The organism is Fundidesulfovibrio magnetotacticus (genome assembly GCF_013019105.1).
Classification (GTDB): domain Bacteria; phylum Desulfobacterota; class Desulfovibrionia; order Desulfovibrionales; family Desulfovibrionaceae; genus Fundidesulfovibrio; species Fundidesulfovibrio magnetotacticus.
In genome coordinates, this window is the sequence record NZ_BLTE01000025.1 from 1 (window position 1) to 43,195 (window position 43,195).

The following is a 43,195-nucleotide window of genomic DNA, read 5'->3' on the forward strand; positions in this document are numbered from 1 at the left end:
CAGGCCGAACCGGACGAACTGTCGGCCCTGAAGCGCCGGGTGAAGTCCGGCGGAGCCAAAGAAGGCGACCTGCTGCGCTACCTGGAACTCACCGGCGCGGCCGAGTGAGCCCCACCACTATCAAAGACAAGGAGACGAACATGGGTTTCGAGTCGGCCCCGGGCACCAAGAGCATGGCCCTGAACTTCATGATGGACAACGGATTGATGGACAACACCCTGAAGATGGAACTGGCGCAGTTCGCGCCGGGTCAGGGGAGCCTGGATGGGAATACACTCCAGGCAACCATGGCACAGCAGACGCCGCCCCCTTCCGACGCAGGGGCCACGACGCCGACCGACGGTGGATCCTCCGCGCCGGAAGCCGGAGGGCGGCCGCCCGAGGCTGGGGTTGATACCCCTTCGCCCGGCGGCGCGACGCCCTACACGCACACCTTCGATACAGGCGCGCGCTACACCGTGGACCCCTACGGCAGGAACGGACCCCGGGTTGATCCCACGCCGCTTGGCGAGCTCAACGCCTTCAAGACCGGCGGAATCATGGATGGCACGCCCCCCAAGAGCTATCCGTGGCAGACAGAGAAGGCCCCGCGCGGCGCTGCCGTGCCCGCCATGCGTCCCGACTTGGGGGAGTCGGTCAAGCAGTTCGAGAGCGCCGGGCGGGGCGTCGGTACGGTGTCGTCGGGAATCAATGACCCCGGCGGCGTGAGCTACGGGACGTATCAGCTCTCTACAAAGGCCGGGACAGCACAAGATTTCGTCGGCTCGCCGGAAGGCAAGCCGTTTCAGGGGGAGTTCGCCGGATTGAAGCCAGGCACTCCTGAGTTCTCAGCGAAATGGAAGGATATCGCCGCCAGGAAACCGGACGGCCTGCACAGCGCCGAACAAGAGTACATCTACCGGACTCATTACCAGGCACAGGCGGAAATGGCTGCCCAGAGGGGGTTCGACACGGGCAACCCAGCTATCCAGGACGCAGTCTGGTCCGGCTCCATCCAGCATAACAAGTTCGGAAAGGTGATTGACTCGGCCGCCAAGAGCAATGACCTGCGATCCATGAGTGACGCGGACCAGCTCAAGGCCCTCTACGAGAGCAGAGGGGCATATACGGACGCCCAGAAGGCGCTTCCCTTGTCAGCCGGTCGTCAGCGATACGCCAGGGAACTCCCCGCCGTTCTGGAGCGCAACAGGGAACATCATGCCTTCAAGCAGAGGTTGTCCTACCTCTGGGGTGAATGATGTCCCACAGCATGCCCTGTTGAGCCGTTTGCCTGGCCTCCCCGGAGCATAGTCTCACTGTGCTCCGGGGTTCACATTCCCCATCGCCAGCCACACATATGGACTTGCATCACTTGCGCCAGGAGCAGTCGGTAGCTACTGTGGCTTGCGCCAGGCTCCGTCTCGATATTCTAGAGAAAAACGAACATTGTCGTAAACTGTCGTGACGTCGCTTAACTCCTTGTACGACAAATTGACAGTATAGTTCCATGCGGCGACGCCTGTCTCTGAAGAAACATTTAAATCAACGATCTTCACCGAAATTAAATAGATAGAGGCAGCGCAGTTGTCCATCCAGGGCATCGCTTCCCGGCACGCAGTCTCTCTTATGATATCAACAGAAGGCTCTTCTGCAGTGGGCACACGCCTGACGGACAATATTTTCACAAACAAATTGTTTTCACCTGCGACCCCCACAATCTCACAATCGTCCAAAACATCGCACTTTTTATAAATTATAGACGCAATTCTTGACCGCGTCAGCCACCCGCAATCATTGTCAAGCCCGTAGATTCCGGAGTCAGAACTTCCAACCCCAATCCGCCCCTTGCATGTGATAGTTTTATACTGCCCGGCATGCGCCGGGACCACGGCAAGCAACAACACCAGGGCGACGAGGGTACGCACGGGAAAGACCTCCTGAAGCATCCGATTATCGACGGACACTTCTAGTCTATACACACGACGTAATGCGCGCAAGCGGGCCCTGGCTAGTGAATAGCCACGCCCGGGCCCGGCGGAGCACGGCCCGCTCCAGAGCGGCGGCTCCTGCGGAACAGGCCGAACCGGACGAACTGTCGGCCCTGAAGCGCCGGGTGAAGTCCGGCGGCGCGAAAGAAGGCGACCTGCTGCGCTACCTGGAACTCACCGGCGCGGCCGAGTGATGCCCACCACCATCAAAATCAAGGAGACGACCATGGATTTCGAATCGTTCCCGGGCATCAAGGGCATGGCCCTGAACTTCATGATGGACAACGGAATGATGGACAACACCCCGAAGATGGACTTGGCGCGGTTAACGCCGGGACAGGGCGATCAGGGGGCACCAGCAGCCCCCCGGCCCATCGTGGAACAGCTGGCCTCGTCCCCTTCCGACGGAGGGGCTTCGAAGCAGGAGGGCTGGGGCGCCTCCGCGCCGGAAGCCGGAGGGCCGCCCCCTGAGGCGGGAGCGGCGGCGCCGGCCCCGGCCCCCAGCGGCGCAACGCCCCACGTGCACACCTTCGGGACGGGCGCGCGCTCCACCGTGGACCCGTACGGCAGGAACGGACCACGGGTTGATCCCACGCCGCTTAACGAGCTCAACGCCTTCAAGACGGGTGGGAACATAGGGGATGCGGCCCCGAAACCCTACCCGTGGCAAAAGGAGCATGGCCCGCGTGGAGCCGCCGTGCCCGCCCTGCACCCCGGGCTTGGGGAGTCGGAAGAGCGGTTCGAGAGCGCTGGTCGTGGCGCGGGCACGGTGTCCCGCTTTCTTCGCTCGCAAGAGGGCGGGCCGTTCCAGAATGAAGATCATGGAGTGCAGCCTGGCCCTGGCCAATCCGCCCTTCAAAGACGTGTCCTGCGCGCGTCTTCTTTCTCGGCGGGGCATCGGACGCGCGGCCGGTTCAGGAGCGCCCGCCATGCCAGCTGAACCCTTCGGATCGTCACGCGATCTTCGCGATTCGCGCCCCTCTTCCACGGCCCTTCACCCTGGACACCTTGGACTTTTGCGGGCATGAACTCAGCATGCCTCCAGACCAGGACGCCCAGGACCCGGCCCTCCTCGCGCGACGCATGGAGAACCTGCGCCGCTGCTTCGAGCTGTGCGCGCTCATCAGCTCCTCCATCGACCTCGACGATGTGCTGGACCGCATCATGACGGCCTCCCGCCAGGCCTCGGACGCCGAAACCTGCAGCCTCCTGCTCACCGACGAGGCCACGGGCGACCTGGTGTTCACCGTGGCCCAGGGGCCTGTGGCCTCCATGCTCCCCAAGGGGCACGTGCTGCGCCGGGGCGAGGGCATCGCCGGATGGGTGCAGGTGAACCGCACCCCGGTGCTCGTGCCAGACGCCTACGCCGATCCCCGCTTCAACCGCGAAGTGGACCGCCGCACCGGCTACCGCACCAACACCATCCTCTGCGTGCCCCTTACCGCACGCAACCGCACCATCGGCGTGGCCGCCCTCATGAACAAGACCACCGGCGGCCCCTTCACAGAGGAGGACCTCGACCTCTTCACCATCATCGCCGCCCAGGCCGCCATCGCCATCGAGAACGCCCGGCTGCACCAGGCCATGCTCGCCAAGCAGCGCATGGAGTTCGAGCTGGAAATCGCCGCCAGCATCCAGCAGGATTTCCTGCCCCACGCCCCGCCGCGCGCGCCCGGCGTGGAGGTGGCCGGGGCCACCATCCCCTGCGACTCCACCGGGGGCGACTACTTCGACTACCTCCCCCACCCCGACCCGGACGCCAAGGGCTTCTCCGTGGCCGTGGGCGACGTAACCGGCCACGGCATCGGCGCGGCCCTGCTCATGGCCAGCGCCCGCGCCCTCATCCGCTCCGGCGCGGCACAGTCCGGCGCCATGGACGAGAAACTCTCCCGCGTGAACCGGCTCATGTGCGCCGACACCGGCTCCACCGGCCGCTTCATGACCCTCTACTGGCTGGCCCTGGACACCCAGCGCGGGCTCATCCGCTACGTCAAGGCCGGGCACGACCCGGCCATCGTCTACAGCCCCGCCTCCGCGAGCTTTTCCGAGCTGGACGGAAAGGGCATTCCTCTGGGCGTCGAGCCCTGCTGGGGCTATGAGGAGGGCCGACGTGCGGGCTGGCAGGCCGGGGAACTCCTCGTGATGGCCACCGACGGCGTCTGGGAGTGCCGCAACGCCCAGGGAGAAATGTTCGGCAAGGAGCGCCTGCGCGCCGTGATGGCCGCCCACTCAAGCCTCCACGCCCGCGACGTGCTCCAGGCCGTGCTCGACGCCGTGGAGGCCTTCCGCGGCAAGACGCCGCGCCATGACGACCTGACCCTCGTGGTCGTGAAGTTCCTCAAGGACGCCCCGCACCAGACAATTTTGTAGCCACCCATCAAAAGGCTACACATTTGTACTCTCGTGGCCCGCGTATGGTTTCGCCAACCCCCTTGAATCACACGGTGATGCTCTCATCACGGCCTGGCACGCAAGTTGCCTTTGTCTCCTCGACGGCCTTCGGGCCGTGTCCGAAAAGGAGGACAAGGCCATGATCGACTGGCTTCTCGTGGGAACCCTCGCGGCCATCGTCGCGCTCAACTGGCTCCTCGAACTGATCCCCGGACGCGACCGCTGCATGTGGTGGTCGGAACTCTCGCTGGACCCCGTGCCCGCGTGCCGCGAAAGAGCGCGCGCCCGCGACGGAGGCTCATGGATTCGGTAACCGCGCCCCTGCTGCTCACCCTCAAGGTGGCCCTCCTGGCCACCCTGGGGGCGCTGTGCGCCGGAGTTCCGGGGGCGTGGGCCCTCTCCCGCAGGGACTTCCCGGGCCGGAGCGTGCTGGACGCCCTGGCCACCATGCCCATGGTCCTGCCGCCCACGGTGCTGGGCTATTATCTGCTGGTGCTCTTCGGGCGCAACGGCGTGCTGGGGCGCTGGCTGCTGGAGACGTTCGGGGTCACGCTGATGTTCAGCTGGCAGGGGGCCGTGGTGGCCTCGGCCGTGGTGGCCTTCCCCCTGGTGTTCACCACCGCGCGCGCGGCCTTCGACGCCGTGGACGCCAACCTCGTGGACGCCGCTCGCACCCTGGGCTCGTCCGGCCTCGCGCTCTTCGCGCGGGTGAGCCTGCCCCTGGCCTGGCGCGGCATCCTGGCCGGGGCCATGCTGGCCTTCGCCCGGGCCATGGGCGAGTTCGGGGCCACGCTCATGATCGCGGGCAACATCCCCGGCAAGACCCAGACCCTCTCCCTGGCCGTTTACAGCGCCGTGATGGCCGGGCAGGACGGCCAGGCCGCCTTCCTCACCCTGGTGGTCACCCTGGCCAGCATGGCCGTGCTGGTGGGGTCCGGACGCCTTGTGAGGCCCAAGTCGTGAGGGTGCGCGTGGACATCGAGGCCCGGCTGGGCAGCGGCGGGCGCACCTTCCACCTGCGCAGCGCCTTCGAGGCGGCCCAGGGCCCCGTGGTGCTCTTCGGCCCCTCGGGTTCGGGCAAGACGCTCACGCTCAAGGCCATGGCCGGGCTCCTGCGTCCGGCCGGAGGGCGCATCGAACTGGACGGGCGCGTCCTCTTCGACAGCCGCGAGGGCGTGGACCTCCCCCCCCAGCGGCGCGGCCTGGGCTATCTGTTTCAGGACTACGCCCTTTTCCCGCACCTGACGGTGCAGGCCAACGTGGGCTTCGGGCTGGCCCCGGGCTGGCCCGGCAGGCTTTCGCCCGCTCAACGGGACGAAGTGGCGGCCATGCTCGAGGCCATGGGCATCGCGCACCTGGCGCGGGAGATGCCCTCGCGCCTCTCGGGCGGGCAGCGCCAGAGGGTGGCCCTGGCCAGGGCGCTGGTGTCCCGGCCCCTGGCCCTGCTCCTGGACGAGCCCTTCTCGGCCCTGGACCCGCTGCTGCGCGTGCGCATGCGCCGGGAGCTCACGGCCACCCTGGAGCGCTTCGGCACGCCCGCCGTGCTCATCACCCACGATCCGGACGACGTGGCGGCCTTCGCCCAGACCCTGGTGGTCTACAGCCGGGGCCGGGTGATCGAGCAGGTGGAGATGGCCACGCCCGGGGAGCGCGGCGCGCTGCTGCCCGGAATATTGGAACTGCTGGAGCGCGATTCGGAAGAAACCTGAGCGCGCCTCGCGGAAGCGATGCCGGGACGCAAGTCGCGATCTTGAAAAACATGCAGATGTTTTTCAAAATGAAAATCAATGGTTTTTGCTGCCTGTCTTGACAATCCGCATGGGCGGGCTTTGAGGACGCAACACTAGAAGGCCACGCGGTTACGGCCCGCGGCCTTGGCCTCGTAGAGCTTGGCGTCCACTTTCGCCACCAGGTCCAGAATCGCTTCACCCTCGTGGCGCGCCACGCCGATGCTCACGGTGACGGCCCCCCCCAAGGCGTCGAGGAGCATGTTGCCGATGGCCGCGCGGACGCGCTCGGCCACCACCACGGCGCTCTCCAGGGAAGTCTCCGGCATGACCATCAGGAACTCCTCTCCTCCGTAGCGCCCGATCACGTCTGTCGTCCTTGCCTCCTGCAGGAGCCTGGAGGCCACCGCCCTGAGCACCATATCGCCGGTCTGGTGGCCGTGGCGGTCGTTGACGGATTTGAAGTGGTCCACGTCCAGCATGGCCAGGGCCACCTTTCCGTCGTAGCGCCTGCTCCGGCGCAGCTCCGCCTCGAGGGAGTCGAAGAGCGCCCGCCTGTTCAGCACTCCCGTGAGGGCGTCGGTTCTGGAGATGGACTCCAGGAGCGCGTTCTTCTCCTTGAGGGCCCTGCGGTTCCTGCGCACCAGGGACTCGGTGATGCGCAGGATGTGGGCGTTGAGGATCGGGACGAGGCTCCTGGCGGCATGGATTTCGTGTTCTGCCCAGGGTTTGCTCACGCCGCTCACGGTCCGCCGGTAGGTTTCGAAGGAGGTCCTGGGATGGATCCTGCCGGTCTCGGGGTTGAGCGTGTACGGCCTCGACGGATCGCCCCCCCAGAGTTCTTCCACGGTCATCTCCGGGCGGAACCACAGGAACGCGACACGGTCCGCCCCCCCGATGCGCAAGGCCAGGACACCGGCCGCGCTTCGGTTCAGGCCTTCGTGTTCCGGAAACTCGCTCCCCATGCGGTCGTGCGTGAACAGCTCGCCCTGGCAACGGGCAAAGGCCCATTTGGCGAGCTTTCTCACCATGTCCGCGTCGGGGGTGAGGCCGTGCAGATAGACGCCGCGCCTACCCACCATGGCCATCCCTTCCGCCGCCACCAGATCAACAAGCCGCCCGGCGATGCGCGGCACGAGCTTCTCCAGCGCCGCCGCCCCCCTGATCCGCGCGTGCAGGCCCGAGAGCAACACCTCGGTTTTCAGGCGGTTCTCGTAGACCCGGCGAGCCAGCAGCGCCGCAAGGGTCATGCTGAAGCACTGGGCCATGAGAGTCATTGCCCGCTGCACCTCGAAGCACAGGTGCTTGGGGCCGTTGTAGTGGTGGCAGGCGATGAGCCCCCACAGCTCGCCCCGGACGATCACCGACAGCGACAGCGAAGCGCTTACTCCCATGTTCCGGAGATATTCAATGTGGATGGGCGACACGGCCCGCAGGCGCGCGTGGGTCATGTCCAGGGGCGGGCGCCCCGGCGGCGTGGGCGGGAGGAGGGGCTGGGACTCGATGTTCACGTCCGGGATGAGCCGCAGCCAGTTCTTCAGATAGAGCTTTCGGGCGGGCTCGGGGATGTCGGAGGCCGGATAGCGGTGCCCAAGAAAGGGCAGCAGCTCCGGGGCCTTGACCTCGGCCACCACCTCGCCGCTGAAGTCCTTGTGGAACTGATAGAGCATCACCCGGTCGATCCCCGCGAGATCGCGGACGGTGCGGATGATCCGGTCGTAGAGGCTGTCGAAGTCCGTCAAGGAGGCCATGCCCTCCTGCAGGTCGCAGCAGCAGACCTGCAGCCAGGAGAGACTGTGGGCCACGCCGAGTGCGGCAGGCTCGAGTTCTAGCACCAGCAGCCCGCCCACCTTGTACGCCGTGGCGGCGAGCACGCCGACCCCGCCTCGCGCCGCGTGCAACTGGACCACGTCGCGCGGCCTGTCGCAGGCGGATCCGATCAACTGTTCCAGGCGCATGGCGTCGGCCCTGGCGAAGAGGGCGGAGAGGGGTTCTCCCAGCACCTCGCCGGGCAGCGCGCCCAGGAGCCCCCGCGCGTCCCCCGCCGCCCGCGCCACGCGCAGCGTGGCCCCGTCTGCCACCAGCAGGACCCCGTGTCCCTGCACCTGCTCCGGCACGTGCACCGGCTCTCTGTCGCAACTGCGCAGCCGGAGGCTATCCATCCCGTCGGCGGCGGAGACCGTCACCCGGCACGCTCCCGCAGCCAGCCTTCCAAGGCCAGGAAGCACCCTTTCGCCGCGTCCGCCGCCTCGGCCGCCGCCTCGCGGTCCAGGTGGTCTTCCAGCAGTTTCCTGAAGCCGGTCCAGTACGCCGCGACTTCCATGCCTCCGCTCGAAAAATAGGCGCAGCCGTTGGAGGCGTCCAGGCCCAGGCTCTGGCTAACACGGGACGCGATGACCTTCCCGCCCAGGCGCGACCCCTCCAGCACGTAGAGCTGGGCCAGGGCCACGGCGGGAGAGGTCGGCGCCGGAAGGCTCCGGCAGAGCGGCAGCGCCTCCCGCGCGTCCTTGTCGAAGCCCAGGCGGCTCAGGTCCTCCTCCAGCAGGGCCAGCCGGGACCATTGTCTGCCCCGCAGATGCGCCGACAGTCCCTCACCTGCCTGGCCCTGGCGCGCGAAGGCGTCCAGGCCACGCTCCAGCGGGACCAGGAAGCCGTGGAGAACGGACAGCGCGAAAGCGTACTCCTCCCGGGTCGCCCGGCCCTCGGCCACTGCGGCCAAGGGAGGGAGCGTCTCCAGCCGGACGTGGAGGGGCCAGACGGCGTCCCGCATGGTCAGGTGGTTCGGGTGCATTTCATGCTCCTCGGGCGCGCGACGCGTCCCGGATGCCGCCGGGTGAAGGTTTACCGAAGAGATAGCCCTGCGCGAGGTCGGCTCCGTTGCGGCGGAACCACTGGTGTTCGCCCTCGGTCTCCACGCCCTCGGCGATGGTGAGCATGCCCAGGTCCCGGGCCATGTCCAGGATGGTGGAGGCCACCCGGGCCTTGTAGGGGTCTTCGTGCACGCCGCGCGCGATTTCCATGTCGATCTTGATGTAGTCCGGCCGCAGGCGGTGGAGCAGGCTCAGCGAGGAGTATCCCGCCCCGAGGTCGTCAAGGGCCACGCGGAAGCCCTTGGCGCGGTAGAACTCCACCACCTTCACAAGGTGCCCCGTGTCCTTCACCTCGTCGCTCTCCACCACCTCGAACACGATGGACTCGTGGCTAATGCCCGCTGCGCTGATGGCCTGAAGAGTGGTTTGCAGACAGTATTCCGGGGTGTAGATGGAGGTGGGGTTGAAGTTGATGAAGAGCTTCCCCTCCAGCCCGGCCCGGCTGGCGGACTCGATGGCGCTGATGCGCGCGGCGCGGTCCAGGTAGAAGAGCAGGTCCCCCCGGCGGGCCACGTCGAACATCCGGCCCGGAGCGACGAGCGTGCCATCGGCCTCGAACCCGCGCAGCAGGCATTCGTGGCCGTGCACCTCGCCGGGGTCCTCGCAGGAAACGATGGGCTGGAAGTGGCTCGTGATCCTGCCCGCCTTGAGCACTTCCACCAGCCACTGCCCCTGGAACCTGGCCAGCAGCGCCGCCAGCGACTGCATCTGCACCAGTTCCTGGATGCTTGGGGTAGCGCCCGGCTCCACGATCAGCGACCGGGTGTCGCGCTGCTCCGCCTCGCCCAGGCCGCACAGAAAACCGCCGCACAACGCGGCGAGCGCTCCGTCTTCGAGCACGATGGCGTAGATGCCCGGATAGGGCTCGCTGAAACGGGCGCCCGTGGATTCAAGGAACTGCCGCAGGCCCCTCGCCACCGGGTCGATGGGGGGCACGAGATAAAGGGTTCCCTCCGAAGGCATTGCGCCGGGAAGGACCTCGCAACGACCGCAAGCCGCCATGTCACGCCCTCCGTCCTTTGTTGCTCTCTCCTGCCGGACCTGAAGACAGACGGCGTCAGGCTGCAGATTATCCCTCAATTTTCCAAAATACTTCGCGCATCGTCCCGAGTCAAACGCCATCTTCCTGAACCCTATTTTTCAAGTGGTTTTCGCGTGGTCCGAGGGGGGGAGACTCCGCGCGCGAGGGCGGCGCGACGTCCCGAAACGAAAGCGCCCGGCGCTGGGCCGGGCGTGAAAGGTCTGGTGGGGTTCGGGCGCTGGCAGAAGCCCGCGCGCGATCACAAGTACATGCGGTTGGCCTTCTTGCGGGCCGAGCGCCCTAGCAGGTAGCCGAACAGCCACCCGGCGAGCAGCACGCCCGCCCCGGCCAGGAACCACTTCACGTCGGAAAGGTCGCGCAGGGACTCGTTCTCACGGCGCAGGCGCTCCATCTCCTGCCGGGTCGTGTCGTAGGCGGCCTTGAGTTCGGCGTGGCTCTTGGTCATCTCGGCCACGTTGGCGTTGGCCTTGGAGAGCGCCTCGAACTCGGCCTTGACCCGCGCGTGCTCCGCCTGGAGGGCCGTGAGGTTCTGGCGGAGGTTCTTGTTGTCCTCCTCGTACTTGCCGATGATGGCCTCCACCTTGCCGGCCTTCTCGATCATGTCCGCGTTGCGCGATTTGAACTCGTCGAACTGGACGCGAATGGGCGTGTCGTTGGAAAGGTAGCGCTTGAGCACCCAGCCTTCCTTGCCGGTGTCCGTGCGCACGTAGTACCACTCGCCCTCTTCCTTGAGCTTCTCCACTCGCGACCCGCTCTTGAGCATCTGCACGATCTTGTTCTCGAGCGTGGGGCCGGTGCGCACCGTGATTTCCTGCACGTCGGCCACGTAGAGTTGCTGGGCCAGGGCCGGCCGCGCGGCCGCGAGAAGGCAGGACAGCGCCGCCGCGAAGAGCATCGTTCGGATAGGATTCATGAATTCTCTGCCTAGAGGAATCGGCGGATAACACCTGGAGCCCGCCGCCAACGTCGACGCCTGCCAACCTACCCAAAGAGCCCCGCCGTTTCAAGACCTTACTCCATACCCTGTTGCCACGGGGCCTGGGGTGCGTTACAGAATGTCCGCAATGGAATCCCACGACGCCGCGCACTACCTGGCCCTCATCGACAAGGCCCAGAGCTACCATGACCTGGTGGTCCTGCGTTCGCGCTTCTTCAACCTGCTGGAGCGCACCCTCACCCAGGAGGAATACCTGGCCGTGAAGGACCGCTGGAACGCCAAGGCCAAGGACGAAACCCTCCCGGTGGCCCCGCCCAAGGCCCCCTCGGCCGACTAGCGCCGCGTCTCCAGCCCCCGCCCTCGCGGCGGCGCGCCCTGCCGGGCGCGCGTGCCCCGGCCCGTCGCTTCGGCGTCTCCACGCGGCGTTCAGCCCCGGACGAGTTCCTCCAGCTTCTCCAGCACCTGGGCGGCGTGCCCCTTGCTGGCGGCCTTGGCCCAGCGCGCGGCCACCTTGAGGTCCGGCCCCACCAGCAGCGTGGAGCGGATGGTCCCTTCGCAGGTCTTGCCGCACTGGGTCTTCAGGCCCCAGGAGCCTAGGGCCCTGAGGGTCTCCGTGGAGGGATCGGAGAGAAGGGCCACGCCCAGATCCTTCTTTGCGATGAAGGCGTGGTGCGCCTTGAGCGAATCGCGCGAGACCCCAAGCACCCTGGCCCCCAGGGCCTCGAAGCGGTCCGCCAGGGCCGTGAACTCCTGGGCCTCGGTGGTGCATCCGCTGGTCTGGTCCTTGGGGTAGGCGTAGAGCACGGTCCAACGGCCCGCCAGGGACTCCAGGCTCACGGTCTCCTCTCCGCCGCCGGGCAGGGCGGCCGTGAGGGTGAAGGCGGGCGCGGGCTCGCCGGGCGCGGGGCCAGCGGGGGGGGATGGCGTTCCGGTCTGCTTGTCGGCCATGGTCTTGCTCCTTCAGGGCGCGGCAAGGCCCTTTTCTTGCTTCAGTTCAAGTATTATAAGGGAGTCGGGTTTCGGTTTCCACACCCTTCGGGCGGGAGATTCGCCGTGCACGTCTGGGATCGCCATTTCCTGCGCTTCGCGGGCGCGCAGCCGCCCGACGAAATGTTCCGGGCGCAGCGCGCGGCCGAAGGGGCCACCACACCCGCCAACATCGACGAAAAACCGGCCGGCCACCCGGACCGCCCCAGCGTCATGGACGCCCGGTTCCGCAGCTCCCTGGCCGACAGCCTGCCCGAGACGGACAACCCCTCCAAAATCCTGGCCGGGCTGTCCGAGGCCAAGCCGCCCTGGGCGCCCGGCGAGGCGCCCTGGGACGTGCCCGACAGCCCGGACAACCCCAGCGCCATCCTGGGCTTCATGTCCCAGTCCCAGGGGGGAGGCTCCCCGGGCGGGGCCGGGCCGCCTGAGGCGGACCTGCCGTCCAGCATTCTGGCCAGCCTGACCCAGGCCGCGCCCCCCGCGGAGGTCGCCAAGCCTCCCGAGGCCGATTTGCCCTCCAGCATCCTGGCCGGCCTCACCCAGCCCGCGCCGCCCGTGGAGGTCGCCAAGCCGCCCGACGCGGACCTGCCTTCCAGCATTCTGGCCAGCCTCGCCCAGGCCGCGCCGCCCGTGGAGGCCGCCAAGCCGCCCGAGGCGGACCTGCCCTCCAGCATCCTGGCATCGCTCACGCAGCCGCGCCCGGCCGAGACGATCAACCCGCCTCCCCCCGCCGACCTGCCCTCCAACATGCTGGCGGGCCTCGCCCAGGCGGCACCGGAGGCCCCCTCCGGGCGCATCGTGGAAGAGACGGCCTGACCCGCTACCAGAACAGCCCGCCCTCCGGGGCGGTCCCGGCGGCCTCGAAGGCCCGCCCGGCCAGCAGTTCGATGGCCCGGCGGCCCTCCTCGCCCACATCCATGCTGAAGTCGGTGACGAACGTCTCGATGTGCCGGGCCGTCACTTCGGGCGAAAGCTCCTGGGCGTTGGCCGCGATCCATTCCCTGCTGTCGTCGGGGTGCGCGCGCGCGTGGCGCAGGCTCGCGCGGATGGCCCCGGCGACGGCCTGGGCCACCTCCGGCCCCAGGTCGCGCCGCACGGCGATCACTCCCAGGGGCAGGGGCAGGCTGAAGCGGCCCTCCCACCAGGCGCCCAGGTCCTCCACGAGGCGCAGGCCGAAGCCGGGATAGGTGAAGCGCCCCTCGTGGATCACCACGCCCGCGTCCACCTCGCAGGCGGCCAGGGCGGGCATGATCTCGTCGTAGCGCAGCTCCACCACGCTTCCCTCCACGCCCATCAGCCGCGCCAGCAGGGCCGCCGTGGTACGCCGCCCGGGCACGGCCAGGGTCTTGAAGCGCCGCCTGGGGTTGCGCGCCCGGTGCGTGAGCAAAAGCGGCCCCACGCCGCGCCCCAGCGCCCCGCCGCAGGAGAGCAGGCGGTAGTGCGCAGCGGCCTCGGCCACGGCGGCCAGCGAAATCTTCACCACGTCCAGCTCGCCCCGGGAGGCGCGGGCGTTCAACTCCTCCACGTCGGCCAGGAGCGGGGGCTCGAACGTGGGGCCTTCCGTGACTCCATGGGCCAGGGCGTGGAAAATGAACGTGTCGTTGGGGCAGGGCGAAATGCCGAGGCTCAGCCCGCCTTGACGGACAGCCCCGCCGGGCGTATCGGTGACCACCCGGTCACCGGGTTCGGATCGCACCATGGAAACCACCTCCACGTTTCAGAACATCCCCACGGACAAACAGCTCCGGGTCCTCACCGAAGCCAGGGCCGAGTTCGCCGAACGCGGCTTCCTGGGGGCCAGCATGAACCGTCTGGCAGCGCGCCTGGGCATCGCCAAGGGGTCGCTCTTCAAGTATTTCGGCAGCAAGGAAGGGCTCTTCGCCAAGGTCTTCGACCAGGCCGTGGACCGCTTCTCCGAGGGCCTGCGCCAGGCCCGCGACGAAACCGCCGGACTGCCCCTGGCCCCGCGCCTGGAGCGCATCCTGGACGAAGGCACGCGCCTTGTCCGCCAACATCCGGACATCTACCGCATCTACCTCAAGATGCTCAACCACGAAGATTTCCCACTCCGGGAGCGCTTCCTCAGCAAGGTGCGCGCCCTCTCTACCCGCTTCCTGACCCCCGTGGTGCTCCAGGCCCGCGACCGGGGCGAGCTGCCGCCGGACCTGGACCCCGACCTGGCCGTCTTCGTGCTCGACGCCGTGCTGGACCGCTTCGTGCTGGCCCAGGCCGAGCCCTGGATGGCCGCGGGGCTCGCGCTCTCCCTGGAAGACCCCGAAGCCGCACGCCGCACGGCCCGCAAGCTGGCAGCCCTGCTGGCGGGCATGCTCCGGGCCAACGCCCCCAACCCCTCCCCCCCAGAAGGAACACCCCTTGGAATCGATCCCCTTCGCTGATCTGGGCCTCGCAAGCGCGCGAGACAAGGTCCTGGCGGGCGAACGCCTCTCCCTGGACGAGGGCCTGGCCCTCCTGGAGTGCCCGGACCCCCACGCGCTCCAGGCCCTGGCCTGGGCCGCGCGCGAGCGCCGTCACGGGGACAGGGCGCACTACGTGGTGAACCGCCACGTGAACCCCACCAACATCTGCGTGAACCGCTGCCGCTTCTGCGCCTACCGCCGCGACGAGGGCCAGAAGGGGGCCTACGTGCTCACCCCGGACGAGGCCATGGCCAAGCTGGCCGACGCGGGCCCCCTGGACGAGGTGCACATCGTGGGCGGCTGCCACCCGAGCCTGGGGCTCGACTACTATCTCGACCTGGCCCGCAGGGTGCGCGCCGCCTACCCCCGGGCCTCCATCAAGGCCCTCACCGCCGTGGAGGTGGAGCACCTGGCCAGGCTCTCGGGCCTGGACGTGCCGGTGGTGCTCGCGGCCCTGCGCGAGGCGGGCGTGGACATGCTCCCGGGCGGCGGGGCCGAGATCTTCGCGGACGCGGCCCGGCGCACGCTCTGCCCCGAGAAGCTCTCGGGCGAGGGATGGCTCCAGGTGATGGCCCAGGCCCACGAGGCCGGGCTTCGCTCCAACGCCACCATGCTCTTCGGCCACGTGGAGACGCCCCGCGAACGCCTGGAACACCTGGACGCCCTGCGCCGCCAGCAGGACGCCACCGGCGGCTTCGTCTGCTTCATCCCCCTGCCCTACCTGCCCGGCAACAACCCGCTGGGCGCGGAGGCCCAGGGCCCCCAGGCCATGGACGTGCTGCGCACCGTGGCCGTCTCGCGGCTGATGCTCGACAACTTCCCGCACATCAAGGCCTACTGGGTGATGCTCGGGCTCAAGCTGGCCCAGCTGTGCCTCTCCTGGGGCGCGGACGACCTCGACGGCACCGTGGTGGAGGAAAAGATCGGCCACGAGGCGGGCAGCGAATCCTCCCAGGCCCTGACCACCGCCCAACTGGAGGAGGCCATCCGGGCCTCCGGCTTCACCCCCGTGCGCCGCGACGGCCTCTTCCGCGCCGCGCACGATGGCAACGCGCCCGCGAGCGCCGGGAAGGAGGCTCCCCATGCCTGATGCGCAGGCCATCCGCTCCCTCACCCCCCAGGCCCTGCGCGCCGCCGCCTCGGGCGAGCGCCTGAACGCCTCCCAGGCCCTGGCCCTGGCCCTGCACGCCGACCTCTCCGACCTGGGCTCCCTGGCCTGGCGCATGCGCCAGCGCCTGCACCCGGGGCGCTTCGTGACCTACGTGGTGGACCGCAACGTCAATTCCACCAACATCTGCGAGTGCGGCTGCCGCTTTTGCGCCTTCTTCAAGGCCCCGAACCAGGCCGGGGGCTACGCCCTCACCCGCGACGAACTCTCGGCCAAGATCGAGGAAACCCTGGCCCTGGGCGGACGCCAGATCCTCCTGCAGGGCGGGCACAACCCGGAGATGGGCCTGGAATACTACGAGGGCCTGCTCGCCTACGTGCGCGAGCGCCATCCCCTGATCCACGTGCACGGTTTCTCCCCCCCGGAGATCGTCTACTTCTCGAAGCTCGCGGGCGTTGCCCCGGCCGAGACCGTGCGGCGGCTGCGCGCGGCGGGGCTGGCCTCCATCCCCGGCGGCGGGGCCGAAATCCTCTCGGACCGCGTGCGCGCGCTGGTGGCCCCGGCCAAGTGCTCCAGCGCCGAGTGGCTGGACGTGATGCGCCAGGCCCACCTCCAGGGGCTGCGCACCACGGCCACCATGATGTTCGGCCACGTGGAGACCTGGGAGGAGCGCATCGGGCACCTCACGGCCCTGCGCGACCTCCAGGACGAGACCCGGGGCTTCACGGCCTTCATCCCCTGGGGCTTCCAGCCCGACAACACGGCCCTGGGCGGTCGCAAGTGCTCGCCCCAGGAATACCTGCGCGTGCTGGCCGTCTCGCGCCTGACCCTGGACAACTTCGCCAACGTCCAGGCCTCCTGGGTGACCATGGGCCGCGAGATCGCCCAGGCTTCCCTGTATTACGGGGCCAACGACTTCGGCTCCACCATGATCGAGGAGAACGTGGTGGCCGCCGCCGGGGTGCGCTTCCGCATGGACGAGCCGGGCCTGCGCCGGGCCGTGGAGGGCGCGGGCTTCGCCCCCAGGCGGCGCGCCATGGACTACACCCTCCTGGAGCCCTTGTGAGCGCCGCCGCGAGCGCCCCGGGCAGCGCGCCCGGCAGCCGACCCGTGCGCCTGGGGCGCATCAGCTACCTGAACGTGCTGCCCATCTACCACCCGCTGGAGGCAGGATGGGTGTCCCACGGCTTCGAGGTGGTCAGCGGCCCGCCCGCGAAGCTCAACGGCCTCATCCGCGCCGGGGAGCTGGACCTCTCGGCCTGCTCCTCCATCGAGTACGCGCGCAACCCCGAACGCTACGTCCTCCTGCCGGACCTGGCCATCGGCAGCTTCGGCCCGGTGAAGAGCGTGCTCCTGGTGAGCCGCGTGCCCCTGGCGCGCCTGGCCGGGGAGTCGGTGCTGGTCACGGCCGAGTCCCACACGTCGGCGGCGCTTTTGCGCATCGTGCTGGAGCGCGTGTACGGCGTGCGCCCGGCCTACCGCGACTGCCGGGGGCCCGTGCGCCAGGCCATGGCCCTGGGCGCGGACGATCCCGCCGCCCTGGCCATCGGGGACGAGGCCCTGGCCCTGCGCGGCGACCCGCGCTTCCCCTACCAGCTGGACCTGGGCGAAGTCTGGCGCGACTGGACGGGCCTGCCCTTCGTCTTCGGCGTCTGGGTGGCCCGCCGCGAGGCCGTGGCCGAGCGCCCGGAGGAACTGGCCGCCGCCGCGCGGCTCCTGGTGGAGTCCAAGCGCGCGGGCGTGGCGGCCATCGAGGAGATGGCCTCCCTGGCCAGCCTCATCTACCCGAAACTCACCCGCGCCGAGATCCGCCGCTACTTCGGCCGCCTGGTCTACGACCTGGGCGAGCTGGAACAGCAGGGCCTCTCACGCTTCTTCCAGTGCCTGGCCGAACACGGCTTCATCGAGTCCCCCCCGTCCCTGGACATCCTGGGGCGGAGGCAGGGCATTGATTCGCAAGGCTAACGAACGTACACCGGGGGCCTCCAACACGCCAAAGGGGGTCCCCGGATCATGCATCGCCTCGCCGCGCGCCTCGCGCTCGCCCTCCTCGTCGCCTTGTTCGCCGTGAACGCCCGTGCAGCCGCCGAGGTGGTCATGACCGGCGACGCGCGCATCCACGGGACCTACTGGTCCAAGACCTATTTCACCGGCTGGAACGGGGCCGCAACCCGCACCACCGACCCCTTCACCGTGTGGCAGCGCTTCCGGCTGCGCACGGACTTCATCGCCAACGAGGCCCTCAAGTTCCGCCTGGGCATCCGCGTGAACAACACCGCCTGGGGCAACGGCACCTACACCGTGGACAATCCCGCCGTGTCCATCGACGTCTACCAGGCCTACCTCCAGTTCTACTGGCCGGGCTCCGACGTGGAGTTCTCCATCGGCCAGCAGGACGTGAACCTGCCCGTCTCGGGCGACCTCTTTTCGGCCAACCCCGTGCTGGGCGGCATCCGCGCCCCCATGGCCGCCGTGACCGTGCCCCTGCTGGACGGACGCCTGGGCGTGACCGCCGCCTATCTGCGCTTCCTCGACTCCAACCGCGACATGGACCCCACCACCACCCAGGTCCCCGACGAGCTCGACGCCTGGATGCTCGCCCTGCCCGCCACCCTGCCGGGCTTCACGGCCACGCCCTGGGGCATGCTGGCCCTGGCCGGGAAGAACGCGGGCTACGCCGCCGTGGGCACCGGCGGGGCCGGGGCCAACCAGACCCTGGCCAGCAACCTCTTCTCGGCCGGGCAGGCCCTGCCCCCCGCTGGGCAGCGCGAGGCCCAGACCCCCTACTTCTGGGCGGGCGCGGCCTTCGCCCTCACGGCCCTGGACCCGGTCAAGTTCTACGCCGACGCGGTCTGGGGCGAAGGCGGCGCGGCCGACCGGGGCAAGAACCGACGCCGGGGCTACTTCGTGGACGCCGCCGTGGAGTACGCGGGCTTCGACGCCCTCACCCCCCGCCTTGCCTTCTGGATCGGTTCCGGCGAGAACGGCTCCACCCGCGACGGCTCCGAGCGCATGCCCGTGATCACCAGCGCCTGGGGACCGGGCAACTCCCTGCTTTTCGACTGCACCCAGGAGTTCAGCCGGGGCTTCCTGGGCGTGGATTACCTGGGCTCCTGGGGCCTGGTGGCCACCCTGGACGACGTTTCCTTCATCCAGGACCTCTCCAGCCGCCTTTCGGTGAGCTTCGCCAAGGGCCTCAATTCCGGCCGGGCGCTGCGCGCGGGCGTGGCTCTGTGGGGCTACGGCAACTACTTCCAGATGGGCCGCGAGCTGGCCGAAACCGAGTCCGTGGTGGCCGTGAACCTGGACAGCCGCTACAACGTCTACAAGAACCTGGCGCTCATCCTGGAGACCGGCTGGGCGCACGGCGCGTTCGATTCCTCGGTCTGGGGCCCCAGGCTCGTGAACCAGGCCAAGGGCGGCGACGTCTGGAAGGCCTCCCTGGGCCTGCGCTACAAGTTCTAACGGATCGTTCCAACGCTGGCGGCCCGCTCCCTGCCCTGGGGTCGGGACCACCGTCCTCACCTGACCGTCTCTCGCCGGGGCGGACGAAAACACCTCCGCAGTGTCCGCAGCGCATACCCGCCGCCCTCCGGGCGGCGGCTTTTTTCTCCAGCCCGAACAATATATTGCCGTCGTCGGTGTCCCTTCAGAGCGCCTGAGGCACTGCCCGCCCCTTGACTTTCGTTATACATGTGACATTGTATGTCGCATGAACAACATAAGTTGGCTGTACTTCTCCTTCACGCTGCCCGCCAAGAACCAGGCCGGCCGCATGCGCGTCTGGCGCAGGCTGGGCGGCCTGGGGGCCGTCATCGCGCGGGGGGCGCTCTACGTGCTGCCCCGGCGGGACGGGTTGCGCGAACAACTCGTCTGGCTGGCCAAAGAGGTCGAAGACCTGGGGGGCGAGGCCCTGCTCCTGGAATCGGGCGCTCCCGCCAACCTGGAGTCCCCGGACCTGGAAGAGCTTTTCACCAAGGCCCGCGACGCCGACTGGCTGGCGATCGAGGAGGAGGTGCTCCCCCTCATGGACCGCCTGCGCGGGGCTGGCGGCGAGGCCCCCGACGCTCTCACGCCCCAGGCCCAGGCCCAGGCGCTGCGCAAGATCGCCCGGCGCGCCGAGGCCCTGGCGGCCGTCGACTACTTCCCCGGCCCGCGCGGCCCGCGCGTGCGGACGCTCCTGAACGAACTGGCCGCCCTGGCCGCCCCCGGGGCTCCGGCCCCGGCCCACGGCGTCCCCCTGCGCGATCCCGCCGATTTCCGGGGCCTGGAGTGGGTCACACGGGAGAATCCCTACGTGGACCGCCTGGCCTCCTTCTGGCTGGTGCGCCGCTTCGTGGACCCCGGGGCGCGCCTGCGCTTCGCCCCCGAGGACCAGCCCTGTCCACCCAGCCCCGGGACCGCGCGCTTCGACATGGACCAGGCCGAGTTCACCCACACCGGACCCCTGACCACCTTCGAGACCCTCTGCGCCGCCTTCTCCCTGGAGGCGCGGGTGCCCGCGCTCCTGCGCGAGATCATCCGGGCCATCGACCTGGACCTGGAGGCCGGCCCTCCCGAGGCCCTGGGCGTCAAACGCGTGCTCGACGGCCTCTGCCGCCTCCCCGGCGACGATTTCGAGCGCATGCGCCGCGCCTCCGACCTCTTCGACGCCCTGCTCGCCGCCACCGAAACCCCCAAAGGAGAATGAACATGAAAGACACCGCCATCCAGGTGGCCCAGCTCATGGCCGCCTCGGCCCGCACCGCCCCCAAGGCCGGGGGCAAGGATTTCCTGGAGATCGCCGTCATCAGCCGCGAGGAGGACCTCCAGCGCATCGCCCAGGCCATGCGCGAACACGCGCCCAAGAGCAGCAACGAGGCCTACTGGCTGCGCGACGCCGCCAACATCGCCCAGTGCCACGCCCTGGTGCTGGTGGGCCTGGGCAAGTCCCTGGGCGCGGGCTACGATTGCGGGGCCTGCGGCCACCCCACCTGCAAGGCCTTCGAGGCCTCACGCGCGCTCACCGACACGCCCATGGGCTACGACGGCCCCCACTGCGTCATGCGCATGATGGACATCGGCGCTGCACTGGTCTCGGCGGCCAAGACCGCCAGCCTGCTCAACCTGGACAACCGCGTGCAGCAGCGCGTGGGCGCGGCGGCCCGCGCCCTGGGCTACATCGACGCGGGCGTGGTGATGGGCATCCCCGTTGGCTTCTACGGCAAGTCCGTGTTCTTCGACCGCCAGGTCCCCAAACATTAGCGGCGCGGTCTTGAACAACAATGGCTTTGGCTGCCAGCCTTGAACATCCGTCTGGACTGATTTCGAGGACGCGGCACTAGCCCGACCCGGCGGGGAGGCGCGCCACGCGCCTCCCGCCCGGAGGACACACATCATGGACGCCTTCAAGAACCTCTGCGCCGTGGGCTTCCTGGCCCGCTTCTCCTACGCCCTGGCGCGCAACCCCGTGCTGCCGCTCTTCGCCCTGTTCCTGGGCGCGGGGCCGGAAGCCATCGGCCTGGCCGTGGGCATCTCCACGGTGACGGGCATCTTCTTCAAGCTCCCAGCGGGGGCGCTCTCCGACGTTATCGGGCGGCGGCGCACCCTGCTGGCCGGGCTGGTGGTCTTCGGCGTCATGCCCCTGGCCTATTTCCTCATCGACTCCTATCGCGCGCTGCTGATCGTGCGCTTCCTGCACGGGCTGGCCACGGCGGTCTACGGCCCCGTGGCCATGGCCGTGGTGGCCGACGTGGCCGGGCAGCGCCGGGGCGAGATGCTCTCGTGGTTCTCGTCCGTGGGCATCATCGGCACGCTCCTGGGCGCGCCCATCGGCGGCCTTGTCCTGGACGCCGGGCACGCGGGCGGGCCGGTGCTCTGGCAGTTCCGGCTGGTGTTCGCCCTCTCGGCCGTCACGGGCCTGGCGGCCCTGCTCCTGGGTCTTCGCACCCTGGGACTGCGCGACCACGTGGAGCCCGGCTTGGGCTTGGCCGAGCGCTTCCGGCGCTTCGGCGGGGGCATCCGCGAGGTGCTCTCGGACCGGCGCATCGTGGCCGCCTCGGCCATGGAGGGCGTACAGAACATGACCATGGGCGCGCTGGAGGCCTTCCTGCCGGTCTACGCCATCACGGTGGCCGGTCTCTCGGAGTTCCAGGCCGGCCTGCTTTGGGGCTCGCAGATCGTGGTGACCATGCTCTCCAAACCCCTCATGGGCCGCTTCTCCGACGCGCGCGGTCGCAGGCCCCTCATCGTCTCGGGGCTGGTCCTGTGCGCCGTGAGCTTCGCGGCGGTGCCCTTCCAGTCGGGATTTTGGGGTCTCCTCGCCGCCTGCCTGGTGTTCGGCCTGGGCGAGGCCCTGGTCACGTCCTCGTCGGCCGCCCTGGTGGCGGACCTCTGCCGCGCGCGCCACTTCGGCTCGGCCATGGGCGCGTTCGGCACCATCTTCGACGTGGGCCACGCCTCGGGACCCATCCTGGCCGGGCTCCTGGTGGGGTCGCTGGGTTTCACCGCGAGCTTCCCCCTGCTGGCCGCGCCCCTGCTGGCGGCCATCCCCGTGTTCCTGAAAGCCGTCCCCAAGGAGGACAGCCATGCATCCTGAGATCGACCCCGCCGACGTGGAGCTCCTGCGCGCCCAGGGCATGAACGAAGAAGACCTGGCCCACAGCGTGGCCGTGGCCGAGAAGGCCCTGGAGATCGCCGCCCGGGTCGCCTCCGGCGGCACGGCCCTGGACCGCGTGCTGGTCGCGCGCGGCGCGCTCTTCCACGACCTGGGCAAGACGATCACCCACGCCATCGAACACGGCCGCCTGGGCGCGGAACTTGGCGCGCGCCTGGGCCTGCCCCCCGAGGTGCTGGCCGTTATGGAGAAGCACATCCGGGGCGGCCTCACCCCGGAAGAGGCCCGCGAGTTCGGCCTTCCCGTGAAGGACTACACGCTCCACGGGCTGGAGGAGCGCGTGATCATCTACGCCGACCGCCTGGTGGACATCCTCACGGAAGACCTCGTTCCCCTGCGCGACCCCCTTGACGCCGAGGAGCGCTTCGAGGACATCCTGGAAGCCTATCCCAAATACGGCAAGAACGAGGCGACCATGGCCCGCTACAAGGGCTACCACCGCGAGATCCAGGGGCTCATGAGGGCCGACTGATGACGGCGACGCCCTTCCGGCTGCTGTGCGCCGCCGGATTCCTGGCCATCCTCTCCACCACCATGGCCAAGAATCCGGCCCTGCCCCTCTTCGCGGCCAGCCTCGGCGCGGGGCCGGAGGGCGTGGGCCTGGTGAGCGCCCTCTCGCCCCTGGCCGGAGTGCTCGCGGGCATCCCGGGCGGCCTGTGCGCCGACGCCTTCGGCAGGCGGCGCATGCTCCTTGGCTCCTCCGTGGTGTTCGCCACCGCGCCCCTGGCCTACCTCCTGGTGGACTCCGTGGCCGGGCTGGCCCTGGCGCGCTTCTACCACGGGCTGGCCACGGGCGTGTTCATGCCCGTGGCCCAGGCCGCCGTGGCCGACGCCTGCGCCGTCACGCGCGGCGAGAGGCTGGGCGCGTTCTCCTCGGCCACCCTGGCCGGGCGTTTCCTGGCCCCCACCCTGGGCGGGCTGGCCCTCGGGGGCGGGTTCGCGGCGGTCTACGGCCTGTGCGCCCTGGCCGGGATCGGGGCCATGCTCCTCACGTTTCGCCTGCCGCCCCTGGAGGAGCGCAGCGCGGCGGCCTGCCGCCCCCGGGCGCTGGACGGCCTGCGCGAACTGCTGGCCAGCCCGGGCATCCGCGCGGGCTGCCTGCTGGAAGCGGGCATCCTCTTCGCCTACGGCGCGTTCGAGGCCTTCCTGCCCCTGCTCTGCCTGGAGCGCGGACTCCCGGCGTGGATGACGGGCCTGGTGTTCTCGGCCCAGATCCTGGCCGTGGCCCTCACCAAACCCTTCTTCGGACGCCTCTCCGACCGCCTGAGCCGGGACGGCGCGGGCCGCCCGGCCCAGATGCTCGCCGGGGCCGCCCTTACGGCCCTGTCCTGCGCGGCTTTGCCCCTCGCCCCGGGGCTCTGGGGCCTGTCCGCCCTGTCCGTGGCCCTGGGCCTGTCCCTCTCGGTGGCCACCTCGGCCTCCACGGCCTACGTGGCGGACCTGGCCCGCCGGGAGCACCGGGGCGCGGCCATGGGCGTGCTGGGTTCGGTGATGGACGTGGGACACTCGGCAGGCCCCCTGGCCGCCGGAGCGGCCGCCGCCCTGGCGGGCAGCGCCGGGGCGTTCGCCGCCGGGGCGGCCGTGCTGGCCGCCGCGACCCTTGCCGCGTGGCGCATCCGCCGCCGCGCGCTTCCCGGAGGATCTCCATGAGCCTCTTCAGCTTTCTCGGACGTGGAAATGCCTGCCGCCTCCTGGCCGATCCCGAGGCGGAACTGGCGGGCCGCTACAGGGTCTTCCGCGAACTTTTGGGGTGCAACGACGCCGTGCTGGACGCCCTGGCCGCCCTGGAACAGACCTGGTACGGCTCCGAGCCCTTCACCATGGGCGCGGTGCGCTCCACCCTTGCGGGGCTGGGCCGGGCCACGGCCTCCATGGCCCAGGCCCTCTCCGGCCTGGCCCCAAAGGCCTCGGAGGGCCTGGACGCGGTGAACGAACGCCTGCTCGCCCTGGCCCTGGCGGCCCTGGAGCCCCCCGCACGGACGGCCGAAGGCCCCTTGGCCGTCTCCCTGGACGACCTGGGGAGCGACGCCCTGGCCCTGGCGTCTCATGCGGCTGGCGGCAAGGCCTCCAACCTGGCGCGGGCGCGCGTGGAACTGGGCGTCCCCACGCCGGACGGTTTCGCCCTGACCGCCGCCGCCTTCCAGAGCTTCATGGAGCACGCGGGCCTGGACGCCCTGGCCGCGCGGGAACTGGAAGACCTCTCCCCCCTGGACCTGCCGGACCTGGAGGCCCGCTGCGACCGCATCCGCGCCGCCGTGCTGGCCGCCCCCCTGCCGGACGACCTGACCCGCGCCCTGGACGAGTCCCTCGCGGCCCTGGCCGCGCGCTCCGGCGCCCGGCCGCTCCTGGCGGTGCGCTCCTCGGCCGTGGGCGAGGACGGGGCCGCCAGCTTCGCCGGTCAGTACGAGTCGGTGCTGGACGTGCCCTTCGAGGGCGCGGCCGCCGCGCTCCGGGAGGTCTACGCGGGCAAATACATCCCGCGCGCCGTGCTCTACCGCCTGCGCCATGGCCTGGACGACGCCGACGCCCCCATGGCCGTGCTTGTGCTGGCCATGGTCCCGGCCGCCCTCAGCGGAGTGCTCTACACCCTCGACCCGGGCGCTCACGACGCCCCGCGCATGCGCCTGGACGCCGTGCATGGCCTGGGCGACGCCCTGGTGTCCGGGCGCTCGGCCGCCGAGACCACTCTGATCGACCTGCCGTCCCTGGAGGCCTCCGGGTACGGGCTCCTGGCCCCGGGCCTCGTCGGGCGGCTGGCCCGCCTGGGCCTGTCCCTGGAGGAGCACTTCGGCGCGCCCCAGGACGTTGAATGGTGCGTGGACCGTTCCGGCGAGGTGTTCGTTGTGCAGACGCGCCCCCTGGAGGTCCCCGAGCTCCTGGAGGCTTTGGCCCCGGCAGATCCCGGCGAGCCGCCAGGCCATGAGACGCTTCTCTCCGGGGGCGTGAGCGCCTGCCCCGGCGCGGCGTCGGGTCCGGTGCTGCGCGTGGAGGGGACCGTACCGGCGGAGGTCCCGCTCGGGGCGATCCTCGTCGCCGCCAACGCCGCGCCGGAACTGGCGGCGCTCCTGGACCGGGCGGGGGGCGTGATCGCGGCCATGGGCGGCGCGGCCAGCCACCTGGCCAGCGTGGCCCGCGAGATGGGCGTGCCCGCGCTCTTTGGGGTCCGGGACTGTCTGGAGAAGCTCGAAGAGGGCATGGAGGTCACCCTGGACGCCACGGGCGCGCGGGTGCTGGCCGGGCGCGTCGAGGCCCTCCTGACGGCGGCGGCCAGGCCGCGCTCCCGCCTGGCCGGAAGCCCCATGCACCGCCGCCTGCGCGACTGCCTGGACCTCGTCTCGCCGCTCACCCTCACGGACCCGGAAGCGGACACCTTCGCGCCCACGGGCTGCAAGACCCTGCACGACGTGGTGCGCTTCGCACACGAGACGGCCCTGCGCGCCATGTTCGGCCTGGGCGGCGACCCAGGCGAAGCGGGCCGCGCCGTGCGCCTCAAGGCCCAGATTCCCCTGACGCTCTACTGCGTGGACCTGGGCGGGGGCCTGCGCGACGGCCTCACCACCTGCGGGGACGCCCGGCCCGAGGACATCCGCAGCGCGCCCATGCGGGCCATCTGGCGGGGCTTCACCCACCCGGGCATCACCTGGTCGGGCACGGTGGCCTTCGATCCCAGGAGCTTCCTCACACTCATGGCCTCGTCGGCCACGGCCGAGGTGGGCGGAGGCACGCCGGGCGGCGACTCCTACGCCCTGCTGGGCGCGGACTACATGAACCTCTCGGCGCGTTTCGGCTACCACTTCGCCAACATCGACGCCTTCCAGGGCGAGACGCCCGCGCGCAACCACGTGGCGGTCCGCTTCGCGGGCGGGGCGGGCACGTTCTCGGGCAAGTGCCTGCGCGTGGCCTTCCTGGGCCGGGTGCTGGCGCGCCTGGGCTTCACGGCGCAGATCTCCGGCGACGTGCTGGACGCCCGCCTGCAAGGCGCGCTGCCCGGGGAAACGGCCGAGGCCCTGGACCATCTGGGCAGGCTCCTGGCCGTGAGCCGCCTGCTGGACATGGCCATCACCAGCCCGGCAGAGGCCGAGTCCATGGCCGAGGCCTTCCTGGCCGGAGACTACGACCTCCTGGCCAAGCGCCGCGAGAACCCCCTGCCCGCCTTCCACCTGGCCCTGGGCGACTGGGAGTCCGTCCGGGACGAAGACGGCGCGCCCATCGCCCGCCAGGACGGCTCGCGCTGGGCCACGGGGCTCTCCAGGGGGCTCGCCTCCTTCATGGGCAGGCTGGCGGGCATGCGCTACCAGCGCTTCCTGGACAGCGTGGAGGCCTACTTCCACTTCCCCCTGGCCGCGGCCAAGGACACGGACATGGCGGACGGCCGCGTGAGCGTGCTCACCCGCCCAGTGTCCGGGGCCATCGACCAGGCCGGGGGCCTGGCCTTCGGAGTGCGCTCGGCCGGGACCTACCTGGTGCTGCGCATCAACGCCCTGGAGGACAACCTGATGTTCTTCCGCTTCCAGGACGGCAGGCGCACGGAGTTGGCCAGCGTGCGCGCCCCGGCGCGCGCCGGGGAATGGCGCGAGCTGGCCGTGGAGGTCCGCGCCGGGCAGGTGACGGGATTCCTGGACGGAAGGCCGCTTCTCATCTACCATTTCGAGGAACCCGTGACGGGCATGGTGGGCCTGTGGACCAAGGCCGACTCGGTCACGGACTTCAAGGCACTGACCCTCGAAACCGCCGCCGGGAAACGCACGGTGGCCATGGGCCCGGACGGGCCGGGAGGAGCGCCTGACCCGCAGGTCAACCCCAGCGCCGGGATGTCCGACGCCTGACGGGCCGTCGTCCGGCGTCCCCGAAGGGGCCGCCCCGAGCGGACCGGACGCGCCCGAGTCCCGCGCGGGCGGCGGTCCCGCGCGGGGTCGATCCGGTGCGCCCGAGGGCAGCGATCCCCTTGGCTCCGCGACCGGCGCGCCCGCCCCGGAGGGCGTCACGGCCTGCTCCTGCGCCGACGGCTTCCGGGTGCAGCCCGTGGACCAGTGCCTCGCCGTGGGGGCCATGCCCTGCAAGGAACTCCACCTGGAGCTGCTCAAGGAGCACGGCGTGAACGCCGTGCTGAACCTCTGCGCCGAATACTGCGACCTGCCCGACATCGAGCGCGAGCACGGGCTCACGGTGCACTACCTGCCCATCGACGACTACGACGTGCCCGACCCCCAGGCCCTGGACCAGGCCCTGGACTGGCTGAACGCACAGGTGCGGGGCGGCGGGCGGGTGTACATCCACTGCCGCTTCGGCATGGGGCGCACGGGCACGGTGCTCTACTGCCTGCTCCTGGGCCGGGGCATGCGCCTGTCGGAAATCCGCCGCGCGGTGGGCAATCTGCCCGCGCGCCCCGTCAGCCCCGTGCAGTGGCGTTTCGTGGAAGACTACGCCCGACGGCGCGGCCTGGCCCCCACCTGGCGCGACTCCCTGGCGGGCCGCCTGCTGACCCCCCTGCTGGACCGGCTCGTCGCCCGGCGCTAGCGGGACGCGCCGCCGCCTGTTTGTTGCCTTTCGATGGCCCATGCAGTAAGGGGCCGCCATGTCCGCCAATGCCCCATCCCATGCCCCGAAGCGGCAACCCGCCCTGGACCTCCTGCGCTGCCTGGCCATCGCCGGAGTGGTGGTGATGCACTGCGCATCGCCCCTGACCGCCTCGCCGGACCCATCGGCCGTCTGGGCCGGAGTGCTCTACTCCTCTCTCAGCCTGTTCTGCGTGCCCGTGATGCTCATGATCAGCGGCGCGCTGCTGCTGGGCAACCCCAAGCCCATCGACCTCAAGGCCTTCTACGGCAGGCGCTGCATGAAGATCCTCGTGCCCCTGCTGGGCTGGTCGCTGGTCTACTATCTGCTCGTGTGCCTCCAGACCGGGACCACGCCCCACGTCATCTCGTTCTTCAAGCGTTTCTTCACGGGCATGTGGAGCGGGCCGCTGTGGTTTCTCTACATGATCCTGGGCGTCTACCTGATGACCCCCTTCATGGCCCAGGCCTTCGGACGCGGCCGCGAGGCCCTGGCCTGGACCTTCACGGCCATCGTCTTCGCCGTGCCCGCGCTCAACTTCGCCACGCGCCTGATCTGGGAGATGGAGCTGAACAGGTTCCTCACCGGAGCGGTGATCCCCTACTATTTCGGCTATTTCGTTCTGGGCAACCTGCTCAACGAACACCCGCCCCGCGTGCCCGGCGGACGCTGGACCCTGGCGGCGGCCTTCGCGGCCGGGGCCCTGCCGAGCGCCTTCGGAGAGTTCGCGGCCAAAGGGGTGAACACCATGCTCCCCAACACCTTCTTCAGCTACCAGCAGCCCCTGGCGGTGCTCATGTCGGGGGCCATCTTCCTTTTCTTCAAGGACTGGTCCCCCAGGCTGGAGGGCCGGGCCGCCAACGTGGTGCGGGAGGTGAGCTCGCTCACCTACGGCATCTTCCTGGCCCACGTGCTGGCCCTCTCCCTGGTGACGGGGCAGCTGGCCGGACCGCTCGCTGGCCTGTGGCCCCGCGCCCTGACCCTGGACTGGAACACCGGCGGCCCCTGGATAGGCCCCGTGCTCACCGGCGCGGCGGTGTTCACGCTCTCGGCCCTGCTGGTGTGGGGGCTCAGGCGCGTGCCCGTGCTCGGGCGCATCGTGCCCTGAGGGCGTTGCGGGGGCCTCCACGCGAAGGCGTCACGTCCCCAGGGCCTGCCGCTCCGGCGGCGACGGCCACCGTCCGTCCTGTGCGGAGCGGCTGCTCGGGAATCGCACGGCCCCCCACCGCTGCGCGCGTCACTCCCCTCCGGGATCGGAGAGCGCGGCCTGCTTGTCCTCCAGCTCCGCCCAGCGGGCGTAGAGCCGGTCCACCTCGGCCTGGGCCTCGTCGCGCCGGATCAGGCGGGCCTCCAGTTCGCTGGCCACGTGGGCCACGGCCGGATCGGCCAGCTCCTCCTCGCGCGCGGCAAGGGCCGCCTCGGCCTCTCCGATGGCCGCCTCCATGCCCTCCAGCTCCCGCTCCTCCTTGTAGGTGAGCTTTTTGGCCGGACGCCTGGCCGGGCGGCGCGGCGGCTCCGCTTCGCGCCGCTCGCGGGGGGCCTGGGCCTCGCGCAGGTGGGCGTCCCACTGCTCCAGGGAGGCCAGGGGCACGGCCTGGCCCTGGCCGTCCAGGCCCAGCAGGGCCGTGGACACGGCGTCCAGGAGGTAGCGGTCGTGAGTGATGAGGGCCACGGCCCCGGGGAATTCGCGCAGGCTCTCCTCCAGGACCTCCAGGGTGGGGATGTCCAGGTCGTTGGTGGGCTCATCCAGCAGGAGCACGTCGGCCGGACGCAGCATGAGCCGCGCGATGAGCAGCCGCGCCTGCTCGCCGCCCGAGAGCAGGCCCACGGGCAGGTCCAACTGGTCGGGCCGGAAGAGGAAGCGCTTGGCCCAGGAGGCCACGTGGATCTGGCGGCCCTGGTGGACCACGGCGTCGCCGTGGGGGGCCAGGGCGCGGCGCAGGCTCTCTTCGGGGTCTAGCTGTTCGCGAGCCTGGTCGAAATAGGCCGTCTCCAGGGCCGGGGCGCGCCGCACCGCGCCGCGCGCGGGCTCCTGCTCACCGGCCAGGATGCGCAGGAGCGTTGATTTGCCCGACCCGTTGGCCCCCACCAGCCCCAGGCGCGTGCCCGGCGAGAGCACCAGGTCCAGCCCGTCGAAGAGCGTGCGCCCGCCCGCGTCGTGCCCCAGGTTCTCCACGGTGACGAGCCTGCGCGTCTGGCGGCCGCCGCCCTGGAAATCGATGCCCGCGCTGCCCGCCTGGGCGTTGCGCTCCTTGGCGCGGGCCAGTTCGCCCATGAGCCGCCCGGCCTCGTCGATGCGCGCCTTGGCCTTGGTGGTGCGGGCCTTGGCCCCCCGGCGCAGCCACTCCACCTCGCGGCGCACCTTGTTGGCCAGGGCGGACTCGTACCCGGCCTGGGCCGCGCGGTATTCCTCGCGCCGCTCCAGCAGGGCCGAATAGGGGCCTTCCACGTCCAGGCAGCAGCCGGGATAGGCGGGGGAGAGCTCGATCATGCGCCGGGCGGTGTTCTCCAGGAAGGCCCTGTCGTGGCTGATCACCACGAAGGCGAAGCGCGCGCCCTGGAGGAAGCGTTCCAGCCAGAGAGTGGACTCCAGGTCCAGGTGGTTGGTGGGTTCGTCCAGGAGCAGAAGATCCGGCTCCTGGACCAAGGCGCGGGCCAGGGCCAGGCGTTTGCGCCAGCCGCCCGAAAGGGATTCGACCGGCTGTGTGGGGTCGAGGAAGCCGGTGCGCGAGAGGGCCTCGCCCACGCGCACGTGGAGCTGGGCGTCGTCCAGGCCCTGGCCCGCCAGGGGCAGGGCCGCGGCCTGCTCCACGGTCTCGACCCCGGGGAAGGCGTCCTGCTGTTCCACCCAGGCCAGGCGGGCCTGACGGCGCAGGATGCGCTCGCCCGCGTCCGGGGCCTCGGCCCCGGCCAGGATGCGCAAGAGTGTGGACTTGCCCGACCCGTTGGCCCCGATGAGGCCGACGCGCTCGCCCTCGTGCAGGGTGAGGGCCACTTCCGAAAACAGCGTGCGCGCGCCGTGGGCCTTGGCGACCCCGCGCAGGGAGACGATGGTGCTCATGACGAGCCAGGGCATAGGGCATCGGGCGGGCCACGTCAAAGCCCGCGAGGTCCGGCACGCGGCGGACCGGCCGAGCGCCCTCTCGCGGGGCGCGCCGCATGCGCCTGGTAGAAAGGGCCGGGCGGAAAGGGCCGGACAGGCCGGCCATAAAGGACGGGCCGGAGCGCATGCCCCGGCCCGCTGTATATCAAGGCCGGGGAGGCTGTCCCCCCCGGCCCGCACGGGCCTAGAGGCCCTTCTCGAACTTGCGCAGGGCCAGGCGGAAGGCGGCCACCACGTAGGTGTCGCAGTCCACGCAGTCGCCCGACTGCTCGGGGGGCGTGATGCCCGCGCGCAGGTCGTCGCCGGAGATGGACCAGGCGGCGTCCAGGTCCTTGCCTTTGGCGGCCTGGATGAGGGCCGCCAGCCACTGGCGGCTGTAGGGGCATTCCACCGCGCCGCCCACGTCCTCGACCGTGTCGTTTCTGATGAGGATTTGCAAGTCGATGGGGCGCTTGCAGAACGTGCTGCCGTAGACGACCCGGGACGTGAAGGCGTCCAGCGGCTTCAGCTCCGGGCCGGATGCGTCTGATTGCATGACCATTTCGTCGTCTCCCGTGGACGCGCCCCGGGCCTTGAGCCCGGAGCGCCTGCCCAACCTGCCTTGATGCGGGCGGCCCTCACCCCCGCATGCGGTTGCCCGTTCCGGCCGTGTCCCCACCGGGTCCGGCCGGACGCCTCACGCGCTTCAGGAGGCCTTGCCGTGCACGCCCAGGGCGATAAGGATGTCCCACATGGCGATCACCCCCACGAGCTTCGTGCCCTCGAACACCGGCATGCCGGCCACGTTCTTCTCCTCCATCACCTTGGCGGCGTCCTGGAGCGAGTCCTCGGGCGAGGCCGCGACGAGCTTGACGTTCATGATGTCCGCCACGCGAACGGCCGTGGGGTCCAGCCCCGGCGCGATGACCTTGGCGATCATGTCGCGCACGGTGACGGCTCCGTAGATTTCCCCGGCCTTGTCCACCTCGACCATGAGCCGGCGCATGTTGTTCTCGGCCATGATGCGCATGGCCTGGGCCGCCGTGGCGTCCTTGCCCACAAACATGATCCGCTTGGACATGGCGTCTTTGACTTTCATCGTCTCCTCCGATCGTTACGCTGTTTCGCGCGCTCTGGCGCTTCCCCCGCCCTTGCCGGAAACCTTCCGGGCCTGGGCCCCACTTCCCGACCACGGAGGCCTCGCACGTTCCGTGCCTAATGTGAAATTTATAACATACTCAAATGCAAGGCAATACGCAGCCGCCGATTCCGGCTTCGGACACCAGGTGTCAGATTTCTTTGCAGTCGGCAAAAAATTCTTGAAAATCCGATCGTTGAAGACGGAATGACGCGCCCCCGCCGTCCACCCTTCCAGGAAACTTTACAATGTCCGGTTCCCGGCATAGGCAGAATATGGCGAGAATCCGGCCCGCCAGGGCCGACACCCAGGAGGCCCCATGCCCCCACGCGACGAGCCCCACCACCTGCTGAACTGGAGCGTGAGCGTCCCGCTGCTCACCAACCGCTTCATGTTCCTGGATTTCCTGCGCTGGATGGGGCTCACCTGTCTGGCCATGGCCCTCATCGCCTGCCTGATCGGGCTCTTCGCGGGCGACGCCGGGGTGTTCCTGGGCGTGCTCCAGCTTTTCGGGGCCGTCTGCGCGGGCATGACCGTGCTCTTCGTGCTGGTGATGTTCCTGTTCTTCGGCAACCGCCTGGAGCTGGCCTTCCGCCTGGACGAGCGCGGGGCGCACGCCCTGGTGGCCAGCCGCAGGGGCCGCGCCGCCAACCGGGCCGCCGTGCTCCTGGGCGCGCTGGCCGGAAAGCCCGGCGTCGCGGGAGCGGGGCTCCTGGCCCAGGCCCAGGAGCACACCTTCGTGGACTACTCCCTGGTGCGCCGCGCGCGCTTCTCGCCCCGCCAGCGCGTGATCAGCCTGGGAACCCACTGGCTGCGCACCGTGCGCCTCTACTGCACCCCCCGGAGCTACCCCGAGGCGGAGCGCCTGGTCCGCCAGGGCCTGGCGAGCCACGCGCGCCGGGCCAGAATCGTTGACGACCCGGCCTGAACCCGCCCTTGCGCCGACAGAAGGCCCCCGCGCCCAGAGGCCCAGGCCCCATGGTGACGCCCGGCCTTGCGGTCCCCCGCCGCGACGAGTCACGGATTCCCGCCCATTGACCTCGGAGAGATATGGCAGTAACGATTAACGAGAATCATGGAACCCCTCAATCCCGCGTCCCAGACCGACCGCCTCGCCGCCATCCTGGAGCGGCTCAAGGCCAAGGGCCTGCGCCTCACCCCGCAGCGCCTGGCCATCGTCAAGGCCGTGCTGGCGCACCCGGGGCACCCCACGGTGGAGCAGATCCACCGCGAAATCCTGAACGACTACCCCACCACCAGCCTGGCCACCGTCTACAAGACCGTGGCCCTGCTCAAGGCCGAGGGCGAAATCCTCGAGCTGGGCTTCGGGGAACAGGGCAGCCGCTACGACGGCCTGCGCCCCAGGCCGCACCCCCACATGATCTGCTCGCGCTGCGGCGAAATCCTCGACCTGGAACTCGACGACCTCGATGACATCGTGGCCCGCTTCGCCGCCAGCACCGGCTACGCCGTGGACTCCCACCGCTTTGACGTGTTCGGCGTCTGCCCGCGCTGCAGGGAGTCCGGCTAGCTCTTTTCCGTTGACACGAATCATTCTTTCTGGAAAAGAATTATCCAGCCTCGCGGACGTTTCTTCCGCCTCACGGCCCCAGTTCGGCCCGACGGCCCTTTCGGCCCTGCCTCTCCGCCTTTTTCGCCGACGACGTGTCGGCCGTTCGTTGCGCACCCTTTCGCTCAGGAGGACGACGTGACCAAGAAGCGCCTCACCACCAACGCCGGAGCCCCCGTCCCCGACAACCAGAACGCCATGACCGCCGGGCCGCGCGGCCCCATGCTCCTCCAGGACGTGTGGTTCCTGGAGAAGCTGGCCCACTTCGACCGCGAGGTCATCCCCGAGCGGCGCATGCACGCCAAGGGTTCCGGGGCCTACGGAACCTTCACCGTCACCCACGACATCACCCGCTACTCCAAGGCCAAAATCTTTTCCGAAATCGGCAAGAAGACCGACCTCTTCGTGCGCTTCTCCACCGTGGCCGGAGAGCGCGGCGCGGCCGACGCCGAACGCGACATCCGGGGCTTCGCCATCAAGTTCTACACCGAGGAAGGCAACTGGGACCTGGTGGGCAACAACACCCCCGTGTTCTTCCTGCGCGATCCCCTGAAATTCCCCGACCTCAACCACGCCGTGAAGCGCGACCCGCGCACCAACCTGCGCAGCGCCAGGAACAACTGGGACTTCTGGACCTCGCTCCCCGAGGCCCTGCACCAGGTCACCGTGGTCATGAGCGACCGGGGCATCCCCGCCACCTACCGCCACATGCACGGCTTCGGCAGCCACACCTTCAGCTTCCTCAACGCCGGGGGTGAACGCTTCTGGGTGAAGTTCCACCTCAAGAGCCAGCAGGGCATCAAGAACCTCACCGACGCCGAAGCCGAAGAGCTCGTGGGCCGCGACCGCGAAAGCCACCAGCGCGACCTCTACGACAGCATCGAAAAGGGCGACCTCCCCCGCTGGACCTTCTGCGTCCAGGTGATGCCCGAAAAGGACGCCGCCAAGCTGCCCTACCACCCCTTCGACCTCACCAAGGTCTGGCTCCACGCGGATTATCCGCTCATGGAGGTGGGCGTGCTGGAGCTCAACCGAAACCCCGAGAACTACTTCGCCGAGGTGGAGCAGGCGGCCTTCAACCCGGCCAACGTGGTCCCGGGCATCGGCTTCTCCCCCGACAAGATGCTCCAGGGGCGGCTCTTCTCCTACGGCGACGCCCAGCGCTACCGCCTGGGCGTGAACCACCACCTCATCCCCGTGAACGCCGCGCGCTGCCCCTTCCACAGCTACCACCGCGACGGGGCCATGCGCGTGGACGGCAACCACGGTTCCACCCTGGGCTACGAGCCCAACAGTTACGGCGAATGGCGGCAGCAGCCCGACTTCGCCGAGCCCCCCCTGGCCCTGGACGGAGCCGCGGACCACTGGAACTTCCGCGAGGACGACGCCGACTACTTCGCCCAGCCCGGCAAGCTCTTCCGTCTCATGACCCCCGCCCAGCAGGAGGCCCTTTTCGGCAACACCGCCCGGGCCATGGGCGACGCGCCTCTGGAGATCAAGCTGCGCCACGTGGGCAACTGCCTCAAGGCCGATCCGGCCTACGGCAAGGGCGTGGCCAAGGCCCTGGGCATACCCGAGGGCGACCTGCCCGCGTAGCGCGAAAACCCTGAACCGACCGCAAGGCCGGGGCGGCGCGAACCGTCCCGGCCTTTGCCGTCGCAGACCCGTCAGGCCGCTCCACGCCCCCATGCCGTCCCCGGCGGCGGAACCAAGGGCGGCACGGCCAGCGCCCACTCCTCCGTCCCGCGCCATTCGCCCTTCATTCCACAGCGCCTGCTGCACAAGGAGCCTGCACACAGGTGCATCTCCTTGCACAAAACAATTCATACCAGCTGAGAATGCATTCCAGCAACAATTCACCATTGCTCGGAATGTGAAACAAGGAATCCATCTTGCATTAGATTTTGCTTTCAGCCGCCCGGCATATGGGTTTTGCACATCGACCGGCGGCGAATCTACTTCAAGGAGACCTCACATGAAGCGACTCGCACTCCTCGCGCTCCTGGCGTCCGCCCCCCTGTTTGCCCCGGCCGCCATGGCCCAGGGACAGGGTCCCTCCTGGTCCGGCGGACAGGCCCCGGCCCCGCTCCTCTGCCCGCTCTGCCCCGCGTCCGCCGGGGTCCAGCCCGGAACTTCCGGCACGGCACAGGGGCAGCTCCAGGGCGGCCAGACAGGGCAGCCGGTCGACCCGCTCTACATGATGCTCGGCCCGGGCGACGGAACCCAGCCCCGCCCCCTGGACGGCTCCGGCTTCGGCAGCCCCTGGTAGGCGCGCACAGGCCCAGGCAGCGGGAGGCCGCCGGTCGGTTCCCGGCGCTTCCCGCAGGGGCGCGTGCGTCGCGGCCTGGGAAAGCGCACCGCCCCCCCCCCGGCACGGCGACCCGCACTTCGCTGCCGCTGAGGCGCGAGGCGTCTCCCCGCGCCGCTCAGTCCGTGTCGTGCTCCACGCGCACCGTGATGCCGTAGCGCTTCAGGAAGGCCTTCCAGGCCGCCGTGGGATAGGGCCGCCGGGCCTCCAGGGCGCGGAAGGCCCCGTTCACGCAATTGTGCCATTCGTAGGCGGCCACCCGGGCGCGCTGGACCGGGTTTTGCGCCCGGGAAAGGGCCTCGAACGCTGCCGGACACAGCTTCCCCGGCTCCAGCACCTTCCCTGCGCTTTTGACCTCGAAGGTCGCGCGCAGGGTCTGCGGGTCCCACGTGCGCAGGTAGCGCAGCCTGGCCTCGGAAAGGGCCAGCACGAAGCCGTTCTCCTCCAGGCACCAGGCCTTCGCGGCCTCCAACCCCGCGGGCGGCGTGCTGGCGGCCAGTTCCTCCATCAGGGCGCGCGCCCGGCGCAGGTTCTCCCCGGCGTTGTCCAGGAAGTTGGGGGCGGCGATGGTCCTGTCGCCGCAGGGTTTGTAGCCGGGGTCGTCGTCCGGGCAGACCTCCAGCGAGGCCCGCGCGATCATCTCCGAACCCGTGTAGAGCCCGTCCGGTCCGAAGCGCAGGGCCAAGCGCAACGCCTCGGCGGAAATGCGCGCATCGTCGAAGGAATACCGCTCGATCCTGCCCGGCAGCTCCTCCTGGAGCACCACCTTCTTTGCGGAGGCTTCCGCAGAAGCCATCAAGAGAAACGCCCAGGCGCACGCAGACACCCTCAACAGAACAGCCCCTTTTCCGAAGAAACCCGCCATGCCGCACCTCCCTGTTCCGGTTGTGTCCGCCCGTGCGCGCCGCATCGCCGCCGGGCCTTGATTCATCCGCTATGCCCCCATCCTTCGCGTGCGTCAAAGCTTGTCCCGCCGCCATCCCACGACGATTGGCCCTGGAGTCGATCTTCCGATGCCTGTATGCAGGAGGCGCGCGCCGACGCGGGAGCCCCTTCGGCCGGGCGCGCCACATCCGACCATCCACCACGGAGGAACCATGCTCGACCTGCGCATCGACGAGACGCTCTGCATCCGCTGCGGCGAGTGCGCCGCCGACTGTCCCGCCGGGATCATCACCCTGAACGATCTGCCCGAGATCACCGACGAACAGGGCTGCTACAAGTGCATGCACTGCTACGCGGTCTGCCCCGAGGGCGCGCTCTCCATCCTGGGCAGCGACCCCGCCGACCCGGCCTGGAAGCCCGGCCCCCTGCCCGGGACAGGAGAACTGGCCAACCTGGTGCGCATGCGCCGCTCCGTGCGCCGCTTCCAGGACGAAAACCTCCCCTGGGAGCGCATCGAGGCCCTGCTCCAGAACGCCAGCCACGCCCCCACCGGGGTCAACGCCCGCGATGTGCTCTTCACCGTCACCCGGGACAAGGCCTTCACCGCCGCCCTGGGCCGCGAGATGCTCGACGCCGTGGCCGCCGCCAAAGACGCCGGACGCCTGCCCGAAGGGCTGGTGGGCCAGTATCTGGGCTGGGTGGCCAAGTGCTGGAAGGAGGAGGGCCGCGACGTGATCCTGCGTGGCGCGCCGCACCTGCTGCTGGCCAGCGCCCCCGCCGACGCGCCCTGCCCCGTGCAGGACACCCACATCGCCCTGGCCACCTTCGAGCTTCTGGCCGCGTCCCAGGGCCTGGGCACCCTCTGGGACGGCCTGTTCATGATGGCCCTGGCCGTCTGCCCGCAGATCCTGCCGCGCCTGGGCCTGCCCGGGGGGCATCAGATCGGCTACGCCATGCTCTTCGGCAAGCCCGCCGTGGCCTACCAGCGCGTGGCCCCGCACGGCCCGGCCCGCGTGAACGCCCTGGGCTGAGCCCCCCCGCCGCGCCGGTTCGCCGGGACGGCCGCGCGCCGTCCCGGCCCTTCCCCCGGAACCGGGCCGGGCGGCTGCCGCCTGCTCCGATCCTCGCCCCGAGCCGCGTCCACCGCCCGTCGGCACCGGGCCTGCCGGCTCCAGCCAGTTCCGGGAAAACTCACGGCCTCATCTTTTCCTTTCGCCCCTTGCCCGGAACACCGGGATGCCCTAGTCTGCACGGTGCGATTTCCCCTCGCGAGGGGACAGGACGCCTCCCCGTCAACATCCCACAGGAGACGCCGCGCCATGCTCGACGCCCTGCACATTCTGCTCACTTACCGTTGCACCCTGGAGTGCGACCACTGCTTCGTCCACGCCGGTCCCTACGCGCCGGGCGTGATGACCCTGCCGCGCCTGCGGGGGCTCATCGAGCAGGCCTCGGCCATGGAGGGCGTGCGCTGGGTGTACTTCGAAGGCGGCGAGCCCCTGCTGCTCTACCCGGTGCTGCTGCGGGGCCTGAAGCTGGCGAAGGGGCTTGGGCTGCTCACGGGGCTGGTGACCAACGCCTACGGCGCGGTCTCGGACGAGGACGCCGAGGCCTGGCTCACCCCCCTGGCGGAAGCGGGGCTTTCCTACCTCAACATCAGCGACGACACCTTCCACTACGAGGAGGAGCGCAACCCGGCCCGCACCGCCCTGGCGGCGGCGGCGCGGCTGGGCATCCCCACGGACCCCATCCGCATCGGACGCCCCCGCGCGGAGCCAGAACCCGGAGACGACGGGCGCAAGGGCGCGCCGGTGGTCGGTGGCGGGCCGCTCTTTCGCGGCAGGGCGGCGGACAAGCTCACGGCCGGGCTGCCCACGCGGCCCTGGCAGGAGTTCACCACCTGCCCCTACGAGGAGTTGCGCCGCCCCGAGCGCATACACGCGGACCCCTACGGCCACCTGCACCTCTGCCAGGGCCTGAGCCTGGGCAACGCCTGGGAACGCCCCCTGGCCGAACTGGTCGACGGCTACGACGCCGCCCGCCACCCCATCGCCGGGCCGCTGGCCGAGGGCGGCCCGGCCGAACTGGCCCGACGCCACGGCATCCACCTGGAGACGCCCTGCGTGGACGAATGCCACCTCTGCTACCTGGTGCGCCGGGCGCTGCTGGAGCGCTTCCCGGAACTGCTGGCCCCGAGGCAGGTCTACGGGCCGTAAGGCCCGGCCGACCGCCGAAAACCGCGCCGGACGGGAACGGGAACGGCCCCTTAGAACCTGTACTGCAGGCCCACAGCGCATTTCCAGGCGTCGCCGCTCTCGGCCTGGTTGACCAGCCGCCGTCCCCACACGGAACGCTCGAACCGGCCGTGCGCCCAACCGGCCTCGACCACGGCGGCCAGGTTCGCGTAGATGTTGTACTGATGGTCGAAATTGACGCCCACGACGTATTCGTTGACCGTCAGGTCCCGCCCCATCTGCACGAAGGTGACCGGAGCGGGGTAGTAGCCCGAGGGAGTGATGGAGGCCCCGGCGCGGATGGCCCTGGAAGAGTTCGTTCCCTGCGCGAACGTGAACGCGATGCGGTGGGACAGCTTCTCGACGAACGAGATGTTGTTCAGGGCCGCCACAAAGCCCCAGGAGCCTATGGGGTCCACGTTCATGCAGTGCCCGCCGCCCACGAAGTCCTGGCTGGCGTCGAACAGGAAGGAGTTCGAGGGGCCCCAGTACCCCACGATAGCTGGCATGCGCTCGGAGCCGTTTCTCAAGGTTCCGTCCTCGCCGGTGGAATACCAGAAGGAGAGTTGCGGGGTCAGCGCGTTGAAGCCCGTGTACTCCGCGCCGACATCGAAAAACAGGCCGGAGCGCCGGTTGCGCGCCGGTTCCGCCCCGTTGCCGGAGCCGTACATCACGTCGGCGTAGAACTTGAACGGATCGAGCATGGTGAGCGCAAGCGAAGAGCCCGCCCACCAGTACACGTTCTGGGCGACTCGCAGCCGCGCGGCCCTGGAGCCGCCGAGGGCCAGCAGGTTGGAGGCCAGGGGCGCGTTCTGCTCGTCGATGGCCAGGGTGTAGTTGCTGTCCTTTCCGGCCAGGGCCAGCATGCCCCAGGGAGTGGCGGAAAAGCCACCCATGGTGATGGGAAGCGTGAGCAGGTAGCCGTCGAGTTCGTCGTTGAGCTGGGTGGTGGTGGGGTCGGCGGAGGCGTAGCTGTCGATCAGCCGGGTGAAGCCGGTGATCACTTTGACCTCGTCCGACAGCGGGATGGTCACCATGGCCGCAGCGGAACGGGAGCCGCCGAACACCGGGTTGGCGTTGAAGAGCGCGCTGCTGGAGATGGGCAGGTCCATGTTCTGGAGCCCGACGGTGAAGGTGATGTCGCTTCCAGGCCACTTGAACTGCATGTAGGCCAGGTACACCTCAATGGCTACGGCCGGGTTGTCCACCGTATAGGTTCCGTTGCCCCATGGCGTATTGTTGACGCGGATGCCGAAGCGGAACTTCAAGTCTTCGTTGGCGATGAAGTCGCTGCGCAGACGAAATCGCTGGTAGATCGACAGGGCGTCGTATGTGCGGGTGCCTGCCGCTGTCGAGGATGTCCATCCGGTATAGTTGCGCTGCGACCACCAGTTTCCATGGACCCTCGAATCTCCTGTCATCCTGACGGTTGTGTCTGCAGACCCTGTTCCACTCCAACACAATGTCATGACCACGGCGACCGCCAGAACAATACGTCTCATGCGCCTACGCCCCCTTCGATTCTTTCCGCACCACCGATGCAGAACAACCTCGACCCGAAATGAGTCCACAATCGCCTATGCGTCGGGCTGTTCATAAACGACTTCATGAGGCGATACAACCCATGGAACGGTTCATACCTTTTACGTATGAATCATCCCGGTCGCCCCGTTCCGGGGGTATGTGCGCTCCGTTCCGGCCTGGCTCATCACCGCGGCCGGAACCACGGAGCGCGCACCGGATCGTGATGCTGTAGACCAAAGCTGGTCAAGGCAACGTGGCTACGCCCTGCCCACCAGTCTTGTGCGTGGCTGGCTGCAAGATGGTTAAGAACTCTTCCAGCACAGGGGCCGCGCTGGGCAGACAGGCCTGAAGGAATGGCTTGGCCTCGGGCGTGAGTTGCAAGGAGAAGGATGCTACGTCGCTCCAGGCGAAAGCAGCGGCGTCCCAAACCACATCTGATTCTTCACCAGCCGATCGGATGATGGTTTCAATGCGATCCGCGTGGGGCCCCGGTAAATAAGCCGGGGGGACCTTCGCCGGGAGGAGTGAGCTGGCCGCTAGAATGGCCGCCGGGATGAATGGCCTGTAGGTTTCGGGCGGGTTTTCGTGCAGATCTCCGACCACCTCGTTAAAGTGCTGTTCCAGCCTTTTCTGCTCGGGCTGGAAGAAGTTTGCCCCGAAGCGGACCCAGGGTCTTAGCTCGCAGCCAAGCCCGTGAGCGGCGGCCACCTCATACCAATCCGGAAGGGAGAGGTCGCTATGGGTAGGCCAAGCCAGGCTGGAGGGGAAGTTCCAGAAATGGAAACCGTCCTCCACTAGTGTCGCGGAGACGAAGAGCCCCCCGGGTGCGAGCATACGGAAACTCTCGCGAGCGGCGAGGCGCTGATTGGCCGCGATGTTCAGGGCGCTGAAGGAGATGATAAGGTCGAAGGTGAGGTCTTTGAAGGGCATGGCCTGGAAGTCGGCGCGAAGGAAGCTCACGTTGGGCAGGTCGAAGTGGTGTTGGGCAATTTCCAGGGAGTCCAGGGACCAGTCCGTGCCCACCACGCGGCTTGCGGGATACATCCGGCCTAGGGTGCGGGTGGTCTGTCCCAGGCCGCAGCCAATGTCCAGGATGTTGAGGGGGGTGCCCGGGAAGTAGCGCTCGATGAGGGGCAGGGCGAAGTGCAGCTTGTCGTGGATCTGACTGTATCCGGTCTTGTCCCATCCGGCCTCTTCGTGGCTCAATAGTTGGTCCTTGCGCTTCGTCACGTCCGCATGATTGGTGAAGAAGGCGATCTTGTGCACGGGCACAGGGATGTCGCCCCGTGCGCGTTCCCTGCCCAGCGCGCCGGTGAGCCTGTCGTAGGCGAGCAGGGATACGCCGTCTCGGGGGTTGGCCGCCATGTAGGCGAGGACCCAGGTCGTGAACTCGTCGATTCCGCGGCCGAGCATGATCCAGTCTACACCGCGCAGTTGGTGCAACTGGTGCTGCGGGGCGTAGAATGGGTGATGTCTATATCCCGAAAGAGGGTACATCAGCGGGAAGCGCGCGGTCATGCCCGATCCGTGGAACTCCATGAAGAAGCAGCGCAGCTTGGCGAGGTCCAGAGTGCCGTGGCGCTTCAAGGACACCTTGTCCCGGAGTTGCGGAATCGCCCGCAACGCGATGATGACGCGTTCGGCCCAAGGCATTGGGACGTAAATCTGGAGTGTGCTCAACGTGGTCTCCTCTGGCGAGAAATCGGCGCGGTTTCCTGCGCTCGCTGGGCTTTGCGAGTTTGGCTAGCAGATTCCCGCGCCGCGGGAAAGAGCGGGTGACCGCCTGGGCGTCGAACTGGATTGCCCTAGGATTTTCTTGGACACCAACTTGGACGTATGGAACGGACGTCCTGGAGGTGTCAGATGGGCAGCGAGTCGACTTGTCGGAAAATGTTAGCCAGCCCAGTCAGCCAACCTAAAAAAGGGGCCAGGCCGACAGGCCTAACCCCTTGAATTTCCTGGCGCGCCAGGGAGGACTCGAACCCCCGGCCGGCTGCTTAGAAGTAAGGCTAGTCGAACGATAACGCAAGAAATAATTGAAGAAATTTTGGAAAGGATAACAACCCCGGAAGAAAAACTCTACCTTGATCAGCTGCTCCAGGCCTACCTCAACGCCCGCAAGCTTGCCGGTGTCAGCCGCAAGACCCTGAGGGAGATGGCCTCTATCGGCGAGAAGCACCTGATCCCTGCCTTTGCCCAGAAGCCCGCGCAGGAAATCAAGCTGGACGAAATCATCTCGGTTATGCAGGCGGCCTACCCGAAGGCTGCCACCTCCACAAAGAATCGCTACCTGGGGTACCTCAAGGCCGTGTTCCGCTTCGGACTCGCCAACGAGATGATCACGAGGAACCCGCTCGCCAACTGGCGGAAGAGCAAGGAGGCCCCACGGGATCTGAAGCTTACCCTGGACGACCTCCAGAAGATCAAGGAAGTGGCGGCTCCTCACTTGGCATGGGCCATCACCGTGGCCTGGAACCTCGGTGTTCGCACCGGGGCCTCGGAACTCTTCGCCCTGAAGTGGACCGACGTTGATTGGCTGGATTCCAGCGTGCGGGTTTACGCCTCCAAGACGAAGACCTCGCGGGTGGTCCCGGTATCGCCAGGATTCCTCCAGGAGCTTCAGGAACGGCAACAGGTAGCCCAGTCGGAGTTCATCGTGGAATACCAAGGCAAGCAGATCGGCCAGTTCCGTAGCTCGTTTAACAGCGTGTTGAAAAACTCCGCAAGGTGACCGAGAATCCAGCCATCGAGAGGTTGGAGGTGATGTGATGGGCCTTGGCCGTCAGAGTGACCAGCA

Annotated in this window: 41 protein-coding genes; 28 read left to right on the plus strand and 13 right to left on the minus strand. The window is 69.1% G+C overall.

What is annotated here, in order from left to right; translation table 11 throughout:
- Positions 1–140 precede the first annotated feature (140 nt).
- Entirely contained in the window at positions 141–1,238 is a 1,098-nt protein-coding gene (locus tag NNJEOMEG_RS18780) for a VgrG-related protein (RefSeq protein ID WP_173087009.1), read from the plus strand.
- A gap of 135 nt (positions 1,239–1,373) precedes the next feature.
- Here NNJEOMEG_RS18780 and NNJEOMEG_RS18785 read toward each other — a convergent pair whose 3' ends face one another.
- Positions 1,374–1,904, minus strand: coding sequence for a hypothetical protein (locus NNJEOMEG_RS18785; protein ID WP_173087010.1), 531 nt, complete (start codon positions 1,902–1,904; stop codon positions 1,374–1,376).
- Positions 1,905–1,990: 86 nt separating this feature from the next.
- Here NNJEOMEG_RS18785 and NNJEOMEG_RS18790 point away from each other — a divergent pair, with 86 nt between their 5' ends.
- From NNJEOMEG_RS18790 to NNJEOMEG_RS18810, 5 genes are all read left to right on the plus strand, one after another.
- A complete protein-coding gene (locus tag NNJEOMEG_RS18790; protein WP_173087011.1) occupies positions 1,991–2,161 on the plus strand; it encodes a hypothetical protein in 171 nt (56 codons plus the stop codon).
- 841 nt (positions 2,162–3,002) lie between these two features.
- Positions 3,003–4,337 carry a PP2C family protein-serine/threonine phosphatase gene (locus NNJEOMEG_RS18795; protein WP_173087012.1) on the plus strand — a complete coding sequence of 445 codons (1,335 nt, stop codon included), beginning with the start codon at positions 3,003–3,005 and terminating at the stop codon, positions 4,335–4,337.
- Between the two features lie 160 nt (positions 4,338–4,497).
- Entirely contained in the window at positions 4,498–4,671 is a 174-nt protein-coding gene (locus NNJEOMEG_RS18800; RefSeq protein WP_173087013.1) for a hypothetical protein, read from the plus strand.
- Entirely contained in the window at positions 4,659–5,321 is a 663-nt protein-coding gene (gene modB / locus NNJEOMEG_RS18805) for a molybdate ABC transporter permease subunit (protein ID WP_173087014.1), read from the plus strand. The genes NNJEOMEG_RS18800 and modB overlap by 13 nt, the downstream gene beginning before the upstream one ends.
- The gene (locus tag NNJEOMEG_RS18810) at positions 5,318–6,067 is read left to right on the plus strand and encodes an ATP-binding cassette domain-containing protein (RefSeq protein ID WP_173087015.1); all 750 of its coding nucleotides are present in this window, start codon (positions 5,318–5,320) and stop codon (positions 6,065–6,067) included. Before modB ends, NNJEOMEG_RS18810 begins: the two co-directional genes overlap by 4 nt.
- Before the next feature lie 134 nt (positions 6,068–6,201).
- On the opposite strand, the gene NNJEOMEG_RS18815 is transcribed toward NNJEOMEG_RS18810, so the two are convergent.
- The 4 genes from NNJEOMEG_RS18815 to NNJEOMEG_RS18830 all read right to left on the minus strand — a co-directional run bounded on the left by NNJEOMEG_RS18815 (position 6,202) and on the right by NNJEOMEG_RS18830 (position 10,910).
- Positions 6,202–8,247, minus strand: coding sequence for a sensor domain-containing diguanylate cyclase (locus tag NNJEOMEG_RS18815; RefSeq protein ID WP_173087016.1), 2,046 nt, complete (start codon positions 8,245–8,247; stop codon positions 6,202–6,204).
- A gap of 20 nt (positions 8,248–8,267) precedes the next feature.
- Positions 8,268–8,876: a biliverdin-producing heme oxygenase gene (locus NNJEOMEG_RS18820; RefSeq protein WP_173087017.1), complete on the minus strand. Its 609-nt coding sequence runs from the start codon at positions 8,874–8,876 to the stop codon at positions 8,268–8,270.
- Position 8,877: 1 nt separating this feature from the next.
- Complete coding sequence (locus tag NNJEOMEG_RS18825; protein ID WP_173087018.1) at positions 8,878–9,891, minus strand: EAL domain-containing protein; 1,014 nt, start codon at positions 9,889–9,891, stop codon at positions 8,878–8,880.
- A gap of 344 nt (positions 9,892–10,235) precedes the next feature.
- Positions 10,236–10,910: a TIGR04211 family SH3 domain-containing protein gene (locus tag NNJEOMEG_RS18830; protein WP_173087019.1), complete on the minus strand. Its 675-nt coding sequence runs from the start codon at positions 10,908–10,910 to the stop codon at positions 10,236–10,238.
- Positions 10,911–11,061: 151 nt separating this feature from the next.
- Here NNJEOMEG_RS18830 and NNJEOMEG_RS18835 point away from each other — a divergent pair, with 151 nt between their 5' ends.
- Complete coding sequence (locus NNJEOMEG_RS18835; RefSeq protein ID WP_173087020.1) at positions 11,062–11,271, plus strand: hypothetical protein; 210 nt, start codon at positions 11,062–11,064, stop codon at positions 11,269–11,271.
- Between the two features lie 89 nt (positions 11,272–11,360).
- On the opposite strand, the gene NNJEOMEG_RS18840 is transcribed toward NNJEOMEG_RS18835, so the two are convergent.
- Complete coding sequence (locus tag NNJEOMEG_RS18840; protein ID WP_173087021.1) at positions 11,361–11,882, minus strand: peroxiredoxin; 522 nt, start codon at positions 11,880–11,882, stop codon at positions 11,361–11,363.
- Between the two features lie 105 nt (positions 11,883–11,987).
- Between NNJEOMEG_RS18840 and NNJEOMEG_RS18845 the strand changes: the two genes are divergently transcribed.
- On the plus strand, positions 11,988–12,737 hold the full coding sequence (locus NNJEOMEG_RS18845) for a hypothetical protein (RefSeq protein ID WP_173087022.1): 750 nt from the start codon (positions 11,988–11,990) through the stop codon (positions 12,735–12,737).
- Between the two features lie 4 nt (positions 12,738–12,741).
- Here NNJEOMEG_RS18845 and NNJEOMEG_RS18850 read toward each other — a convergent pair whose 3' ends face one another.
- Positions 12,742–13,620, minus strand: a complete 879-nt coding sequence (locus tag NNJEOMEG_RS18850; RefSeq protein ID WP_173087023.1) for a 1,4-dihydroxy-6-naphtoate synthase — start codon at positions 13,618–13,620, stop codon at positions 12,742–12,744.
- Between NNJEOMEG_RS18850 and NNJEOMEG_RS18855 the strand changes: the two genes are divergently transcribed.
- The 13 genes from NNJEOMEG_RS18855 to NNJEOMEG_RS18915 all read left to right on the plus strand — a co-directional run bounded on the left by NNJEOMEG_RS18855 (position 13,619) and on the right by NNJEOMEG_RS18915 (position 28,765).
- A complete protein-coding gene (locus NNJEOMEG_RS18855; protein WP_173087024.1) occupies positions 13,619–14,317 on the plus strand; it encodes a TetR/AcrR family transcriptional regulator in 699 nt (232 codons plus the stop codon). The two genes, NNJEOMEG_RS18850 and NNJEOMEG_RS18855, sit on opposite strands and share 2 nt — an antisense overlap.
- On the plus strand, positions 14,295–15,428 hold the full coding sequence (gene mqnE, locus NNJEOMEG_RS18860) for an aminofutalosine synthase MqnE (protein WP_173087025.1): 1,134 nt from the start codon (positions 14,295–14,297) through the stop codon (positions 15,426–15,428). Before NNJEOMEG_RS18855 ends, mqnE begins: the two co-directional genes overlap by 23 nt.
- Entirely contained in the window at positions 15,421–16,512 is a 1,092-nt protein-coding gene (gene mqnC / locus NNJEOMEG_RS18865) for a cyclic dehypoxanthinyl futalosine synthase (RefSeq protein WP_235957036.1), read from the plus strand. The genes mqnE and mqnC overlap by 8 nt, the downstream gene beginning before the upstream one ends.
- Positions 16,509–17,411 (plus strand): menaquinone biosynthetic enzyme MqnA/MqnD family protein, encoded by a 903-nt coding sequence (locus NNJEOMEG_RS18870; RefSeq protein ID WP_173087027.1) that lies wholly within the window; start codon positions 16,509–16,511, stop codon positions 17,409–17,411. The genes mqnC and NNJEOMEG_RS18870 overlap by 4 nt, the downstream gene beginning before the upstream one ends.
- A gap of 48 nt (positions 17,412–17,459) precedes the next feature.
- Positions 17,460–18,911, plus strand: coding sequence for an outer membrane homotrimeric porin (locus tag NNJEOMEG_RS18875; protein WP_173087028.1), 1,452 nt, complete (start codon positions 17,460–17,462; stop codon positions 18,909–18,911).
- Positions 18,912–19,158: 247 nt separating this feature from the next.
- A complete protein-coding gene (locus NNJEOMEG_RS18880; protein ID WP_173087029.1) occupies positions 19,159–20,136 on the plus strand; it encodes a chromate resistance protein ChrB domain-containing protein in 978 nt (325 codons plus the stop codon).
- Between the two features lie 2 nt (positions 20,137–20,138).
- Entirely contained in the window at positions 20,139–20,690 is a 552-nt protein-coding gene (locus NNJEOMEG_RS18885; RefSeq protein WP_173087030.1) for a ferredoxin domain-containing protein, read from the plus strand.
- 133 nt (positions 20,691–20,823) lie between these two features.
- A complete protein-coding gene (locus tag NNJEOMEG_RS18890) occupies positions 20,824–22,023 on the plus strand; it encodes an MFS transporter (RefSeq protein ID WP_173087031.1) in 1,200 nt (399 codons plus the stop codon).
- Positions 22,013–22,573: an HDIG domain-containing metalloprotein gene (locus NNJEOMEG_RS18895; RefSeq protein ID WP_173087032.1), complete on the plus strand. Its 561-nt coding sequence runs from the start codon at positions 22,013–22,015 to the stop codon at positions 22,571–22,573. The genes NNJEOMEG_RS18890 and NNJEOMEG_RS18895 overlap by 11 nt, the downstream gene beginning before the upstream one ends.
- On the plus strand, positions 22,573–23,751 hold the full coding sequence (locus NNJEOMEG_RS18900; RefSeq protein ID WP_173087033.1) for an MFS transporter: 1,179 nt from the start codon (positions 22,573–22,575) through the stop codon (positions 23,749–23,751). The genes NNJEOMEG_RS18895 and NNJEOMEG_RS18900 overlap by 1 nt, the downstream gene beginning before the upstream one ends.
- Complete coding sequence (locus NNJEOMEG_RS18905) at positions 23,748–26,927, plus strand: PEP/pyruvate-binding domain-containing protein (RefSeq protein ID WP_173087034.1); 3,180 nt, start codon at positions 23,748–23,750, stop codon at positions 26,925–26,927. Before NNJEOMEG_RS18900 ends, NNJEOMEG_RS18905 begins: the two co-directional genes overlap by 4 nt.
- A 196-nt stretch (positions 26,928–27,123) precedes the next feature.
- The gene (locus NNJEOMEG_RS18910) at positions 27,124–27,618 is read left to right on the plus strand and encodes a protein-tyrosine phosphatase family protein (RefSeq protein ID WP_173087035.1); all 495 of its coding nucleotides are present in this window, start codon (positions 27,124–27,126) and stop codon (positions 27,616–27,618) included.
- Positions 27,619–27,676: 58 nt separating this feature from the next.
- Positions 27,677–28,765, plus strand: coding sequence for an acyltransferase (locus tag NNJEOMEG_RS18915; protein WP_173087036.1), 1,089 nt, complete (start codon positions 27,677–27,679; stop codon positions 28,763–28,765).
- 129 nt (positions 28,766–28,894) lie between these two features.
- Here the strand turns inward: NNJEOMEG_RS18915 and NNJEOMEG_RS18920 are convergent, their stop codons facing one another.
- The 3 genes from NNJEOMEG_RS18920 to NNJEOMEG_RS18930 all read right to left on the minus strand — a co-directional run bounded on the left by NNJEOMEG_RS18920 (position 28,895) and on the right by NNJEOMEG_RS18930 (position 31,838).
- Positions 28,895–30,733, minus strand: coding sequence for an ABC-F family ATP-binding cassette domain-containing protein (locus tag NNJEOMEG_RS18920; RefSeq protein ID WP_235957037.1), 1,839 nt, complete (start codon positions 30,731–30,733; stop codon positions 28,895–28,897).
- Between the two features lie 211 nt (positions 30,734–30,944).
- Entirely contained in the window at positions 30,945–31,295 is a 351-nt protein-coding gene (locus tag NNJEOMEG_RS18925) for a hypothetical protein (RefSeq protein ID WP_173087037.1), read from the minus strand.
- Positions 31,296–31,445: 150 nt separating this feature from the next.
- The gene (locus NNJEOMEG_RS18930) at positions 31,446–31,838 is read right to left on the minus strand and encodes a CBS domain-containing protein (RefSeq protein ID WP_173087038.1); all 393 of its coding nucleotides are present in this window, start codon (positions 31,836–31,838) and stop codon (positions 31,446–31,448) included.
- Positions 31,839–32,196: 358 nt separating this feature from the next.
- Between NNJEOMEG_RS18930 and NNJEOMEG_RS18935 the strand changes: the two genes are divergently transcribed.
- The 4 genes from NNJEOMEG_RS18935 to NNJEOMEG_RS18950 all read left to right on the plus strand — a co-directional run bounded on the left by NNJEOMEG_RS18935 (position 32,197) and on the right by NNJEOMEG_RS18950 (position 35,716).
- Entirely contained in the window at positions 32,197–32,805 is a 609-nt protein-coding gene (locus tag NNJEOMEG_RS18935) for a hypothetical protein (RefSeq protein WP_173087039.1), read from the plus strand.
- Positions 32,806–32,952: 147 nt separating this feature from the next.
- Complete coding sequence (locus NNJEOMEG_RS18940; RefSeq protein WP_173087040.1) at positions 32,953–33,408, plus strand: Fur family transcriptional regulator; 456 nt, start codon at positions 32,953–32,955, stop codon at positions 33,406–33,408.
- 177 nt (positions 33,409–33,585) lie between these two features.
- Positions 33,586–35,043 (plus strand): catalase, encoded by a 1,458-nt coding sequence (locus NNJEOMEG_RS18945; protein WP_173087041.1) that lies wholly within the window; start codon positions 33,586–33,588, stop codon positions 35,041–35,043.
- A 379-nt stretch (positions 35,044–35,422) separates the two neighbouring features.
- Positions 35,423–35,716, plus strand: coding sequence for a hypothetical protein (locus NNJEOMEG_RS18950; protein WP_173087042.1), 294 nt, complete (start codon positions 35,423–35,425; stop codon positions 35,714–35,716).
- 157 nt (positions 35,717–35,873) lie between these two features.
- Here NNJEOMEG_RS18950 and NNJEOMEG_RS18955 read toward each other — a convergent pair whose 3' ends face one another.
- The gene (locus NNJEOMEG_RS18955; protein WP_173087043.1) at positions 35,874–36,551 is read right to left on the minus strand and encodes a hypothetical protein; all 678 of its coding nucleotides are present in this window, start codon (positions 36,549–36,551) and stop codon (positions 35,874–35,876) included.
- A 301-nt stretch (positions 36,552–36,852) separates the two neighbouring features.
- Here NNJEOMEG_RS18955 and NNJEOMEG_RS18960 point away from each other — a divergent pair, with 301 nt between their 5' ends.
- Positions 36,853–37,671: a nitroreductase family protein gene (locus NNJEOMEG_RS18960; protein ID WP_173087044.1), complete on the plus strand. Its 819-nt coding sequence runs from the start codon at positions 36,853–36,855 to the stop codon at positions 37,669–37,671.
- A gap of 288 nt (positions 37,672–37,959) precedes the next feature.
- The gene (locus NNJEOMEG_RS18965; protein WP_173087045.1) at positions 37,960–38,856 is read left to right on the plus strand and encodes a radical SAM protein; all 897 of its coding nucleotides are present in this window, start codon (positions 37,960–37,962) and stop codon (positions 38,854–38,856) included.
- Between the two features lie 50 nt (positions 38,857–38,906).
- Here the strand turns inward: NNJEOMEG_RS18965 and NNJEOMEG_RS18970 are convergent, their stop codons facing one another.
- Both NNJEOMEG_RS18970 and NNJEOMEG_RS18975 read right to left on the minus strand, forming a co-directional pair.
- On the minus strand, positions 38,907–40,376 hold the full coding sequence (locus tag NNJEOMEG_RS18970) for an outer membrane homotrimeric porin (RefSeq protein ID WP_173087046.1): 1,470 nt from the start codon (positions 40,374–40,376) through the stop codon (positions 38,907–38,909).
- A gap of 265 nt (positions 40,377–40,641) precedes the next feature.
- Positions 40,642–42,078: a class I SAM-dependent methyltransferase gene (locus NNJEOMEG_RS18975; RefSeq protein ID WP_173087047.1), complete on the minus strand. Its 1,437-nt coding sequence runs from the start codon at positions 42,076–42,078 to the stop codon at positions 40,642–40,644.
- 367 nt (positions 42,079–42,445) lie between these two features.
- On the opposite strand from NNJEOMEG_RS18975, the gene NNJEOMEG_RS18980 reads away from it, so the two are divergent.
- On the plus strand, positions 42,446–43,129 hold the full coding sequence (locus NNJEOMEG_RS18980; RefSeq protein ID WP_173087048.1) for a tyrosine-type recombinase/integrase: 684 nt from the start codon (positions 42,446–42,448) through the stop codon (positions 43,127–43,129).
- The last annotated feature ends 66 nt before the right edge of the window (positions 43,130–43,195 follow it).

Coding starts and splice junctions, on each gene's coding strand:
- NNJEOMEG_RS18780 (WP_173087009.1), top strand. CDS start 141: ATGGGTTTCGAGTCGGCCCCGGGCACCAAGAGCATGGCCCTGAACTTC.
- NNJEOMEG_RS18965 (WP_173087045.1), top strand. CDS start 37,960: ATGCTCGACGCCCTGCACATTCTGCTCACTTACCGTTGCACCCTGGAG.
- NNJEOMEG_RS18795 (WP_173087012.1), top strand. CDS start 3,003: ATGCCTCCAGACCAGGACGCCCAGGACCCGGCCCTCCTCGCGCGACGC.
- NNJEOMEG_RS18900 (WP_173087033.1), top strand. CDS start 22,573: ATGACGGCGACGCCCTTCCGGCTGCTGTGCGCCGCCGGATTCCTGGCC.
- NNJEOMEG_RS18930 (WP_173087038.1), bottom strand. CDS start 31,838: ATGAAAGTCAAAGACGCCATGTCCAAGCGGATCATGTTTGTGGGCAAG.
- NNJEOMEG_RS18955 (WP_173087043.1), bottom strand. CDS start 36,551: ATGGCTTCTGCGGAAGCCTCCGCAAAGAAGGTGGTGCTCCAGGAGGAG.
- NNJEOMEG_RS18885 (WP_173087030.1), top strand. CDS start 20,139: ATGAAAGACACCGCCATCCAGGTGGCCCAGCTCATGGCCGCCTCGGCC.
- mqnC (WP_235957036.1), top strand. CDS start 15,421: ATGCCTGATGCGCAGGCCATCCGCTCCCTCACCCCCCAGGCCCTGCGC.
- NNJEOMEG_RS18890 (WP_173087031.1), top strand. CDS start 20,824: ATGGACGCCTTCAAGAACCTCTGCGCCGTGGGCTTCCTGGCCCGCTTC.
- NNJEOMEG_RS18940 (WP_173087040.1), top strand. CDS start 32,953: ATGGAACCCCTCAATCCCGCGTCCCAGACCGACCGCCTCGCCGCCATC.
- NNJEOMEG_RS18875 (WP_173087028.1), top strand. CDS start 17,460: ATGCATCGCCTCGCCGCGCGCCTCGCGCTCGCCCTCCTCGTCGCCTTG.
- NNJEOMEG_RS18855 (WP_173087024.1), top strand. CDS start 13,619: ATGGAAACCACCTCCACGTTTCAGAACATCCCCACGGACAAACAGCTC.
- NNJEOMEG_RS18840 (WP_173087021.1), bottom strand. CDS start 11,882: ATGGCCGACAAGCAGACCGGAACGCCATCCCCCCCCGCTGGCCCCGCG.
- NNJEOMEG_RS18820 (WP_173087017.1), bottom strand. CDS start 8,876: ATGCACCCGAACCACCTGACCATGCGGGACGCCGTCTGGCCCCTCCAC.
- NNJEOMEG_RS18960 (WP_173087044.1), top strand. CDS start 36,853: ATGCTCGACCTGCGCATCGACGAGACGCTCTGCATCCGCTGCGGCGAG.
- NNJEOMEG_RS18920 (WP_235957037.1), bottom strand. CDS start 30,733: ATGCCCTGGCTCGTCATGAGCACCATCGTCTCCCTGCGCGGGGTCGCC.
- NNJEOMEG_RS18925 (WP_173087037.1), bottom strand. CDS start 31,295: ATGCAATCAGACGCATCCGGCCCGGAGCTGAAGCCGCTGGACGCCTTC.
- NNJEOMEG_RS18915 (WP_173087036.1), top strand. CDS start 27,677: ATGTCCGCCAATGCCCCATCCCATGCCCCGAAGCGGCAACCCGCCCTG.
- NNJEOMEG_RS18830 (WP_173087019.1), bottom strand. CDS start 10,910: ATGAATCCTATCCGAACGATGCTCTTCGCGGCGGCGCTGTCCTGCCTT.
- NNJEOMEG_RS18880 (WP_173087029.1), top strand. CDS start 19,159: ATGAACAACATAAGTTGGCTGTACTTCTCCTTCACGCTGCCCGCCAAG.
- NNJEOMEG_RS18935 (WP_173087039.1), top strand. CDS start 32,197: ATGCCCCCACGCGACGAGCCCCACCACCTGCTGAACTGGAGCGTGAGC.
- modB (WP_173087014.1), top strand. CDS start 4,659: ATGGATTCGGTAACCGCGCCCCTGCTGCTCACCCTCAAGGTGGCCCTC.
- NNJEOMEG_RS18835 (WP_173087020.1), top strand. CDS start 11,062: ATGGAATCCCACGACGCCGCGCACTACCTGGCCCTCATCGACAAGGCC.
- NNJEOMEG_RS18970 (WP_173087046.1), bottom strand. CDS start 40,376: ATGAGACGTATTGTTCTGGCGGTCGCCGTGGTCATGACATTGTGTTGG.
- NNJEOMEG_RS18815 (WP_173087016.1), bottom strand. CDS start 8,247: ATGGATAGCCTCCGGCTGCGCAGTTGCGACAGAGAGCCGGTGCACGTG.
- NNJEOMEG_RS18850 (WP_173087023.1), bottom strand. CDS start 13,620: ATGGTGCGATCCGAACCCGGTGACCGGGTGGTCACCGATACGCCCGGC.
- NNJEOMEG_RS18895 (WP_173087032.1), top strand. CDS start 22,013: ATGCATCCTGAGATCGACCCCGCCGACGTGGAGCTCCTGCGCGCCCAG.
- NNJEOMEG_RS18905 (WP_173087034.1), top strand. CDS start 23,748: ATGAGCCTCTTCAGCTTTCTCGGACGTGGAAATGCCTGCCGCCTCCTG.
- NNJEOMEG_RS18800 (WP_173087013.1), top strand. CDS start 4,498: ATGATCGACTGGCTTCTCGTGGGAACCCTCGCGGCCATCGTCGCGCTC.
- NNJEOMEG_RS18950 (WP_173087042.1), top strand. CDS start 35,423: ATGAAGCGACTCGCACTCCTCGCGCTCCTGGCGTCCGCCCCCCTGTTT.